Here is a 54,164-nt window from a genome sequence, read left to right as displayed (position 1 = left end):
CAACGATGGCGGCGGCATCAACGGCCGTCCGGTCGAGATCATTGCCGAGGATGACGGCACCGATCCCAAGCGCGGCGCCGAAGTGGTCGAGAAGTTCGCCAGCCAGCACAATTGCGACATTGCCTACGGCACCCTCTTCTCGCATGTGGTCATGGGGTCGGCGCCCCGCGCCGGCGAGCTCAAGATTCCCTATTTCGTGGTATCGGAAGGCCATCACGTGGCGTCCGGCGCGCTCAACCGATACACGCTCCAGCCCGGCATTTGCGACGTGAAGAGCCAGGTGAAGTCCATGGCCCCCTTCGTGACGCAGAATCTGGGCAAGAAGGTCACCATGATCTTCCCCGATTATGCCTTCGGCCACGACCACCGCGACTTCTTCTCCGAGGCCGTCGAGGCCAATGGCGGCCAGATCATCGAGAAGATCGCCATTCCGCCGACGGAAACCTCCTTCACCAAGTACTTCCCCAAGATCCCGCGCGAGACCGAGGTCATCTACCATGTCATGGTCGGGCCGGCCGTGCTGACCTTCGTCAAGGAAATGGGCGAGTTCTACGGGCCGAACAAGCCGCAGATCTTCGGCTTCATCGACAGCCTCGAAGCCGTCGACCTGAACAGCCCGGGGCTGGAATTCCTCGATGGGACCTATTTCTGGGAAGGCATGCCGCGCTATGCCCAGGCCGACCAGAGCGACCATGACAAGTTCTACCGCGAGCATGTCGGCGTGGACGCGAACGGCGCCTCGGTTTCCGACCCCAAGGACGTGTCCACCTACGCCCACATGTTCGGCTGCTGGGAGACGCTGTTCGTCATCAAGGCGGGCATGGAGGCGGCCGGCTACCAGGGGCCGGGCGACCGCGCGAAACTGATCGAGGCCGTCGAGGCAATGACCACGATGGAACGCTCCAACGAGCATCCGCAGGGCGCCAAGCTGTTCAACGGCAAGACGCACCAGGTCTTCGGCCCGCAATACATCTCGAAGGTGGAGGGCGGCAAGCTGGTCGTGCAGCATACCACGTCGATCGAGGACGGGCTTTATCCCGACGAGGTCGACTACACGACGCAGGCGCTCTGAGCGCATACAAACGGGGGATATCGGCGGGAACAGCGACCGCACCGGCTTGATCCGCACAGCCGGCGCGGTCCACCCTCCTCATCATGGATTTCGGGCCCTATCTCTTCCTGGCCTCGCTCGAGGGGGCGGTGACGGCGGCGGTGCTGGCGCTGACGGCAGCCGGCCTGTCGCTGGTCTTCGGCATCATGCGCGTGGTCAATGTCGCCCATGGCGAATTCTTCATGCTGGGCGCGGTGATCGCCTGGTGGGTCGCGTCCATGGCCGGCGGGCATCCCGCCATCGGTTTCGTGATGGCGCTCGTGATTGCGCCGCTGATCGTCGCGGCCATCGCCTCGGCCGCCGATTTCCTGGTGCTCAAACGGGTGCAATACGATCCGGAACGCACCATCGTGGCCACGATCGGCCTGCTCTACATCATCCAGCAAATGGTGCTGATGACCTACGGGCCCGAGGCGCGGCCCGTCGAGGCGCCGTTCAATCACCGCATCTATTTTCCCTGGTTCGGCTATTCGACCTACAAGTTCTTCGTGATCGGCGCGGCAATCGTCCTGCTGATGGCGCTGTGGCTGGTCATGACCCGGACACGGCTCGGCATCATTCTGCGCGCCACGCAGCTCGACCGCGAAACGGCACTGGCCTTCGCCATTCCGGTGGAGCGCGTCTACGCACTCACCTTCGGCCTCGGCGCGGGCCTGGCAGCGCTGGGCGCCGTCCTGATCGTGCCCATACAGCAGGCGCACTACCTGATGGGCGGCGACCCGCTACTGCTGTCCTTCATCGTCGTCATCATCGGCGGCCTCGGCAGCCTCGCCGGAACCGTTGTGGCGGCCGTGCTGATCGGCATGAGCGACGGCATCATCTCTGTCTTCTTCTCGCCGACGCTGGCCAAGATCATCGCCACGCTGGCTGTCGCTCTCGTGCTGGTCTTCCGCCCGCAGGGCCTGTTCGGAAAGGCGGCGCGATGAACCTCGCTCTCAAGGCTTTCCTCCTGCATGGCGGGCTGGTCGCAGCGCTTGTGCTGGCGCATTTCGCACTCCCGGAATACCATCAGGGCAATCTGGCGCGCATCATGGTGCTGGCTGTCTATGCCATGGGCTACAATGTCCTGTTCGGCTATTGCGGCCTTCTGAGCCTTGGCCATGCCATGTTCTTTGCCGCGGGCATGTATGGCATGGGGCTGACGGTCCAGCATCTCGATCTTGCCGCCGCGCCAGCCCTGGCCGCGGGGCTGCTGGCGGGCGTCGCGCTGTCGGCGGCGGTTGGTTTCCTGGCGCTGCGCACCACCGGTGTCGCCTTCATGATCGTCACGCTGATGTTCTCGCAGGCGGTTTTCCTGACCATCCTCTATTTCACGCCCTGGACACGGGGCGATGAAGGGTTCGTCATCCAGCCCGCGGACCGCGTCCTGTTCGGCATCGACCTTTCGAATGCCGACAACCGCTATTTCGCAGCCCTGATCCTGTTTGCCATCGTTCTCCTGGCCACGTCGCGGCTGGTGCAGGCGCCGTTCGGGCGGGTGCTGGTCGCCATCCGCGAAAACGAGGAACGCACGCGCATGCTGGGCTATGACGTGTTTGCCCACAAGTTGGGCGCGGTCATCGTTTCGGGCACCATTTCGACGGCGTCCGGCGCGGCCTATGGCCTGCTGTTCGGCTATGCCGGCGCCAGTTTCGCAGCCGTGCAATATTCCATCCTGCCGCTCTTGTGGGTGTTGCTGGGCGGGGCGGGAACGATCATCGGTCCCTTTGTCGGAACGCTGTTCATGTTTTACCTGATCGACCTGACCAGCAGCGTGACCACGGCCTACATGCTGCTGGCCGGCGCGGCCCTCGTGCTGCTCACGCTGTTCGCGCCGCAAGGCCTTGCCGGCACGCTGCGCAAGAGGATGGCGCCATGGCTGCCGTGACGCCGCTCCTGTCCACGCGCGGGGTATCGAAGAGCTTCGGCGGCCTGCGTGCGGTGCATGCCGTGGACTTCGATCTTCCCGAAGGGCAGATCCGCGCGCTGATCGGCCCGAACGGGGCCGGCAAGACCACGTTCGTGTCGCTTCTGTGCGGACGGATTCCCGCAGACGAGGGCACGGTCTCCTTTGAAGGCCGCGACATCACCGCCCTGCCCGCCCACAAGCGCATCCAGGCCGGCATGGCCTACACATTCCAGATCACCTCCGTCTTCCCGAAGCTGACGCTGCGGGAAAACATCGCCCTGGCCGCGCGCCGGCGCTCCGGTCACGACCGGGCAGCCGCAAGCCATGCCGTGGAGCAGGCGCTTTCCCGCGTCGGCCTGTCCGCCCGGGCCGGGCAACTGGCCGGCGATCTGTCCTACGGGCACCAGCGCCTGACCGAAATTGCCATGGGCCTGGCACAGGCGCCCCGCCTCCTGATCCTCGATGAGCCGACGCAAGGGCTCTCCGATGGCGAAATCGGCGAGTTCAACGCGCTCATCCGCACCGTGTCCGCGGATACGACGATCCTGCTCATCGAGCACAACATGGGCGTTGTCATGGAACTGGCCGAGTTCATCACGGTGCTGAACTTCGGCGAAGTTCTGGCCGAGGGCCCGCCCGATTCGATCCGCGCCAACCGGGCGGTGCAGGAAGCCTATCTGGGGACGACCCATGCTTGAACTCGACGCCATACGCGCCGCCTATGGCGCGGCCCCGGTGCTGCACGGGGTTTCCTTTGCCGTTTCCTCCGGTGAGATACTCTGCCTGCTGGGGCGGAACGGCGCGGGCAAGACATCGGCCATGAAGGCCATCATGGGCCTGTTGCCGCTGACCGGCGGCGCGGTGCGCCTGGATGGCGAGACCCTGTCGGCCTTGCCGGCCCATGAGGTGCCCAAACGCGGGATCGGATACATCCCGCAGGGGCGGCGCCTGTTTTCGGAACTGACGGTGGCCGAGAACCTGGACGTCGGACTGATGGTGCGCGGCAATGGCGCGGATACGCGGGACCGGGTGCTCGCCATGTTTCCGCGCCTGCGCGAGCGTTACCGCCAGCGCGCGGGAACCTTGTCAGGCGGCGAACAGCAGATGCTGGCGACGGCCCGGGCGCTGTGCATCGAACCTTCGGTCCTGCTGCTGGACGAGCCGACCGAGGGCCTCCAGCCTTCCATGATCGACCTCATCCGCGATGTGATCGTGGCGATGAAGGCGCAGGGCGTGGCCATCCTGCTGGTCGAGCAGCGTGTGGATGCGGTGCTCGAAATTGCCGACCGGGTCGCCTTCCTCGAAAACGGGCATGTGCGCGATGTGATCGCCGCCGGTGTCCTGCGTGCCGACCACGGACTCGTCGAGCGCTATGTCGGGGTTTGAGCGTGACGGCTAAAGGTCCGTGCTGGTCGTGATCCGCACGCCTTTGTCCTTCATGTCCTGCATGGCTGCGGCAAGCGATCCGTCCATGTCGATGGCGCGGCAGGCATCGGTGACAAGCGTGGCGGCAAAGCCGTCGCGCACCGCGTCGATAGCCGAGTAGTAGACGCAGAAATCCGTTGCCAGACCGGTCAGCACGACGTGCGAGACGCCACGGTCGCGCAGGTAGCCGGCAAGCCCCGTACGCGTCGTCTTGTCGTTTTCATAGAAGGCGGAATAGCTGTCTATGGCCGCGCGAAAACCCTTGCGGATGACAAGGTCGGCGGTATCGGTTCTCAGGTCGCGGTGAAACGCCGCCCCGTCGCTGCCCTGCACGCAATGAACCGGCCAGAGAACCTGCGGCCCATAGGCCATTTCGGTCAGGGAAAACGGGTCCGCGCCGTCGTGATTGGCGGCAAAGGAGGCATGATCGGCCGGGTGCCAGTCCTGCGTCAGCACGCGCACGGCAAAGCGGTCCTGCAAGCCGTTGACGACCGGAACGACATGATCGCCTTCGCCGACAGCCAGGGCGCCGCCCGGACAGAAATCGTTCTGTATGTCGATCATCAGAAGCGCCGTATCGGCGGATTTTCCTTGCGTGGCCATCATTTGCCTCCGTTTCCTGGTTCGTTTTCCCGGCCTTCGGCCATACGGGCCAGCAATGCCAGAAGCATCTGCTGCTCCGGCGCGTCAAGCGGCTCCAGCGTTGCCCGGGTGATGGCGCGGGCGGCATCCACGCGCGCGGCAAACAGCGCACGTCCCGCTTCGGCTAAATCGACGATCAGCCGGCGCCGGTCGCGCTTGTCGGCGATCGTCACCACGAGCCCGCGTTCACGCAAACGGTCGATCACGCCCTTGATCGTGGCTGCATCCATGGCGGTCTGGCGGCCAAGATCGATCTGCGACAGCGGGCCGCATTCATGCAACTTGGCCAGCGCGGCGAACTGCGTCGGCGTCAGGTCACCGATCCCGGTGGCGAAAATGGCCAGATGCCGTTGACTGGCCTTACGTAGGATGAAGCCGATCTGCTTATCCAGCCGGTAGGCCTGATCCGGTTTGCCGTCCTTCACGGGCATCGTCCCCTGGTTTCGCGCATGTTGCCAGTCGATCATTGCGGTTGACACCTCCTTGGCGCAAGCGCAAAATCCGTTTGCATACAAATGATAATAGGGGCGCAGCGAGAGGAGAGGCTGACGGTCCGTGACGTATGTGAGACCCGATACGCTGGGCGAAGCCCTGGACTGGCTGGCCTCCCATGAGGGCCGCGTCGCCGCGGGCTGCACCGATCTCTTCACACTCACGCAAAACCAGGAACTGCCGTGGCCTGTGGTCGATGTCACCGCGATCGCGGAACTCAAGGCGATCGGCCATGGCGCGCATGGCTGGCGCATCGGCGCGGCTGCAAGCTGGCGCAGCATCATTGCCGCCGATCTGCCGCCGGCCTTCGATGCGCTGAAGCTGGCGGCACGTGAGGTCGGCTCCAGCCAGATCCAGACATCCGCGACCATTGGCGGCAACCTGTGCAACGCCTCGCCGGCGGCCGATGGCGTTCCGCCTCTGCTGGTCCTCGATGCCGGGGTCGAGATCGCGTCTGCGGCCGGAATCCGTACCTTGCCGCTGGCCGCGTTCCTGACCGGTCCACGGCAGACAGCGTTGCAGGCTGGCGAAATGCTGACGGCCATCCTGATTCCGGACGCAGCCGCGCAGGGGCGCGCGCATTTCCTCAAGCTCGGTGCGCGCAAGCACCTGCTCATTTCCATCGCCATGGTCGCCGCGCGACTGACCCTCGAAGGCGGCCGGATCCGTGACGCCGCCGTGTCGGTCGGCTCCTGCGGCCCGGTGGCGACCCGCCTGCCAGCGCTTGAGGCCGCACTTGCCGGCGCTTTGCCACACGAGGCATCCGAAGCGGTGACGGCGGATCTGCTTTGTTCGTCACTGTCGCCCATTGACGATATTCGGGCGGACCGCGCCTACAGGCTGGAGGCGGCCTGCGAATTGCTGCGGCGGGCACTCGATGTGCTGGGACAGGAGGCAACGTCATGAGGGCGGCGCTCGCCTTCACGCTCAATGGCCAGCCCTTTTCGGTCGCGGCGGCTCCCAATGCCCGGCTCAGCCATGTCCTGCGCGAGGAGATCGGCCTTGCCGGCACGAAGTCGGGATGCGACGCCGGCGATTGCGGCGCCTGCACGGTGCTGCTGGACGGTGCGCCCGCATGCGCCTGCCTGACGCCGGTGGCCCAGGTTTCCGGACGTGCCGTCGAGACCGTCGAAGGGCTGTCTGTCCACGGCGCGGCGAACCGGCTGCAAGACGCTTTCCTGCGCCATGGGGCGGCGCAATGCGGCATCTGCACGCCCGGCATGCTGATGGCCGCGACCGCGCTTCTGGCCGCAACGCCACGCCCGACGCGCGAACAGGCCGAGGACGTCATTGGCGGCGTGCTGTGCCGCTGTACCGGCTATGCCAAGATCGTGGACGCCATTTGCGATGCCTGGCGGGACGGCGGCGACGGAGCGCCCTGCCCGCAAGCGGGCCAGGCGGTGGGTGCGCGTCTGCCCCGGCTCGACGGTTTGCCGAAAGTGCTGGGCAGCGAGATTTTCGGCGCCGATGCGTGGCCCGAGGATGCACTTCTCGTCCGCGCCATCCGCTCGCCGCATCATCGCGCACGGTTCCGCTTCGGCGACATCGATCGCTGGACAGAAAGGCGGCGCGGGATCGTGGCCGTCTTCACGGCCGCCGACATACCCGGACGGAACCGTTTCGGCGTCATCCCGCCCTTTGCCGACCAGCCTGCCCTGGCGGAGCGGGAAGCCCGGTTCCGCGGTGAGGCAATTGCCCTCATCGCCGGCGAAGCGGATGCCATGCGCCGTCTCGACCTTTCGGATTTCCCGGTTGAATGGGAACCGCTTCCCCCGGCGCTCGACACCGATGCGGCCCGCCAGGCCGATGCCGCGCCTGTGCATGACGAGCGGGTCGGAAACCTGCTGATTACCGGCAATGTCAAATGCGGCGATCCGCATGCTGCGCTGGCCGCGTCGGCACATCGCGCCACGCTCTCGGTCGAAACCGGTTATGTCGAACATGCCTATATCGAGCCGGAAGCCGGCTTCGCGCGCATGAACGGCGATGTGCTGGAAATCCAGGCCTGCACGCAGGCGCCCGTGATGGACCAGGAGGACACGGCCCTGGTTCTTGGCCTGCCGAAGGAGAAGGTGCGCATTCTGCCTGCCACTGCCGGCGGCGGCTTCGGCTCGAAGCTGGATGTGTCCTTGCAGCCGTTGATCGGTCTTGTCGCGCTGAAAACCGGGCGGGCGGCCCGCATGGTCTACACGCGAAGCGAATCGATGATGTCGACGACGAAGCGCCATCCCGCGAAAATGACCGCCACCGCCGGGACCGATGCCGAAGGGCGTATCACCGGCATGCTCTTTGATGGCGATTTCAACACCGGCGCCTATGCAAGCTGGGGGCCGACGGTCGCCACCCGCGTACCCGTGCATGCCTCCGGTCCCTACCGGACGCCCCATTACCATGCCCAGGCGCGCGCCATTCATACCAATGGCCCCATTTCGGGTGCGTTTCGCGGGTTCGGCGTCCCTCAAGCGGCAATCCTGCAGGAAAGCCTGTATGATGAACTGTCCAACAGCCTCGGCATGGACCGGCTGGACTTCCGCCGGCTCAATGCGCTGGCCGACGGCGACCGCTCGGTTTGCGGGCAGGCCATGCATGGCGCCGGCATCGCGGAATGCCTGGATGCGCTGAGGGGAGACTGGCAACGCGCCCTGGCCGAAGCAAGGGCTTTCAATGCCGCGAATACCGGCCGCAAGCGCGGTGTCGGCGTGGCGTCGTGCTGGTATGGCTGTGGCAACACAGCCCTGCCCAATCCCTCGACCATGCGCGCAGGTGTCACGCCGGACGGTCGGCTGGTGCTTCACCAGGGTGCCACCGACATCGGCCAGGGGGCGAACACGGTGATCAGCCAGATTTTCGCCGACGCGCTCGGCGTGCCGCTGGACATGATCGAACGCGTCGGCCCGGATACGGCCCTGACACCGGATTGCGGCAAGACATCCGCCTCGCGCCAGACCGTCGTTTCCGGCAAGGCGGCGCTTCTCGCCGGAAAGGCGCTGCGTGAGATCATCCTGCGCCACGGCAACATGGGGCCCGGCGCCACGATCGCCCTGGAGGGAACCTGGCTGGTGCTGCGCGACGGCCCCGCCATCCGTCATATCGACCTGACGGCGCTGCCCGCCGACGATCATGGATATGTGATGGCGGCGCAGGAGAGCTACGATCCCCCGACCGAGGCTCTGGACGAGAACGGCCAGGGCAAGCCCTATGCCATTTACGGATACGGGGCGCAGATGGCCGAACTGGACGTCGATCTGGCGCTTGGCACGGTGCGGGTGCTGCGTATCCTTGCCGCCCACGACCTTGGCCGCGTCATCAATCCGCAGCTTGCCGAAGGCCAGATCGAGGGCGGTATCGCCCAGGGGCTCGGCATGGCGTTGATGGAGGAATACATTCCCGGCCGCACCGAGAACCTGCACGACTACCTGATCCCCACTTCCGGGGACATGCCGCAGATCCGCTCCATCCTGATTGAAAAACCGGACCCCGAAGGGCCGATGGGCGCCAAGGGACTCGGCGAGCATGTGCTGATTCCCACCGCACCTGCCATTCTCAATGCCATTGCCCACGCCACCGGAGTCCGGATGACAAGAGTTCCGGTCCTGCCGCACCGTTTGCGTGCGGCCTTGCGGGCAAGGGAGGCGGCGCATGACGGGTGAAAGAGCCACCGCAAGTACCGCCCAGGGCGAAAAGATCCGCTGCGATGCCTGCCCTGTCATGTGCTACATCGCCGAAGGGCGCGCCGGAGCCTGTGACCGCTACGCCAACGAGGGCGGCCGGATCGTGCGCGTCGATCCGGTCACGGTGCTGGACCGGCGGCTGGCCGCAGGCGACGAGGTGACGCCATTCCACGGCCAGGACTGGAACGGCGAACTGTTTTCCGACGATGCCGGGTTCCTCACTGCCATCGGCGCGGGCACGACCTATCCCGATTTCAAGCCCGCACCGTTCATCGTCTCCCGGCAGATCGAGGGCGCGGATGTCGTCACCGTCGTGACCGAGGCGATCTTTTCCTATTGCGGCCTGAAGGTGAAGATCGACACCGACCGGCATCTGGGCCCGGAAGCCGCCACGGTGCGCGCGGATGGCGAGCCCATCGGCCATGTGATGACCTCGGAATACGGGTCGCAAATGCTGTCGCTGGGCGGTGTGCATCATTTGACCGGCGGTACAAAACCGGAAGGCCGCGTGACCTGCGAAACCTTGCTGGCCCTGGCCAACGGGGACGCGGCGGAACTGGCCATCGATGGCGGCTCCACGGTGGTCGTTCAGGCCGGGGCTGCGCCCGTGGTCGATGGCAAGCCGGAAACGCGCATGCGCGTGGGGTGCGGATCGGCCACCATCGGAATGTTCGCATCGCAATGGCTGGGCCTCGTCGACGAGGTGGTCGTCGTCGATGACCACATCACCGGCGTGGTTTCGGAACATCAAGCCGGCAAGGTCATCGGCTGGCCGGACACCGGCATTCGCATCAAGGGCCGCAAGTCCACGCCGGGGCGCTATTTCCGCGTTGCCGAACCGGGTCTTGGCTGGGGCGGCACCAATATCGAGGATCCGCTGGTGATCCTCGGAGACTGGAAGCGGGAAAAAGGCGCGCGCCCGGGCCTCACCCTGCTCATGGTCTCCACCACCGGCGAACAGGCGGCCTATTTCGTCCTCGACGACGATCTGAAGCCGCAACGGCGCCCCATGCCGGCGGCCCTGGCCCCTTCCGTCCGATTGATCGCGGAGAATTGCGAACCCGCATTGTGCTCGGTGCTGTTCATGGGCGGTGCTGGTGGATCGCTTCGCTCCGGGGTGACGAGAAATCCGGTTCGCCTGACTCGCTCTGTCCACGAGGGGCGCACGCGGGTGACATTTGGCGGGGCGGCCACCTATCTCTGGCCGGGCGGCGGCATCACGGTCATGGCCGACGTGCTTGACCTGCCGGCCCGCGCCTTCGGTTCGGTGCCGACGCCCGCCCTCGTGGCGCCGCTGGAATTCACCATGACGCGGGACGAATTCCGCGCCCTTGGCGGCCATGACGACGCCGTGCGCGCCTTTGACGACATCCTTCGTTCAGGCGGCGAGTACGGGTCGGCTTTCCGTGGCCTGGCCCATCTGGTGCGGGGGGGCGGCCGGTGACCGGCGCCGGGCCGCAGATCCGGCACCTGCCTGATGGGCGGCGAATGCATTTCCACCATGGCCCGATCGACCTCGTCATCGATGCGGAAGGAACCGGCGCCCGGGAGGCACTGCACCTGGCGGCAACCCGGTTTCGCGCCCTTTTGCAGGAACTGGCAGACGAACTGCCGCTGTTGCGAAGCCCCGCCATGGAGGATTGCCGGTGCAAGGGTCCTGTCGCCCGTGCCATGGAACGGGCGGTGAGGCCGCATCTGCCCGGTTTCATCACGCCCATGGCGGCGGTGGCCGGCGCGGTGGCCGACGAGATCCTCTCGGTCATGGCCAGCGTGGGCGGCCTGGGAAAAGCCAGCATCAACAATGGCGGTGACATCGCCTTCCGGCTGATGCCCGGCGAAAGCCTGACGGCGGCCATCGCCGGCGTGTCCGGCGGCAGGCTGGTTCTTTCGCACGGGCAGCCATGGCGCGGCATTGCCACATCCGGCTGGCGCGGGCGCAGCCATTCCCTCGGCATTGCCGATGCCGTGACCGTCTTCGCACGCAGCGCCGCCGACGCCGATGCGGCTGCAACCATGATCGCCAATGCGGTGGATCTTCCCGGGCACCGCGCCATTGAACGCGAGGCAGCGCGGACATTGTTCCCGGACACCGATCTCGGCGACCGGCTGGTGACGACCGGCGTCGGCGTCCTTTCCCGCGCCGAGATCGACCTGGCGCTGGAACGCGGCGCGGCACCGGCACGGCAACTCGTCGCGCGCGGTGTCATCGGCGGCGCCCTGCTATGCCTCATGGGCCAAACCAGAACCGCAGGCGATTGCCCAGCAAGCCTGCCGGAAACCAGACTGCCGGAGAACCAAGATGCCTGATTTTCCCATCCGCAAGATCGTCCTCCATTCGGAAGAGATCCTTCACGACAACGGCCCGGCGGCAAAGGGCGGGCCGCGCCTGCGCGCCGCGGCCATCGCCATCGTGGCCAATCCCTTCGCGGGCCGGTTCGAGCCGGACCTGCAACCGGCCATGGAGGATCTCAAGCCGCTGGGCCGGGAACTGACCGAAAGGCTGATCGTCGAACTCGGCGGGCTGGAAGGGATCGATGGTTATGGCAAGGGTGCCATTGTCGGAGAAGCGGGCGAGATCGAGCATGGCGCGCTTTGGCATGTGCCGGGCGGTTATGCCATGCGGGAGCGTCTCGGTGAGGCCAGGGCCATCGTGCCATCGGCCATGAAGCTGGCCGGCATGGGCGCGGCGCTGGATGTGCCGCTCGGCCATATCAACGCGGCCTATGTGCGCAGCCATTTCGACGCCATGGAAATCCGCGTGCCGGATGCGCCGCGCGCCAATGAAATCGCCTTTGTCCTTGCCATGGCCAAAGGCCCCCGCATTCATTCGCGCATGGGCGGACTGGAGGCCTGGGACGTGAAGGGCGAGGATGGCCTGCGGTGATCCCTGCCCGGCACGGAACATGAAAAAGGCGGGTCAACCCCGCCTTTTGATTGATAAATCCGGCGAGCGACTGTCTAGTCGACGAAGGCACGTTCGACGACGTAGTCGCCGGGCTTGGAATTGGCGCCTTCCACGAACCCGCGCGCTTCCAGAATGGCCTTGAGATCCTTGTTCAGGCCCATCGAGCCGCAGATCATGACGCGATCCGTTGCCGGATCCAGCGGCGGCTGGCCGAGTTTGTCGAACAAGTCGCCGCTTTCGATCAGTGTGGTAATGCGCCCCATTTGCGGGCTTTCCTCGCGCGTCGTCGTCGGGAAATGAATCAGCTTGGCGCTGGCTTCCTCGCCGACAAGCATGTCCTCTTTCGCCTGCGCCACGAGATCGAAGCCATATTGCAGTTCGGCCGCCAGCCGGCAGGTATGCGTCAGGATCACCTGTTCGAATTTCTCGTAGACCTCCGGTTCGCGGATGAGCGAGGCGAAGGGCGCGATGCCGGTGCCGGTGGACAGCATGAAAAGGCGCTTGCCTGGCAAGAGCGCGTCCACCACCAGCGTACCGGTGGCCTTCTGCTTCATCAGCACCGTGTCGCCCGGCTGGATTTTCTGCAAATGCTCGGTCAGCGGGCCATTCGGCACCTTGATGGAGAAGAACTCCAGTTCCTCGTCCCAGGCCGGGCAGGCAACGGAATAGGCTCGGAACACCGGCCGCGCCGCGTTCGGCAGGCCGATCATGACGAACTCGCCGGAACGGAACCGGAAGCTCTTGGGCCGCGTGATCCGGAACCGGAACAGACGGTCGGTGTAATGCTGCACCATCGTCACGGTCTCGGCATAGCAATTGGCCGGGACAGGAAATTCGCCCGGCTTGTCCATCGTCTGCGCCGTTTCCACGCTCGCCATGCTGTCCATCCTCTTTTGATCTGTTGCCCGTCCCTTTCGGAAAAGACCGGCGGAACCTAGACGAAAACCGCCGGCACCGCATAGCATTTCCGACCCCCGTCTGCACGCGGGAGGGAAAAAGAATCCGGAAGACCACCTTTCGCGAAAACCGGAATTCCCGCTACATCTTATCGCATGGGTGTTCAGGCCGCGACCTGATGCAGATCAAACCAGTAGCGAATCCGGGCCGGGCACAAGCGCCGTGCCAGCGCGGCCAGACGGTGCAGGCGGGACGGATCCGGATGGCGCTCTTCGGCCTTGGCAATCCGGTTCCACATGGCAAGAAGCGCCACCTGGGCGGTCATTTCCATGAAGGCCTCGGCATTTTCAGCCGGACCGGACGTTTCCGTCATCATGTGGCGTCCCTGCCGCCAGATGTCCAGCCCTTGCGCGAGCGGCGCGGACAGCGGGCCGGATTCCGCTTCGACCGCCACGAAGGCCTCGAAGGCCGCCGCCGCCGCGCCGTTGCGATTGCGCAGCATGCGGGTCGCCAGCGTCAGCGCGTGGATGCCGTTGGCCCCTTCGTAGATGGCCGAAATGCGCGCGTCGCGGAAAGTCTGTTCGACGCGGTATTCCCGAAGATAGCCATAACCGCCCAGAATCTGGATGCCGAGATTCGCGGCCCGGATGCCCGCTTCGGAACAGGCATATTTGCAGACAGGGGTGAGAAAATCGACGAGATCGGGATCGGCACCCTCTTCCAGCGCGACCAGCGCGGTGTGGCACAGCGCGCGCAGGCCCATGGCCAGCATGTCCTGCTCATCGAGCTTCGCCGCTATGTCAGGGTGCCGGTCGATCGTGACCGGCTCGCCCGTCGCAGCATCACGCCCCTGCAGGCGTTGGCGCGCATAGGAACGCGCAATGTCGGCAGCGCGCGCGCTGTGCGCCACACCCTGCAACGAGACATCGATCCGGGCGTGGTTCATCATGGTGAACATGGCTTTCAGACCCTCGCCCGGCTTGCCGATGATCTCGGCTTGCGCGCCGTCGAAGACCATCTGGCATGTCGGCGAAGCATGCAGGCCCATCTTGTCCTCGATGCGGGCCACGGATACCGCATTGCGGCTGCCATCTGGCTTCTTGTCGAGGCACACGAAAAGGCTGAGGCCGCGCGTGCCGTCCTCCACGGCTCCGGTGCGGGCCAGCACCAGGTGAAGGATGCCCTCACTCATGTCCTGGTCACCGCCCGAGATGAAGATCTTCTCGCCGCTGATGCGCCAGGCACCGCCCTCCTCGACGGCGCGGGTGCGCACGGTCGAAAGATCCGAGCCCGAGGCCGGCTCGGTCAGGCACATGGTGGAAAGCCATTGGCCTGTTGCAAGCGGTGGCACCAGGCGCGCCTTCTGTTCATCGGTGCCGAAATGCAGAATCGTGCTGATGGCGCCGGGAACAAGCGCGGTCACCATTTGCAGCGATTGGTTGGCGCCCGAGAAAATCTCGCTGGTCGCCGCCAGAACGGGCGCAGGCAGTCCCTGCCCGCCAAGGTCCGCAGGCGCGGTCAGGCCGGTCCAGCCCTGCCCGGTATAGGCGCGGTAAAGCGTCTTGAAACCGTCTGGCATGATGACGCGGCCATTGACCAGGCGCGCGCCCTGCCTGTCGCCAGCCTCGTCGAGCGGCGCGATCTCGCCCTCGGCAAAGGCTGCGAAATGGCGGATGACCTCACCGGCCAGCTCGCCGTCCCAATCCGCCAGCCGCGATGCCCCGGCGACGTGTTCGAGCGAAAACAGGATGTCATCAACGGGAGCCGCGAACGCCTTCATGTCCTTCCGCCTCCCCCTACAGAAGCCCGAGCAGCTTGCCGGCATTCTCCTTGAGGATTTTCGGCCGTACCTCGTCCCTGATCTCGATCTTCTCGAAATCCGCCAGCCAGCGCTCCGGCGTGATCATCGGCCAATCGGAACCGAAAAGAACCTTGTTCTTCAGGATCGAGTTGCAATAGCGCACGAGGATCGGCGGGAAATATTTCGGGCTCCAGCCGGACAGGTCGATATAGACGTTCGGCTTATGCTGGGCGACGGCCAGGGCCTCCTCCTGCCAGGGGAAGGAGGGATGGGCCATGATGATCTTCATGTCGGGAAAATCGACCGCCACGTCATCGAGATACATCGGGTTGGAATATTTCAGCCGCATGCCGTTACCGCCGCGCATGCCGGATCCGACACCGGTCTGGCCGGTGTGGAACAGCGCGATGCAGCCGGCATCCTGGATCACCTCGTAGAGGTCGTAGGCCATCCTGTCGTTCGGGTAGAAGCCCTGGAACGTGGGGTGGAACTTGAAGCCCTTGATGCCGAAATCCTCGATCAGCCGGCGGGCCTCGCGCACGCCCATCTTGCCCTTCCAGGGGTCGATGGAGGCGAACGGAATGAGAATGTCGTCATTCTTCGCCGCGATCTCGGCCACTTCCTCGTTCCTGTAGCGGCGGTAGCCGGTCTCGCGCTCGGCATCGACGGGAAATATGACAGCGGCGATGTTCTGCTCGCGGAAATGGGCGGCGGTCTGCTCGATCGTCGGCGGATGGCTCCATGGCGCACCGAAATACCTTGCCATGGTCGCCTGAAGGTCGTCATACCCGTCATCGGGATGGCAGCCGCAGGGCTCCTCGGCATGGGTGTGGATGTCGATTGCGCGAACCTTGTTGATGTCGACCATTGCGGGCCTCCCAGTCCTACGGGGTCTTGCGGCGATCAGCGGAAGCTGGGATCGCGCTTCTGCAGGAAGGCCTGCAGGCCTTCGACGGCATGCGGGCTGGTCTGGGTGACCGCCGCGCACAGGCTTTCGGTGAACAGGCCGCCGGCCTTGTCCATATCCTCGATGCGTGCGAGGGCCTGAATCATGATGTAGTTGGACAAGGGCGCGTTGTCGGCGATCTTGCGGGCCAGATCCATCGCCATCGGCAAGGCCTCGCCCTCGCCGACGCTGTAATGCGTCAGCCCCAGCGCCAGGCCTTCGGCGGCATTGTACTTGCGCCCCGTCAGCATCATTTCGGTCATGCGGTCGGCGCCGATGATGCGGCTGACCCGCACGGACGCACCGCCGCCGACATAGATGCCGCGCCGCCCCTCGGGCAGCTGGAAGATGACGGAAGGCTCGGCAATGCGCACATGGGTCGATGTGGCCAGTTCGAGCCCGCCGCCGATCACCGCGCCGGTCATGGCGGAGACGACCGGCAGGCCGCCGAACTGGATCCGGTCCATGATTGCGTGCCAGTTGCGGGAATGGCGCATGGTGCCTTCGGCGTCGCGCTGGACATGCTCGGACAGATCGAGGCCGGAACAGAAATGGCCGCCATTGCCACACAGCACCGCAACCTTGACGCCGTCCGGCACCTTGCGGAAGAAGCCGTCGATCCTGTCGAGCAGGTCGTCGCACATGGCATTGCGCTTGTCGGGCCGGTTCATCGCGAGGATCGCGATGTCGCCCCTGATATCGATGTCGAGCATGGATACTCCCGTCATTCTGACGCCTTGCCGGCGTGGTTGCGGCAAATGATTGCCAATCGAAACTATTATGTCAATAAACTAATTGCCTCGCAGCTGTTTGCCGGGCTGCCGATCCCCGTGTAATCAGGGGTTTCGTCGCCGGAAACAACAGGGCAGGTTTTTCCATGCTGGATTTCCAGGAGATGCCGGGCTACCTCGTCCGGCGCCTTCACCAGATCGCCGTCGCCGTTTTCGCGGAGGACATGGCCGGTAATGGCCATGACATCACGCCGGTCCAGTTTGCCGCGCTCAACGCGCTCAACCACCGTCCGGGCATAGACCAGGCCACCCTTGCAGGCCTGATCGCCTATGACCGGGTGACGATCGGCGGCGTGGTCGACCGGCTGGTCAACAAGGGCCTCGTGATCCGCAGTGTCAATCCTTCCGACCGGCGCGCGCGCTGCCTGCGCCTCGCCCCGGCCGGCGAAAAGCTGCTGGATGAGGTGGAGCCGCTGGTCCTGCGCGTTCAGGACCGGATCCTTTGCAGTCTGGATGAGGATGAACGGGCGATGCTTGTCACGCTCCTCAAAAAAGCGGCCCGGAACGGCAATGAACTCAGCCGCGCGCCGATGCGCCCATTCCCGGCGGCAAAGTGAACAGGCCGGATTTACGCACGATTGGCTTCGTCGACCGGGTTGTAGCAGGCAACGCAATGGGCGCCGGCGCCTTCGAGCGGCGGTTCCACCTTGCGGCATTCGTCCAGCACGCGCCAGCAGCGTGGATTGAACGGGCAGCCGGGCGGCGGATTGAGCGGTGACGGCAATTCGCCTTCCAGCTTGATGCGCTTGCGCGCACCGGACGGGTCTGCCGATGGCGTGGCCGACAGCAATGCAACCGTATAGGGATGCTTGGGATTGGCGAACACCTCTTCCGCCGGCCCGGTCTCCACCGGCTTGCCCAGATACATCACCATGATGTCGTCGGCGATGTGACGCACGACGGACAGGTCATGGCTGATGAAGAGATAGGCCAGGCCGAATTCCTGCTGCAGGTCCATCAGGATATTGAGGACCTGCGCCTGAATGGACACGTCGAGCGCGGACACCGGCTCGTCGAGGACCAGCAGTTTCGGGTTCAGCATGAGCGCGCGGGCAATGGCGATGCGCTGGCGCTGGCCGCCTGAAAACATGTGCGGGTAGCGCTCGTAATGCTCAGGGCGCAATCCCACCCGCGCCATCATGGCCAGCGCCTTCGCGCGCCGCTCCCCGGCGGTGTCACCGGTGTTGATCTTCAGCGGCTCTTCGAGGATCGCGCCGATCTTCTGGCGCGGATTGAGCGAGCCGTAGGGATTCTGGAAGACGATCTGCACCTTGCGCCGCAAATCGGGATCGCCGGCCTGCACCGGCTTTCCGTCGATCAGCAATTGCCCGTCTGTCGGCTCCTCGATCATGGTCACGAGACGCGCGAGCGTCGACTTTCCGCAGCCCGATTCGCCGACCACGGCCAGTGTCTTTCCCGCTTCCAGCGAGAAGGACGCGCCGTTGAGCGCCTTGACCGTCGCGGCATCGCGGAACATGCCGCGATTGACCGAATAGTGGCGTTTCAGGCCAGTGGCCTCGGCAACGATGGCGTTCATGCGTTCACCTTTGCGGCCTCTCCGGGATGCCCCAGCGGCTCGCCCTCGATCAGCGGGTAGTTGCAAAGTGCCAGCCCGAGGTCGCGGCCCTGGCGTTTCGCGCCCACCCGGCAGGAATCCGTTGCGAAGGCGCAGCGCGGCTCGAACAGGCAGCCGGGCGGCCTGTCCCCTTGCCCCGGCACGACGCCGGGAATGGATGGCAGGCGGCCGCGCCTGAGCGCCCGTTCGGGAAGCGCGGAAAGAAGTGCGGCCGTGTAGGGATGATGCGGATCGGCGAACAGGCCCTTCACGTCCTGTTCTTCCACTTTCTGCCCGGCATATTGCACCTGCACGCGCTCTGCGGTTTCCGCCACCACGCCCATGTCGTGGGTGATGAGGATGAGGCCCATGCCCTGCTCGCGTTGCAGACGGACCAGAAGATCGAGGATCTGCGCCTGGATGGTGACGTCGAGCGCGGTGGTCGGTTCGTCCGCGATCAGCAGTTTCGGATTGCACGCCAGCGCCATGGCGATCATCACGCGCTGGCTCATGCCGCCGGAAAGCTGGTGTGGAAATTGCGAAAGGCGGTCTTCCGGCGCCGGAATGCCGACGAGTTCGAGCAGTTCGATGGAACGCGCGCGCCGCTCGGCCCGCCCCATGCCCAGATGCAGGCGCAGCGTTTCGCCGATCTGGAAGCCGACCGTGAAGCACGGGTTGAGGCTCGACATCGGCTCCTGGAAGATCATGGAAATGTCCCGTCCGACGATCTTGCGCCGCTCGCGGGAGGAAAGCTTGAGCATGTCGCGGCCGTCGAAACGCATGGCGTCCGCCGTCACGGTGGCCGTCCAGGGCAGAAGTCCCATGAGGGCGAGCATTGCCACCGACTTGCCGGACCCGGATTCACCGACCACGGAGAGGATCTCGCCCTTGTCACAGGACAGGCTCACCCCGTCGACGGCCTTGAACGGACCCGATGAGGTCTTGAAGGTGACGGTCAGGTTTTCAATCTCGAGAAGGGCCATGGCGTCAGCTCTGCTTGAGTTTCGGGTCGAGCGCATCTCGCAGACCGTCACCCATCAGGTTGATGGCAAGCACGGTGACGAGAATCGCAAGTCCGGGGAAGGTCACGACCCACCATGCGCGCAGGATGAACTCACGCGCATCGGCCAGCATCGTGCCCCATTCGGGCGTCGGCGGCTGTGCACCCATGCCGAGGAAGCCGAGCGCGGCGGCATCGAGAATGGCGGATGAAAACGAGAGCGTCGCCTGCACGATCAGCGGCGCCAGGCAATTGGGCAGGATGGTGACGAACATCAGCCGCAGGCGCGAGGCGCCGGCCACGCGGGCCGAGATGACATATTCGCGTTCACGCTCCGACAGCACGGCGGCGCGGGTCAGGCGCACGAAATGGGGTTGCAGGATCAGCGCGATGGCGATCATGGCATTCATCAGGCCCGGACCGAGAATGGCGACGAGCACGAGCGCCAGCAGCAGCGACGGGAAAGCCAGGATCACGTCCATGACGCGCATGATGGCCGTGTCGATCCAGCCGCGGAAGAAACCCGCGATCAGGCCGATCAGGACGCCCACGCTGACCGATAGCGTCACGACCACCAGACCGATGAACAGCGAATAGCGAGCGCCGTAGATCAGCCGGGAAAGGACGTCGCGGCCCACCGCATCGGTTCCCAGGAGATAGGTCAGTTGCCCCCCGTCCTGCCAGAACGGAGGCATCAGCAGCGCCTCGCGGTTCTGCAGCGACGGGCTGTGCGGCGCAAAGACCGGTGCGAAGATCGCGATGATGGCGATGATGGCGAAGACGTAGAGGCCGATCACCGCGCCCTTGTTCTGGGAGAAATAGTACCAGAACTCCTTGAGCATGGCGCGCCGCATGGCGCCGGCGGTCACGGTCGCAGGGGTATCCTGCATGGCTTCGGTATGGACCATGAGCCTGTCCTCCTAGCGCCGGATGCGCGGATTGATGAGCCCGTAGAGCACATCGACCAGCAGGTTGACGATCATGATGATGGCGGCGATCAGAAGCAGGCCGCCCTGCACCACCGAGTAATCGCGCTTGAAGACCGAATCGACCATCCACTTTCCGATTCCCGGCCAGGAGAAGATCGTTTCGGTGAGGATGGCGCCGGCGAGCAGCACGCCGACCTGGAGGCCGATGGTGGTGACGACGGGGATCAGCGCATTGCGAAGCGCGTGCAGCCCGATGACACGCATTGGCGGCAGGCCCTTGGAGCGGGCGGTGCGCACATAGTCCTCGCCGAGCACTTCCAGCATGGCCGAGCGAGTCTGGCGGGCGATGACGGCCAGCGGGATCGTCGCCAGCACGATGGTCGGCAGGATGAGATGGCTCACCGCGGATGAAAAAGCGCCCTTCTGGCCCGACAGGAGGCTGTCGATCAGCATGAAGCCGGTGACGGGCGGGAAGAAGTAGAGCAGCGAGATGCGGCCCGAGACGGGGGTCCATTGCAGCACGCCGGAAAAGAAGATGATCAGCAGCAGGCCCCACCAGAAGATCGGCATGGAATAGCCGACAAGCGCCACGCCCATGATCGACTGGTCGAACCACGAGCCGCGCTTGACCGCGGCGAAAACGCCGGCGGGAATGCCGATGGCGGTGGCCACGATGATGGCGCACAGCGACAGTTCGATGGTCGCCGGAAACAGCGTGAAGAACTCTTCCAGAACCGGCCGCTTGGTGACGATGGAGGTGCCGAAATCGCCGCTCAGGATGTCGCCGACATAGTTGAAGTACTGGACGATGATCGGCTGGTCGAAGCCGTAAAGCTGCTGTAGCTCGCGGTAGCGCTCCTCCGACATCCCCCGCTCGCCGGCCAGCAGCATGATGGGATCGCCCGGCAACATGCGGATGAAGGCGAAGGCCACGATGGAGACACCGACGAATGTCGGAACCAGCAGGGCGAGACGGTAGAGGAAGAAACGAAGCATGGGTCAGAACGCCGTCACGTGAGCCATGAAATGATCCGGACAGCCGGGGCGGTTTTGCGCCCCGGCTGTCCGGTGGTTCAGGTCCGAACGATTATTCGGCGATGTCGACGCCGTCGAACCAGTGCCCGCCGAGCGGATCCATGACGTAGCCGGTCACGTTGGAGCGCATCGGCATGAACACCACGGAATGGGCGATCGTGGCCCACGGCGCTTCCTGCTTGAAGAGCTCCTGCATCTTCATGTAGATCGCCGCGCGTTCTTCCTGGGTGCCGGACTTGGCCTCGATGAGCATCTTGTTGAACTCTTCGTTGCACCACTGTGCGCGGTTGGCACCGCCCACGCCGTCACAGCCGAGAAGGCCCAGGAAGTTGTCCGGGTCGCCGTTGTCGCCGGTCCAGCCAAGCAGGACCGCACCGTCGCGGTCGGTCGCCTTCGAACGCTCCAGATACTCGGCCCATTCATAGGACACGATCTCGACATCGACGCCGATCTTGGAGAAATCCTCCTGCATCAGCTCCGCCATGCGGCGGGCATTCGGATTGTAGGGACGCTGCACCGGCATGGCCCAGATCTTGAGGCTGAGGTCGGAGACCCCGGCTTCCTCGAGTGCCTTTTTCGCTGCTTCCGGATCGTAGGGATCATCCTTGAGACCGTCGTTGTAGCCCCAGATCGTCGGCGGAAGCGGCGCCTTGGCAATCGAACCGGAGCCCTGGAAGACGGCATCCATGATCGCCTGCTTGTTGATGGCCATGTTCAGCGCGCGGCGGACTTCCGCGCGGTCGAACGGCGCCTGCTGGGTGTTGTAGGCCAGATAGCCGACGTTGAAGCCCTGCTGCTCCATGACCGTCACGTCCGGATTGTCCTTGAGCGACTGGACGTCGGCCGGGTTCGGATAGGGCATGACGTGACACTCGCCGGCGAGCAGCTTCTGCTGGCGGACGGAGGCCTCGGTCGTGATCGCGAAGACGAGATCGTCGATCGGCTGCTTGCCGTTCCAGTAGTCGGCGAACGCCTTGTAGCGGATGACCGCGTCGGGCTGATAGGCGACGAAGCTGAAGGGACCGGTGCCGACCGGCTTCTGGTTCAGGTCGGAAAGCGCGCCGCCGTCCTGCAGCTTGTCGGCGTATTCCTTCGACACGATGGAGGCAAAATCCATCGCCATGTTCGCCATGAACGGCGCCTCGGCGCGGTTCAGAACGAACTTGACCGTCATGTCGTCCACCTTCTCGATGGATTTGATGAGGTCCGGCATGGACATGTAGGAGAAGTATTCCCAGCTCGCGCCCTCGACATAGGCGTGGAAGGGGTTGTCCTTGTTGAGCTGCCGCTCGAAGGAGAAAATCACGTCATCGGCGTTGAGTTCGCGCGACGGGGTGAAATAGTCGGTCGTGTGGAACTTCACACCCGGCCGGATCTTGAAGGTGTATTCCATGCCGTCGTCGGAAACGTCCCAGCTTTCCGCCAGGCCGGGCACCACCTCTGTCGTGCCGCGCTTGAATTCGACCAGCCGGTTGTAGACCGGCTTGGACGAGGCGTCGAACGTCGTTCCGGCGGTATACAGCGCCGGATCGAAACCTTCCGGAGAGCCTTCAGAGCAGTAGACAAGCGTCTTGGCGGACGCCGCCGTGGCAAAACCCGCGGCAAGAATGGTCGCGGCAAGCAAGGTCTTCGATGGTGTCCCGGGACGTGGTGTAGCTGGGTAGCGCAGTGGTCATCGGCGCTTTCCGGTAGGGTGTGGTTGCGACACCAACTCCTGCTTTGAAGGACCACCGATGACCGACGACATGATGAACCTGCGCGCGCTTGTAGAGAAGAGCGCGGATGCCGATCTGCTGCGCGAGATGATCGGCTTTGCCGCCGAGCGGTTGATGGAGATGGAGGTGGGCGCCGCGACCGGCGCCGCCTGGGGCGAGAAGAGCCCACTGCGGACGGCCCAGCGCAACGGCTACCGCGACCGTGACTGGGAGACACGAGCCGGCACCGTCGAGTTGCGCATCCCGAAGCTCAGGAAGGGCTCCTACTTCCCGGGCTTCCTGGAGCCACGCCGGATGGCCGAGAAGGCGCTGACGGCGGTGATCCAGGAAGCCTATGTCCAGGGCATCTCGACGCGGTCGGTCGACGATCTCGTCAAGGCGATGGGCATGAGCGGCATCTCCAAGAGCCAGGTCAGCCGCCTCTGCGAAGAGATCGATGGCAAGGTGAAGGCCTTCCTCGATCGGCCGATCGAGGGCGACTGGCCCTACTTGTGGATCGATGCGACCTACCTCAAGGTCCGTCGTGGCGGGCGGATCGTCTCCGTCGCCGTCATCATCGCGGTCGGCGTCAACGCGGACGGCCGGCGCGAGGTGCTTGGCATGGAGATCGGCACGTCCGAGGCCGAGCCGATCTGGACCGAGTTCCTGCGCAAACTGACGCGCAGAGGCTTGCGCGGCGTAAAGCTCGTCGTGTCCGATGCGCATGAGGGCCTGAAGGCCGCCATCACCAAGGTTCTCTCGGCCACCTGGCAGCGCTGCCGCGTCCACTTCATGAGGAACGTGCTGGCACATGCGGGCAAGAGCGGTCGTCGCGTCGTCTCGGCCTTCATCGCCACCGCCTTTGCCCAGGAGACACCGGAAGCGGCCAGCGCTCAGTGGCGCGCCGTCGCCGACCAGATCCGACCGAAGGTGCCCAAGCTCGCCGCCATCCTCGACGACGCCGAACCGGATGTGCTGGCCTACATGACCTTCCCGAAGGAGCACCGGGCCAAGCTGCACTCGACGAACCCGATCGAGCGCCTCAACGGCGAAATCAAGCGGCGGACCGACGTCGTCGGCATCTTCCCCAACGACGACGCCATCGTCCGTCTCGTCGGCGCGCTGCTGCTCGAACAGAACGACGAATGGGCCGTCCAGCGCGCCCGCTACATGACACTGGAAAGCGTCGGCCAGTTGAGCGATGATCCCCTCATCAGCCTGCCAGCCGTGGCGCGCTGATCAACCCGGCCAAGCGGGAAAGCACGGCGACCAACGTCGCCAGCTACACCACGTCGTGGGACACCATCCTGCGCGCTACGGTTGGCTGGGACCGACATGTCCCGGGCTTACCTCTGATCGCGCCGGATCACCCGCCGCAGCAACTGCACGCATTTCAGTGTCGGTGCCGGATCACGTCCATCGGATATCAATCGCAGGAACGCGATCCACGCCTTTTCGTTTTCGCTCAATCGCGAATTCGTCATTTCCCGAAGATCCCCCTGATCGCCGAACGCGCACGGGTGGTCAGCGCCGGGTCGCTGTTGTCACTGGCGTCGCGCAACTCCTCCAGCCAGGCAGCCTCGTTCTCCGTCACGATCGACCGGAAGATCTGCCGGATCGCGGTCTCCGTCGTCGGGCTGTCGAGCTGGTCGAGCGCCAGGCGGAAGAGATAGGCCGCGTCGCATTCAAGCGCCTTCGCCAAGGCCGGCACGCGATCAAGCGCCAGCTTTGAGGTGCCGTTCTTGATCATGGACAGGAAGTTCGGGTTGTTGAAACCGGCCTCGGCGGCAATCCGGGCCTGGGTCTTGCGGTATTTCAGTTCCAGCACACGCTGTGCCACGAACGCGGCAAGGCGGCTGTCGGCATAGGGGCGGTTGGTCCTCTTGCTGGTCATGCTTTTGTTTCTCCATCAGCACACGCGACATGCGTGCTTCTGATTTGAGCTATAGCAAGGGGGCAGCGGGGTGCTTGCAGGGAAAACACGAACGTGACGATGGCTGTTCACACGAACGGCGACCGCGGTTCGGTTTTACATTTGCCTGCTAGGTCATTGATTCTTATGAGGCGACAAAGGCGCAGTTTTACTGCCAGGCGATTGATATTTTAAGGAAAAAGCAAGCTTCCCAAGCTTGATGTCGTGGGTTCGATCCCCATCGCCCGCTCCAGTCCTTTCAAGGCTTCAGGACGGGGCGATCCCGCAGCCGGCGCAGCCCATGGCTGGCATCTGTAACCGACCGGTGGCGCGGCCGGATGCATTCACCTGGATGGGCAGCACAGGATCACTTGACCTTCCAGCGACCTGAACGTTTACATGATGGTCATGCGCATCGTCCTGCTTCTGCTCGCAACCCTGTTCCTGGTGTCCGTCCACCCGGCCGCCATGGCTGACAACACGATGAACCATGCGGTGTCAGAATCCGGCCAGACCGGCCATGACGTGCCAGAACCTGACGGACACGGGAAGGCCGTTGCGCCATGTTGCCAGGGCACGGCTGCCAACCAGGCGGGCGATGCTCATTGTCCGGCCGATTGTGCTGGACTGATACCCGTCCTGGTCGTGATGGCTTTTCCGCCTGGAGCCGCCGTTATTGGAGAAACGCCTCCCGAGCCATTTTCACCCGTTTCGCAGACGCTGCTGAAACCGCCCATCCCCGTCTGATCCTTGAGTTGCGTCCGGCCTCCCGGGCGCTGGTTACGCACCGGACAAACGGAATTGACAGGAATGAACAGACGCAACTTCCTTGCAGGACTCGCTGCCACGCTCGCCATGCCAACCGCTGCGCAGGCGCACCAGGCCAAGCAGCGCAAAAGCTTCACGCTCGATCCGCAATATGAGCCGCGAATGGTCGCCTTCTCCGGCCATGAACCGGGAACGATCGTGATCGATACCGCCAACCACTTCCTTTACCTGGTCACGGGTGAAGGCGAGGCGCGCCGCTACGGCGTGGGTGTCGGCAGGGCCGGTCTGGCCTTCAAGGGCTCGGCCGTTGTCGGCCGCAAAGGCCAAATGGCCGGCCTGGCGTCCGACCGACAACATGATCCGGCGCAATCCCGGCGCTATGCCCGCTATGCCAATGGCGTGCCGGGCGGGCCGAACCCGCTGGGCGCCCGTGCGCTTTATCTCTATCGCGGGCAACGCGACACCATGTTCCGCATTCACGGGACAACCGAGCCGTCATCCATTGGCCGGTCGGTGTCGAACGGCTGCATCCGCATGATCAACGAACACGTCAAGGACCATTACGAGCGTCAGGTGCGGTCGGCCGTGTGGTCGTGATGTGAGACAGGAAAAAGAACCGATGAATATGTTCAGGAACGAACTTCGGCCCTTATCTGCTCGGCGGATGACGGCGCCGGCGCTCGCCGGCCGGCAACGGTCTCGCGATGACCGTCTACAAGTCGCCCTGGTGCGGCTGCTGCGAGGTCTGGGTCGATGCCATGAAGGCGGCCGGCTTCGCCGTCGAGATCCGCGCCGACATGGAAAACCTCGATCCGGTGAAGGCCCATGCCGGCGTGCCCGACGACATGGTGGCCTGCACACGGCCATGCTGGATGTGGATGGCCGCAAATATGTGGTCGAGGGGCATGTGCCGCTGGAAGCCATCGACAAGCTGATGAGCGAGCGGCCGGACGTCCGCGGCATAGCCGTGCCGGGCATGCCGCAGGGATCGCTGCGGCATGGCGTATGACGAGAACGCGCGTTACACCGTCCATTCCTTCTCCGGGCGAGCGCAAGGTGACGCGACACCGGTGTTCTTCGAGGCGGGACGCTAGAACGCCCGATCCCGCACAAACCTATGCCCTGAAGCGATCATGGCCGGGTCGGCATTTGTCGGCCCGGCAACCTGTGGCGCTGGTCCTTCGCGGAAAGCCCCATCGGAGCGGCTGCTTGACCTTCCGGCAAGGGGAAGGTCTATTTGTAAGCCATGCGCATGTTTCTCGCGATCTGTCTGACCTTCGTCTTCGTGTTCGCCCATCCGGGTGTGCCGAGCGGGCCTGCGCTTGCGCGACAGGCGGAGACGGCAGCCGCCACCACTGCCAAAGACCATGCCCATCGCGAAGGTCCTGCCGTCGAGACTGCGCAAGAACATCCCTGCTGTCCGGGCATGGCTGGTGTCGGCGTGACCCATGGAAAGGCGAGCCATTGCAGCATCGATGGCGGTTTCGTCGCCGCATATCCGGTCGGCCTCGTCTCCAGCGGTCCCCGCATCCAGGTCTCGCCTTTCGCGCAAAGCCTGCAGGAAGCCGACCCCGGCGCCATCCTTCATCCTCCCATGCATGTCTGATCCACCCGGCCTGCGCCCGGTTTTGCGGCGCAGCGCCATCAGGATCACTCGTCGACCGACGACCCGTCGTCGGCTTCGCCATGACAGGAGAACAGGATCATGAATATCGGCCAGGCGGCGCAACGCGCCAATCTCCCGCCAAAGACCATCCGCTATTACGAGGACATCGCGCTCATCAAGCCGGATCGCGCACAGAACGGCTATCGCGATTATTCGGAGGCCGACATCCACCGGCTGCGCTTTCTCCAGCGTTCCCGCAGCCTCGGCTTCACCATCGCGGAATGCCGCATGCTGCTCTCGCTCTATGAGGACAAGCACCGGGCAAGCGCCGACGTGAAGGCACTGGCACGCCAGAAGATCACCGAGATCGAGCGCAAGATGAAGGAACTGAAATCGCTGCGCGAAACGCTTTCCGTGCTGGTGGAGCATTGCCATGGCGACGAGCGGCCGGATTGCCCGATCATTGAAAGTCTTGCCGGAGGGCGCGATCAATGAACAACCGCATCGTGCTTGCCGCCATCGCGGCGATTGCCCTGGCACTTCTGGGGCTTCGCCTCTTTCTGGATGATGGATCCGGGAAAGCGCCGGGCTCCGGTGCTGCCCTGGCCGATGTCACCGTGCCGCCGCTCGCTGGCGCAGCGCTTGAGGGCAAGGCGGTCTTCGACGCCAATTGCGCGGCATGCCACGGCGAAAACGCGGCCGGGCGCGACGGATCGGGGCCGCCGCTGGTCCATCCGATCTATCGTCCCGGCCACCATGCCGATGCGTCCTTCATCCTCGCCGCGCGCAACGGGGTCATCTCCCATCATTGGCGCTTCGGCAACATGCCGCCCGTTCCGGAGGTGACCGATGACGAGGTGAAGAAGGTCCTCGCCTATGTGCGGACGTTGCAGCGGGCCAACGGGATCGACTGAGAGCCAGACAAGGCGAAATTGCGTGGCGGGTTTTGGCCGTGCGAAATCGTCGGCCCTGTCTTCAACTGCGCAGGTATTTGATCAGGGCCGCGATCGCCAGCACGAGAAGGATGAGGATCAGCAGCATGCCGAGACCGCCGAACCCCATGCCCATTCCGTATCCATCCATCATGTCATCGTCTCCTTCGTTCTGGTGCCAAGGTGCCGGCATGTCAGCCACAATGCGAGCGGCGGGATCAGGAGCCACTGCATCATCGGGCTGAGGCCCGTTCCGAGTGGGGGCAGGCGCGGCATGAGGTCCGAATAGGTCCAGCGCAGGCTCACTTCGGTGTAGTAGTATTCAAACCCGATGGTGAGGAGCAGGCCGGTTGCCATGTAGATGGCAGTCGGTAACAGCGGCCACGTGCGAAACCAGACGCGCGAGCGGGCGGCGAGGCTGGCCAGCACGAACGCGGTCAGCGCAAAGCCCACATCGCCAAGCGTCGCCTCCAGGCAGAGGATCACCCCATCCCAGTGGGCCATCGTGGCCATGCCGGCATAGGTCGGTGCCTGCAGCATCTCCCAGACGAAGTGCAGAAGGAAAGAAAAGAAGGCCAGCCAGATTTCCGGAATTTGGCGTGTCATGGTCGGCGGGGGCCTCGCAATGGTTCTCTGATCGTCCAAGCCTAGGCCTTTCACCTGCTGGAAGGTCAAGCCGAAGCATCCCGCGGGACCGATGCGGAACCGAGTGCCTCGCTGCGGAACCTTCCAGCGCTGGAAGGACGTTTAACTTCCAAGCATGCCTGAAGCACTGATCAGCGATCCGAGGAGACTTCCATGTCCTATGTCCGTTTCGGCCTGATGATCCTGACCTCGACGGTCGTGATGTTCATCCTGATGTATCTGAACACCTATGCCTGGGAGCACGTCTTCTTTTCCGAGACGCGTGCCTACATGGCGCTGGTGATGGGTGCCACGATGGCGGTCATCATGCTTGCCTACATGCTTGGCATGTATTCGAACCGCTCGCTCAACATCGCGATTTTCGTCGGGTCGGTGATCGTGTTCGCACTGTCACTCTGGCTCGTGCGCAGCCAGGTTACCGTTTCGGGGCCCAGCTACATGCGGGCGATGATCCCGCACCATTCCATCGCGGTCATGACCTCGGAGCGCGCGCAAATCCGTGATCCGCGCGTGCGCAAGCTTGCCGACGGCATCATCGAGGCGCAGCGCCGCGAGATCGCGGAAATGCGATACCTGATTGCGGATGTGTCGGCCGGAAATGTCGTGGAGACCATTTACAGTGACCCCCCAGCCGAACCCGGAAGCGTTCAGGATGCCTTGGACAACACCCTGATTTCCTCCCTCGATCCGGCGCCAATGCCGGTGGCCGAAGCGGAACAGGTGCTGACTGCCAATCAGGTTTGCCGCTTCAATCGCAGCCCGGAGACCGATCCCATCCTCTGGGCATCGGCTGACGAAAGCACGGCCGCCATGAAACTCAACGGCGTGCTGATCGGCCTGAACGGCAGTGGCAGTGAGGAAAACGACGAGCGCCGCTTCGAGGCGGAAGGAGCAGCCGTTCGCGTGGCCCTGCTGAGGGAAGACGAGGCGGACTGGCGCCAGAATGCCGAACTCGTGTTCTCCCTGGAACAGGGCCTTACGGTCGGCTATCGCGGCTTCTGGAGATGCTCCGGATAGCCGGGTGCGATCGTAATCAACGCACGTCTTGTCGTTCCGGTGGCCTACGCTCTGCCAACCCGGCCAGGCAGGTGGTTCCCGGGCGCCGTCGCCGGGGAGAAGGCTTGTCCGGTTGAAGACGTCTGCTGCTGTCCGGTGGCGGCTTTCCGCGACGTCGTGATCGCGTCGATTGTGATTGCAATCACCATTGAATCGAGTATTCTTGATATATGGATATGAATCAGGCCCTCTTCGCCTTTTCCGCCTTGAGCCAGGAAACCCGGCTGGCTGTGTTCCGGCTGCTTGTGCGTGCAGGTTCCCGGGGCATGTGTTCAGGTGATATCGGCGACGCGCTCGGGGTGCGCCAGAACACCATGTCGACCAACCTCAACATCCTGCTTCGCGCCGGGCTGGTGCGGACGATGCGTGAAGGCCGCTCCATCCGTTATTTCGCGGATTACGAAGGGATCAGGGGGCTTCTTGGCTTCCTGATGGAGGATTGCTGCGGCGGTTCGCCCGAACTCTGCAAACCTGTTCTGGAAGCCATTGCCTGCGATTGCTGAGGAGAGAACCATGACCGGCAAGACCTTCAACGTGCTTTTCCTGTGTACCGGCAATTCGGCAAGGTCGATCCTGGCCGAAGCCATTCTCAACCGTGAAGGTGCTGGCCGGTTCCGTGCGTTCTCCGCCGGTTCCCGTCCCAAGGGCACCGTTCATCCGCAGGCGATCCGGCTGCTCAGGCAGATGAACCACGACACGTCCTTCGCCCGCTCGAAGGACTGGGCGGAGTTTGCCGGCCCCGGCGCGCCGGCGATGGATTTCGTCTTCACCGTTTGCGACAATGCGGCGAAGGAGGCCTGCCCGGTCTGGCCGGGACAACCCATGTCAGCCCATTGGGGCGTGCCCGATCCGGCCGCCGTCGAGGGCACGGACACGCAAATCGCGCTTGCCTTTGCGGATACCTACCGGATGCTGGGCCAGCGCATCTCGATCTTCTGCTCGCTGCCGCTGTCCAGCATCGACAGACTTTCGCTGCAAAAGCGGCTGGACCAGATCGGCAAGGCCCCGGCAATGGACGCGAGCGCATGACGGTCGTCATTCACCACAACCCCGATTGTGGAACGTCGCGCAACACGCTGGAAATGATCCGAGCGTCAGGCGAGGAACTCGTCGTCATCGAATACCTGAAGACGGGCTGGACGCGGCCGCAATTGCTGGCGCTGTTCGCCGGGGCGGGGCTTACGCCGCGCACTGCCCTGCGGGTCAGCAAGTCACCGGCCGAGGCGCTCGGCCTGACCGGTCCGGATGTCAGCGACGAAACGATCCTCGATGCAATGCTGGAACATCCGGTCCTCGTGAACCGGCCCATCGTGGTTTCCCGCAAGGGTGTCCGCCTGTGCCGGCCCTCTGAAACGGTGCTTGAACTTCTCGACCACCCGGATATCGGCGACTTCACCAAGGAGGACGGCGAAATCATCAGGGCTAAGGAGAACTGAGGCGTGACGAAGAGCCTGCTGGAACACGATCTGCCCAATGTCGACGTCTCGCAGATGCAGCCGGTGGACCCGGCCTTCTTCGGAAGCGCCGACGACCCCGGCCATGCGCCGCGCATCCTGCTGCTCTACGGTTCGCTGCGGAAGCGGTCGTTTTCCCGCCTCGTCGCGCTGGAAGCGGAACGGCTGCTGAAGTGGCATGGCTGTGAAACCCGCGTTTTCGATCCGCGCGGCCTGCCGCTGCCGGATGCCGAGGAACCGGACCATCCGAAGGTGAAGGAACTGCGCGATCTGGCCGCCTGGTCGGAAGGCATGGTGTGGGTCTCGCCGGAGCGTCACGGTGCCATGACGGGCATCATGAAGGCGCAGATCGACTGGATTCCGCTGGCGCTCGGCGCGGTGCGCCCGACGCAGGGCAAGACGCTGGCCGTCATGCAGGTATGCGGCGGCTCGCAGAGTTTCAACGCCGTCAACCAGATGCGGGTTCTGGGGCGCTGGATGCGCATGGTGACCATTCCCAACCAGTCTTCTGTCGCCAAGGCCTTCATGGAGTTCGACGCGAACGACCGTATGAAGCCGTCTGCCTACTACAATCGCATCGTGGATGTGATCGAGGAACTGGTGAAGTTCACCTGGATGGTGCGCGGCCGCTCGTCATATCTCGTCGACCGCTACTCGGAACGGGTGGAAAGCGCGGCCGAACTTTCCAGGCGGGTGAACCAGCGCTCGATATGACCGGGAAGCGCCTTAGCCTCACGCCGCCGAGGAAACCCTGCCGCTTGCTGACGGCGTTTCCTGTCATTCGCGCTTGAGAGCCGGGTTCGGCGTGTAGCCGGGGCCGATGGTCAGCGGTTTGTCGGCGATCAGGGCCGAGCCGACCTGGCTGCGCAACGTCATCGAGTGGCGCCAGATCTCGCGCTTGCCGTCCCGTGAGAGAAGCCGCACGGTCACCGCATAGGGCTTTCCCTTTTCCACGCCATGCAGGGCGGGCGTGCGCAGCATCATGCGCGGTGCGCGCACCCGGAACCGGTCGCTGACACGGATCGGCGGCCCGCCTGCGGGGTCTGCGAAATCGGCTTGCAGGATCGCGCCCGTCTCGACCGGTTTGACCGCGATGGCGGTGAACCCGGCGAAGATTTCCGAGACCCGGTAATTGGCGATGAAGCCGCCGCCGGCAATCATCACCGGATCGCGGGCACGGTCATCCTCGCGCAGCAGCCAGAGAAGGGCGAACAGGGCCGCGCTCAGCCCGACCGCCATCACGCCGGCTGCCGTCAGGGACAACTCGCGTCGCGCGGCTGATGCCATGGCACACCTTCCCTTGAACTTGCCATGATGAGACCGTATCTCACAGGCGTCAATCACACAGCGGGATGAAGGCATGAGCAACGGTCTGGTCAGGTTTCTGGGTGACACGCCGGCCCGCGTCGTGCTGAAGCTCGTCGTCGTATCCTTCCTTGTCGGCCTGGTCATGGCAGCGCTGGACTGGACGCCGTGGGATGTGGTCTTTGCCGTGCGCGAATTCTTCCATGCGCTCTGGGCCATGGGCTTCGAGGCGGTCGAGCGCTTCTTCGGCTATTTCGTGCTGGGCGCGGTGATTGTCGTGCCCGCCTTCCTGATCCTGCGCCTGCTCAACTACCGAAAGGGCTGAGGTCTGGCCGACAGGGGTTCGGCGGCAAATTCCGCCGCGACCTCGAACAGGATGGCGTGCCGCTCGCCAAGGCCTGTCATCTCGCGCGCATAGCCGCCGCCAATGACGCCGCAGACCGGGATCCCGCGCTCGCGGAAATGGTAGAAGACCATCCGGTCGCGCGCCCGCAGACCGTCGTCGGAAAGGGAGAGCCGTCCCAGCCGGTCGCCCGCATGCGGATCCACGCCGCCATTGTAGAACACGAGGTCCGGCAGGAAGCGCTGCTCGATCCTGCCCAATGCCTCCGCAAGCGTTGCCAGATAGGCCTCGTCGGCGGTGCCGTCCGGCAGGTCGAGATCCAGGTCGCCGGAAATCTTGCGGACGGGATAGTTGCGCGCGCCATGCAGGGAGAAGGTGAAGACGCGCGGCTCGTCGCGAAAGATGTCGGCGGTTCCGTCACCCTGGTGAACGTCGCAATCCACAACCAGTATTCGCGCGGCCTCACCGGTGGCCAGCAGCACGCTGGCGGCCACCCCGACATCGTTGAAGGTACAGAACCCGGCCCCCTGCATGCGCCGGGCATGGTGGCTGCCGCCGGCCGCGTTGCAGGCCACGCCATGCTCCAGCGCGAGGCGCGCGGCGAGCACCGTGCCCGCGCTTGCCAGCCGCGCGCGCCGCGAAACAGCCGCATCAACCGGAAAGCCGATCTCCTTCTCGATCCGCGCGGGAACCGCGCAGCCGATCACCTGGTCCACATAGGCCGGATCATGCGCCAGCGTCAGCCAGCCTCGCGCCGCCTCGCCCGGTTCGTGCAGATGGCCGGGGCGCACAAGGCCACGCCCGCGCAATGCCGTCATGAGCAGCGTATATTTGCTCATCGGAAAGCGATGGACAGGCGAGAACCGCGCGTCGTAATCGGGATGGTGAACGATATGGAGCGCCATGCCCGCTTCTTACGATGGACGGGGCTGCGCGGAAAGACCGGGACGTTTCGAGGCCATGCAAAAGACAGATGAAACGCCCGTGGCCGCCGAAAGCTCCGGCGCGGCCGGCAGTCGGCCCTTCGCCGTGACCAACCGGCTGGTGCTTTCCATCGCCGTGCCGATGACCCTGGCCTATCTCTCGACGCCGCTGTTGGGCCTGACCGACACGGCCGTCGTCGGACGCTTCGGCGATCCCGCCCTGCAAGGCGGCCTGGCGGCCGGTGCCATCGTTTTCGACGTGGTCTTCACCACGTTCAATTTCCTGCGCGCCGCCACCACGGGCCTTGTGGCCCAGGCCAGCGGGCGCGGTGACGAGGCGCAGGAACGCCTGGTCCTCTATCGCGCCCTTCTGGTCGCTCTGGCATCGGGCCTTGCCATCCTTCTGGCCGGACCGCTCATCGCGGCCGCCGGCGAAGCCTTCGTCGATCCCGGACCGCGTGCCGCGGAGGCGATGGTCCTCTACATTCTCATCCGTGTTCTCTCCACGCCTGCGGCCCTCGGCAATTATGTCATCCTTGGCTATGTGCTGGGGCGGGGTGAGGGCCGCACCGGCCTTGCCCTGCAATTCCTGCTGAACGGCACCAACATCGCGCTTTCCATCTGGCTCGGCCTGTGGCTGGGATGGGGGCTGGAAGGTGTGGCCTGGGGCACGGTTGCGGGCGAAACACTCACGTTCGCCGCCGGCCTTTTGCTTCTGGCGCGCCGCTTCGCCAAACAATGGCGTGTGCCCTGGGCCGCGGTCCTAGACATGGTGGCGCTCAAGCGGCTGTTCGGCCTGAGTGGCGACATCATGATCCGCTCCTTTGCCCTCCTTGCCGCCTTCGCATGGATGACCCGGGCGGGCGCGCAACTGGGCACGGTGACTTTGGCAGCCAATGCCATCCTGCTGAATTTCTTCATGGTCGCGGGCTATTTTCTCGACGGTTTCGCCACTGCCGCCGAACAGCTCGTCGGCCGCGCCATCGGCGCGCGCTTCCGTCCCGCCTTCGACCGTGCCGTCACGCTGACGCTATGGTGGGGGCTGGGCCTGGCGCTTTTCCTGATGGTGGTCTTCCTGGCCGGTGGCGACTGGCTGATCGGCCTCATGACCACCGCGCCGGACGTGCGCGCCGAGGCCTCCGCGCACCTGGTCCTGGCCTCGCTCTGCGCGTTGACCGGCGTTGTCGCCTTCCAGATGGACGGGATCTTCATCGGCGCCACCTGGTCGCGCGACATGCGCAACATGATGCTCGTCTCGCTGGCACTCTATTTCGCCGCGCTGTGGGCTCTGGTGCCGGCTTTCGGCAATGCCGGGCTGTGGAGCGCGCTGCATGTGTTCCTGATCGCCCGTGGCCTGAGCCTGGGCGCGATTCTCACCTTGCGCCGGCGCCAGGCCTTCGCGATGTGAATGGCGTGTCACAACGGCGTTGCGGCCCATTGCGCCACGCCCGTATCGCGCAACTCGCCAAGGGTCTGAAGCCCCTCGCGGTCGGCAATGGCCGAAAGCCCCTTGAGGATGTGGGCGGGCAGGCCCGGACCGCCATAGACCATGCAGGAATAGAGCTGCACGAGATCGGCGCCCGCCCGGATCTTCTCCAGCGCTGTCTGCGCATCCTCCACGCCGCCGACTCCGATGATCGGCAGACCCGGCCCGACGCGCTGGCGCAGCCGTGCCAGAACGGCAGTGGAGCGCCGGAAAACCGGCCGCCCGGACAATCCCCCGGCCTGCGCGCCTGTCCTGCTGTCGATCAACCCCTCGCGCGACAAGGTGGTATTGGAAACGATCAGCCCGTCCGTGCCCTTGTCCAGCACTTCCATGGCAATGTCGTCCATCTCCGCTTCCGACAGGTCCGGGGCGACCTTGAGAAACACCGGCGGCCTGTTTGCGCCTGTTTGCGCGCTTTCGTCGCGCGCCGCCATCACACGGGCCAGCAGGTCGGCCAGGCTCTCCCGGCTTTGCAGGTTGCGCAGGCCCGGCGTGTTGGGCGAGGAGACATTCACGGTGAGATAGGATGCCAGCGGCGCGAAGGTCCTGACGCCTTCCACATAATCGCCCGCCCGGTCGTCGCTGTCCTTGTTGGCGCCGATATTCACGCCCACGATGCCGCCCCTTGACGCGCGGGCCTTCAGGCGGGCAAGGCATGCCGCATGGCCTTCGTTGTTGAAGCCCAGCCGGTTGATGACGCCACGGTCGTCCGGCAGGCGGAAAATGCGCGGTTTCGGGTTGCCCGGCTGCGGGCGCGGCGTCACCGTGCCCACTTCGGCAAAGCCGAAGCCGAGCCGCAGCAGCGCGTCCGGAACCTCCGCATTCTTGTCATAGCCTGCCGCCATGCCAAGCGGGTTGGGAAAGGCAAGGCCGCAAACGGTGCTGGCCAGGCGCGGGTCGAATCCGGCGTCGAAACGCCCGCCAAGGCCCGCCTTCAACGCGGCGATGGAAAGACCATGCGCGGTTTCCGGAGAAAAGCGGAACAGCAGGGCCAGACCGAGCGTGTCGAAGGACATGGGTCAGTCCGCCTCCAGCGGCGGAAAATCGTGCCGGCCATCGGCAAGCAGCGGCAGCGGGCGCACTGAACGGACGGCCGACAGGTCGAGCGGCGCGTAGAGATGGGGGAACAGCGCCCCGCCGCGCGAAACCTCGTATGTCAGCGCATCGCCGAGGGCAGCGGTATCCACCGATATCAGCAGCAGGTCTGCCTGTCCGGCAAAATGCTTTGCCGCGGTCTCCTTCACCTGGCCAGCGGTCGAGAAATGGATGAAGCCGTCGGCGAGATCCACCGGTGCGCCGTCGAAACGGCCCAGGGCTTCCGCCGCCTGCCATTGTTCGCGTGTCGCGATCTTGTAGATGATCCGTTCCATGCTACGCGCTATAGTCGGTTACGGCGCGTTGCGAAAGCGCGCCACTGCATCAATCGCGCGGCCTTTCCCCAATTCCGGCCATTTCGCCGTGCAAGGTCCGGGTTCAGCGCAAACGGGAAGGACAGCGATCATGATTTCTCCACGAACAGCCGCCGCCGCTATCGCGCTCGCCCTTGCGGCCACCATGCCGGCCACGGCCGCGGAACTCCGCTTCGACATGCAAAGGGACGGCGACCGTTGGCTCCGCCTTGACCGCCAGACCGGTGCGATCTCCGTTTGCCGGGAAGAGCGCGGTGAGCTTGTCTGCCGCATGAGCGCGGATGACAGGCAGGCCTGGGATGCTAAGGTCGCGGACCTGCGCGCCCGCGTCGAAAGCCTTGAGGCCCGCTTGAATGCGCTGGAAGGCAGGCCCGCGCCGTCGGACGATGCCGGCTTGCCCAGTGACGAGGAATTCGAAAAGACGCTTGGTTTCATGGAGAAATTCATGCGCCGCTTCATGGGCATCGTGAAGGAGATGGAGGACGAGCGCCAGCCGGGCGAGCCCGGCCGCACCTGAAGCCCTGTTTCAGCCCGCAGGCTCCGGTTCAAGTCTGACAGATTTGCGCGTCTTCAGGTCCATGACGAGGCCGACCACCTCGCCGCTCGCTATGGGAGCCTTGTCCGTGGCGCGGATGATCTCGTGGTGAAGCCGGATCGTCTTGCCTTTCCCGGCCTCGGTGCGGGAAACCAGAATGAGGGCGTCGCCGGCCATGGCCGTGTTGTGATGACGGATCTGCATTTCCACGGCCACGCGCCCCAGCCCGTTTTGCATCAACCAGTTCGTACTGATGCCGGATTGGTCCCACAGATGCGGCGCGCCATCGGTGAAACGGGCGATGTGGAACTGTTGGGTCAGACGTCCCTTCGCATCGCACTCGCCCTGCGTCACGATGCATCGGTGTGCCACCAGTCCGCCGGCGGCGAGCATCTCGGCTTCGTTCTTGCCGGGCCGCAGGTTCGGATCGATGCTGCGGGGCAGGGCTGGCAAGGTCTCCGCTTCATCGGCAAGCGCATCCGAAACCGGCGCGCCAGGCCCCTCGACCGCGGTGGCGGCAAGGCGGCCGGTCGTCGCCTCCTCCATGCGGTGCATGACCCATCCCGCCAGCGGTCCGGTGCCGATGATGCCGGAGCGGATGACCGTTGACTGCGCCGCCGCCAGTTCCGAATGATAGCGGACATGGCGCACGGGCGGCAGGCCGGCCAGGTGATCGCCGCCATGGGCCAGTGCGAAGAACCGTGCCGCCTCGTCGAAGCGCTTGAAGTAGAACTGCACGTTCATATGCGCGTTCTCGTCGCATTCCCACGTGTTGACGAAGGAGCGATGGGTTTCGACAAGACGGCTCACGCGGCAACTCCGGTCATCTCTGAAAGAAAGGTCTCGATCTCGCTCAGGCTTTCATCCGCCTGCATGGTCGCAAATGCCTGGAAGACATGGCAGCCGCCGGGCCAGATGGAGGCTTTTGCCCGGTTGCCCGCCGCGCGCCAGCGCGCCGCCATGAGCAGCGTGTCGTCCAGCAGCAGGTCGCGCGTGCCGCAGGTGAACAGCGCCGGCGGCAGCCCGGACAGGTCCGCATGAATCGGCGAAATTCCAGGTGACGATCGGTCTTCACCATCGGCCAGGAAGCGCGCGGTGAATTCGTCGATGTCGCGCGTGTTCAGGATCAGCTTTTCCGCGCCCCAGTTTCGCATGCTTGGCGTGCCGGCGAGATCGTAGCAGCCGGCATTGAGGTTCGCCGCACGGAACGGTTGAAGTCCGTGCCGGTCGCGCAGGCGAAGCAATGTGAGGACGGCCAGATGCGCGCCTGCGCTCTCTCCGCCAATGGCCAGCATGCCGGTGGGCAGGTCGTGTTGGCCCTTCACGAGCCATAGCGCTGCGGCCTCGCAGTCGTCCGGCCCGGCGGGAAAGGGATGCTCTGGCGCAAGCCGGTAGTCGAGCGAGATGACGGTCAGTCCCGTTGCGTCCGCAAGGCGGCGGTTGCGCGCGTCATTTTCCCGAGCGCTGCCCAGCACCCAGCCGCCGCCATGGAAATGCAGATAGCTGCCGCGAGCCTCGCCGACCGCTGGCCGGTAGACCCGCGCCGGCATGTCCCCGGCCGGACCGGGGACCGCGATCGCCACGGCGGACGAGTCCGCCGGGCAGATGGGGAAGGGGCCGCGCCCGTCGAGGCGCAACTGGCGCAGAACGGCGGGTGGAAATGTCCACATGTCCGGTGTCGCGTTCAGCCGGTCGACGATTTGCGCGTTCAATGCCCTGGTTTCCGCCGGTGCCCTCTCTGCTTCGAGCAGCCCCGTCTCAAGCCCCAGGGCTGCCAGATAGTCCCTGCTCATGGTCGCGCGTCCTCCCTGCGTCCTTGTGTCTTTCCTGTCCCGGCAGCAAGCCCAGCATCAGGATGACAAGGTTTAGGCCGGCGCCATAGAGAACGGCAACCGGGATCGGTGTCCGGGCGATGCTTTCGGCGAAGCCGGTGCCTGTCGGCGCAAGGTCTGCGCCACCGGTCATGAAGCCTGCCAGAAGCACCGCCGCCGGCACGCTTGCGCCGGCAAGCATGCCTGTCGAGACGAGGCTGGCGCGCATCAGGCCGTGCCAGCGCGAAAGGGCCAGCGGCACCGCCAGCGCGGCTGTGGCGAGGCTGGCGGGCCACAGGGCGAGGTCGAAAGGCTGCCACGTTTCGGCTTGGGTCAGCCAGGCGGCCGCGATTGCAATGGCCAGCATGCCGGCCCGCGCGACGGCCAGTCGCCGCGAGGCAGGCCGCGGTGCCCGGCCGGACCGGTTCACCGCTGCGCCTTCCGCAAGCAGCCTGCCGATCGCCGCCAGCATGGCGGTTGCGGTACCCGCCGCCGCAAGTGTCACCGCCAGCAGCACCGCTGGCCAGACGGCCGCCGGCATGCCGAAGGCGGCAGCCGGCAACAGGAACGCGCTGACGGGATTGAGGCGGATGTCATCGGCCGTCAGCAGATGGCCGGCCGTGCCGCAGGCGGCTTGCACGATGGCCGGACTCGTTGCCGGCATGCCGCAGATCTCCACGAGGCCGGAAACGCCCGTCACGCCGTCACGGAAAAGCCAGCCGGCATCGGTTGCAACCTGGCCGGCGGTCACGTCGGTCAGCGATCCGCTGGCGATCATGCCGGCCAGCCGCGCGTTCATGCCGGTTGCAACGGCCACGACAAGCAGCAGCAGCGCCGCCAGAAGCGGCACCTGGGGACGCGGCCTGCCGCGCCGGGCATCGCGGGCGGCGGGCAACAGGGCGGCAAAAAGAAAACCGGCAAGCACCATGCAGACAAACAGCGCCAGGCCGCCGCTCCACCCGGTGACCGGCGTGACGCCCCATTCCCATGCCGAAAGGACAAGTGGCATGTCGGCGGGATCGGCCGGCATCAGCCCGATCTCTGTCGCCCCGCCGAAAAGCTCGCCCCATGTCAGGTCGCCGGCGGCGCGGAGCAGGACTGCGATCGGGGCGGCGATGCCGGTCGCGACGATGGCAAGCGAGAAGGCCGTGCTTCTGAAGGCGCTCTTGAAGCCGCCGGTCCAGGCACCGGCAAGCGCGAGGGCCGCCAGGACCGGCCACGACACCGGCGCGGCGGCCGGGAAGAACATGTCGAGCAGGATGCGCAACGCCTGGAACTGCGCAAGCAGCAGGCTGCCGGCCGTCAGGATGAGGAAGGCGGCCGCGAGCCAGCGGACCCGCCGGCTTGCCGTCAGGTATGAAAGTTGCCAGGCAGCGCTCCCTTCCGGTGCTTTTCCGGCGCCTGGAAGGCCGGCCAGGGCATGCAGCCCGATACCCGCGGCCAGTCCGCAGGCAAGCACCAGGCCGGTCAGTACATCGCTCACCGCCAGCCAGGATGCAGCGAAGAGCAGCCCGCCCGTGAGTGTGGCGCCGGCCATGGCGCTGGCCTGAAAAAGGCTGCCGCCTTGTTGCGTCCCGTTGGCGAAGGAAACGGCATTCATCGTGCCTGAAAGGAGCCCCAGCGCCAGAAACGGGATCATGGCGCCGCCAATGGCGAACCACTGGATGATGCCGCCTGGAACGCCGAGCCGTTCCAGGATCATGCATGCAACCAGCACCCCGCCATAACCTGCCGCGAGAATGCCGGTGAGAACCGGCGCGGGAATGTCGCTTTCCTTGGCGTGCAACGTGGTTTGTCCTGCCATCTCTGGATCCTTCGCGCCGGCTGCCCCATCCATGCGAAGTGACTGATATGCCGCGTTTCTCCCCCGGATGCGCGGATTGCGAAAACTTCACCTTGAAAACAACTCGTAACATCGGATAATTCAAACGCAAGCATCGTGCATTCTTTTCAGATTTGTGCGTGCCGCATCGGGGAGGGTGATTTGACGGCTGGAACGAAATTTCTCGTGGCGGACGATCACCCGTTGTTTCGCGGAGCCCTCAAGCAGGCCATTGGCGGCGGCAGCGCAAATGCCGAAATCGTCGAGGCAGGAGACTTCGAAACTGCAAAGACGATCGCCGCGTCCCATGACGATCTCGACCTGATCCTTCTCGACCTGTCGATGCCCGGCGCCAGCGGCCTTTCCGCGCTGGTCGGCATGCGCGGACTGCAGGCGGCGGTACCGGTGATCGTCGTCTCGGCAAGCGACGATCCCGAAACCATCCGCCGCTCGCTGGAACTGGGCGCCTCGGGTTTCATCTCCAAGTCCTCCAGCATGGAAGACATCCGCAGTGCCGTCGATGCGGTGCTGGCCGGTGAGATCGTCACGCCCGCCAATATCGACCTGGGTGAGGAGCACGATCCCGAGATTTCCGACCTGATCGCACGTATCCAGACATTGACCCCGCAACAGACCCGCGTGCTTTCCATGCTCGCCGAAGGCCTGCTGAACAAGCAGATCGCCTATGAACTCAATGTCTCGGAAGCAACCATCAAGGCCCACGTCTCCGCCGTGCTCCAGAAACTCGGCGTCGACAGCCGCACCCAGGCGGTGATCCGTCTCTCGCGGATCGGAACCGAACCTTTCTCGGTCAATGGCTGATTTGTCCCGCTGCGGTGTTCACTCGGCGGCCTTGGGCAGCATCTTCCGGCTGCGGTTCAGCGCTGTGCGCAGGGCGGCCGGCTTGACCGGTTTGTAGAGAAGCGGGATCTGCCGTTCTTCCGCCGCCGCCTTCACTTCGTCCGAGCGGTTGGCGGTCAGCATGATGGCCGGTACCGTGCGCCCGAGCACGCGGTGGATCGCGTTGATCGCCTCGAAACCGGTGGCCCCGTCAAGGTGGAAGTCGGCCACGATGACATCGGGCAAGAGGCCATCTTCGGCGAATGCCGCCGCGAACGCGTCCGCTCCGGCATGGGCGATGACCGCACAGCCCCAGTTCTCAAGCAGCATGCGCATCCCGTCCAGGATGCGCGTGTCGTTGTCGATGCAAAGGACACGGGTGCCCGACAGTGACCCGCGCGATGGCTGCGGCGTGGTCGACGGGGCCGGGACGTCCGCCTCGTCCGCCTGCGAGACCGGCATCAGCACCGAGAACCGGGTTCCCTGGCCCGGTTGCGACCAGATCCGGATTTCCAGCCGCAGCACGCGGGCGATCCTGTCGACGATGGAAAGCCCCAGCCCCAGCCCCTCGGCTTCGCGCGCGCCCTCGTCCAGCCGCGTGAACTCGCGGAAGACGGTGTTCAGCTTGTCGGCACGGATGCCGATGCCGGTATCGATGACCTGGATTTCGCATAGCCGGCCGCGCCGGCGCACCCCCACCACGACCTTGCCGCTGCGCGTGTACTTGATGGCATTGGAAACCAGGTTCTGCAGCACCCGCCGGAACAGGTTCCGGTCGGTTTCGATATTCAGGCTGGAGGGCACGATCCTCAGATCCAGCCCCTTTTCGCGCGCTGACGGCAGGAAATCGTTGCGCAATTGCTCAAGCATGGCGTCGAGCCGGAAAATGCTTTCCTTCGGCTTCATGGCGCCCGTGTCGAGGCGGGAAATGTCGAGCACCGCGCCAAGGATCGTTTCCACCGAATCGAGTGAGGAATCGATATTGGAAAGGGCCGAGCGCGTGTTCTGGTCGGAGATGGATTCCTTCAGGGCCGAGCAGTAGAGGCGCGCGGCGTTGAGCGGTTGCAGGATGTCATGGCCCGCGCCGGCCAGGAAGCGGGTCTTGCCGAGATTGGCTTCCTCGGCGAGGCGCTGCGCCTGCGCCAGTTCCTCGTTCAGTTCCAGCAGTTCCGCCGTGCGCGCAGCCACCCGCTGCTCCAGCGTTTCATTGGCGCGCTTGAGCGCCAGGTCCGCCTTCACGCGGTCGGTGATGTCGGCATAGCTGGCCACGACGCCGCCATTGGGCATCGGGTTGGAGCGGACCTCGATGATGCGTCCCGTGCTGAGCAGTTCCATCTGCCAGGTCGTGTGCGTCACCGTCATCCGTTCCAGGATGGTTTCCTCGTCATCCTTGGCGATGTCGCCGCGCCGCACCAGGTAGTCGATCACCTTGGAGATCGAGGTGCCGACCTGGCCCAGCTCGTCGGGCAGGTCGAACAGCGTGCGGAACTGGCGGTTCCAGCAGGAAAGGCCGAAATCCTGATCGTAAACGGTAATCCCGTCTTCCATCTGGTCCAGCGCGATCTGCAACAGGTCGCGGTTCTGCTGCAAGGCTTCCGAGGCGTCGTCGAGCAGCCGGTAGGCATTGCGCGAATTGGCATCGACGCGCTGGAACAGAAGCGAAAGCACCAGCCGCGCCGAGGACGAGCCGACGGCGCTGGCCAGCAATTGCTCCGCGAAGCGGATCGTGCCGGCATCGGCGATCTGCGATCCCATGTATTTCCGCCCTTCGTTCTGTTCGAACGACTGGAACGAGCGCTCGGTCCGCTCCGCGCCCAGATAACGCGAGATCGTGTCCTTCAGTTCGTTGTTGGTCACCGCCGTGCGGAACCGGCGCAGGCCGGGGATCTGCGCGCTCTCGCGCGGCACGAAGATGGCTGCCTGGATGCGTTCGCGCGGCGTGGCTGCGCGAGACAAACAGCCCATGATGAAGAACAGCGCATTGGCTGCCAGGCTCCACAGGACGCCGTGGTTCAGCGGTTCCGCCTCCACGCCGAACAGCGCTTCCGGCCGCAGCGCGGCAAATCCCCAGGGACCGTCCATGAGAAGATGCGCATTGTCCGGCAGGAAGGACGGCAGCAGCAGCGTGTAGCCCCAGACGAGAATGCCGGCGGTCATTCCCATCACCGCGCCGCGGGCATTGGCGCCGCGCCACAGCAGGGCGCCGAGGAAGGCGGGCGCGAACTGCGCCAGCGCGGCAAAGGACAAAAGCCCGATGGAGGCGAGGCGGATGTTGTCGGCGATCTCGCGATGATACAAAAGGGCCGCGACAAGAATGAGGCAGATGGCGGCGCGCCGCACGTTGAGGATGATGCGTGACCAGTCCTCCTTTTCGCCGGCAGTGGGGATGGCGGCACGTTTCAGCAGGACCGGGATCACGAGGTCGTTGGAGATCATGATCGACAGCGCCACGCTGGCCACGATGACCATAGCCGTGGCAGCCGACATGCCGCCGATCAGCGAGATCAGTGCGAGGAAGTCGTTGCCGCGCACCAGCGGCAATGCCAGCACGTAGAGGTCGGCGCTGGCCTGGTTGCCGATTGTGGTGATGCCGGCGAAGGCGATGGGAAGAACGAAGATGTTGATGGCCACGAGATAGAGCGGAAACAGCCAGGTGGCGGTGTCCAGTTCCCGTTCGGAGCGGTTCTCCACGACCGAGATGTAGAACTGGCGCGGCAGCAACAGGATCGCCATGCCGCTGAGCATGGTCATGACGATCCATGTCGTCAGGCTCGTTTCATAGGTCAGCGCCGCCTGCACCCGTTCATTGGCCTGCATCGCCTCCAGAAGCGTCTTCGGCGTATCGAACATGAAGAAGGTGACCGCAACACCGATCGCCAGGAAGGCAACCAGCTTGATGATCGATTCCACGGCGATGGCCATGACCATGCCGTCCTGGTGCTCTGTGGCATCGGCATGCCGCGTTCCGAAAAGGATCGCGAACAGGGCCAGCAGGGCGGCGACCGTCAGCGCCATGTCGCCGGGAATCGGCACCGCGGCGCCGGCGCTTTCATGCGCGATCATCAATTCGATGGAACCGGAAACGGCCTTGAGCTGCAGCGCGATATAGGGAACGGTACCCACTGTCGCGATCACGGTGGCCAGCGCCGCCACCGAGAAGCTCTTGCCATAGCGGGCCGCCAGGAAGTCGGCGATGGAGGTGATGCGCTCGGCCTTCGAGACCCGCAGGATGCGGCGCAGCATGCGGTGACCGAAGAGATAGACCAGGATCGGCCCGATATAGATGGTCAGGAATTCAAGCCCGCGTTCGGAGGCCAGGCCGACGGAGCCGAAAAATGTCCAGGAGGTGCAATAGACGGCCAGGCTGAGCGAATAGACCATTGGCCGGTACTGGCCTGCGCTCACCTTGCGCCGCTTGTCGCCCCAGCTCGCAATGGCGAACAACAGCGACAGATAGGCCAGCGCCGTGAAAATGATCACCCAGCTGTTCATCCGGCCCCGCTCCTCCGCTTCACCGGTCAACCCCTTGTCTGCCAGTCATAGAAGATCGCGGGCCGATGCGCGAGTCGGCCCCGCCCGGTCATGCCGTCACGCTTGCGGCCATCGCGTCATCCTCGGGCAAATATTATGCAGTTCTATTGAGCGTGTCATGGCGCTATGACTTGACGTGTCAAGCACAAGCATGGCCGCAACCGGCCTGGAGCATGAAAAAGGGATAAACCATGTTGAAGGAATTCAAGGCGTTCATTGCCAAGGGCAATGTCATGGACCTGGCTGTCGGCGTCATCATTGGCGGCGCCTTCGCCCTCATCGTCAAGTCGCTAACCGACGACATCATCATGCCGGTTGTCGGCGCCATTTTCGGCGGTTTCGATTTTTCCGACTACTTCATCCCGCTGGCATCCGGCGTGACCGCCGATACCCTGGAGGCCGCGCGAGAACAGGGCGCGGTGCTGGCCTATGGCAATTTCATCACCGTTGCGCTCAATTTCCTCATCCTGGCCTTCATCATCTTCATGATGGTCCGCATGGTCAACAACATCCGCCGCACCATGGAAGAACCGGAAACACCCTCCCCGGACGCGCCGCCGCCGGCAGATATCCTGCTTCTCACCGAGATTCGCGATGCGCTGGTGAACCGGAAGGGCTGACCGCTTTCATCGCCGCCGCCGGCTGCCCTGCCGGCGGCACCACGGTGAAGATATCCTTGCCCGATTGCCTAAAAGGCAGCCGCCCGTGATCGCGGGATTTCAACGCGCCGCCACTATCCTGCCTGCAACAAGGATGGGGCAGGGCGCATGGGGCAGCCCTCAGGTCTTCATCCGCGATGGAGGCATGGCAATGGCGGTTCTGGTGACGGGCGGCGCCGGTTATATCGGCAGTCACATGGTCTGGCGCCTTGTGGACGCGGGCGAGAGGGTGGTGGTCATCGACCGGCTGTCGACCGGTCATGCATGGGCCGTTGCGCCCGCCGCGCGTCTCGTCGTCGGCGACATCGCCGACACGATGATGGTACGCCGCATCCTGCGTGAGGAAAAGGTCGATGCGATCCTGCATTTTGCCGGATCCGTCGTGGTGCCGGAATCGGTGGCCGATCCGCTCGGCTACTACGAGAACAACACCTGCGCCACCCGCGGCCTGCTGGAAGCAGCCATCGACACGGGCATACGCAACCTGGTGTTTTCCTCCACCGCGGCCGTCTATGCCCAGAGCGACGGGACGCCGCTTGCCGAGGATGCCCCGCTGGAACCCGCCAGTCCCTATGGCCGCTCCAAGCTGATGAGCGAGATGATGCTGCGCGATGCCGCGGATGCCCATGATTTCCGCTATGCCGCCCTGCGTTATTTCAACGTGTCCGGTGCCGATCCGGCGGGGCGGACGGGCCAGTCCACGCCCGGCGCCACGCATCTGCTCAAGGTGGCCTGCGAGACAGCGGTCGGCAAGCGCGCCGCCATGAGCGTCTTCGGCACCGATTATCCGACCCGCGACGGCACCTGCATCCGGGATTTCATTCATGTCGCCGACCTTGTCGAGGCACATTGGCTGGCGCTGGGCTATCTGCGCGCCGGCGGCAACAGCCTGGTTGCCAATCTCGGCTATGGCGACGGCTTCTCCGTGCGTGAGGTGATCGAATGCGTGCGCCGTGTTTCCGGCCGCGATTTCGCGCTTCGCCAGGAAGGCCGCAGGCCGGGCGATCCGGTGGCCGTGGTGGCCGATGCCGCCCGCGCCCGGGATCTGCTGGGCTGGCAGCCGCGCCATGCATCGCTGGAAGGCATCGTGTCCAGCGCCCTGGCCTGGGAAGAGCGGCTGACCCGCCGCCGCGCCGTGGCAAGCGGGCCGGGGATCGAACCGCCCGAACCGGAGGAATGGACCCAGCCCGCGCAGACGGAGCCTGCCCGGCCCTAGAACGGTTCGCTTCGGCCGAACACCGCCAGGTCGCGCCAGAAGGGTTTGCCCATGTCGAAGGCGACAGCGACGGTGCTTGTTTCAGGCCACGCCTCTGCCGCCTCGCATCGCCCGCCCGGTCAGGCGCCGCAACCGACTTCGGCGACCGGTGGCACGATGCCGTGCGAAATCATGGCCGAACAGACCGCATTCGACGCAGCCGATGCCCTTGCCACAGGCCCTTTCCCAGCAATTGACCCCCTCGGTCTGCGCCAGAAGGATCCGCTCCAGATGATTGCTCTGTGATCCCTTGAGAAGGATGACTTCGTCTTTCACTGCTGTGCCTGCAATGTAGATGCTGGCGTCGCGTATTTCGGCGAAAACCTTCACCCGGCGTTCAGCGCTCCTGTCGCGCAGATAGTCGAACCCGTAGCCTGACTCCGACAGCAGGATCACTTCGTCGGCGACGAGAAGCGCCTGCTCGATGGCGTTGCGATAGGCGCGGCGCCTGTTGCCGCGATAGTCGGAAATCGTACCGAGCACGATCCGCCGGCGGGGTGCCGGGGTTCGGCCAAGGGCGTCGAAGGCAAGATGCAGCGTCCCTTGCGGTGCCTTGGCGCAATCGGCCAGAAACACAGGTCCGCCGGCAATGTGATGGCGGCTGAGCCTCAGGAACGGGGGCGCGCAACCGGCGATCGCCGTGCGAATCCGCTCGGGCGGCACGCCGAGTTCAAGTCCGGTGACCGCGGCGGCCGCGACCGGAATGGCGAAATGCGCCCCGGCAAACTGCGTTTTGACAGCAATTTCCTGTCCGCGCCAGGCGAGATGAACGGTGACACCCTCCTGTGCATCCCCGGTGACGCGGAGAATGCGGCAATCCGCCTGCGATCCGTGGCCAAAGGTGACGATCCGCGCGGGGGTTCGTTCTGCCATGCCCATTGTCAGCGGATCGTCGGCGTTCAGCACGGCAAGGCCGTCCGGAGCGGTCGCGGCAACCAGCGCGCCTTTTTCTGTGGCAATCGCCTCCCTTGAGCGAAATGCACTGTAATGCTCCAGGCCGACCATGGTCACGACACTGACATCCGGTTTCAGCAGCCCGGCCATCGTGCTCATCTGGCCCTTGCCGCCCACGCCGGTCTCCACCACCACGAAATCGGCAATGCGCGATCGGCGGATTGTGCGGATGAGCGGATTGATGGTGTTTTCGAACACCTGGTTGAGCACGTTTCCCTCGTCGTCCAGGATGGCCGCGATGAGCATGGTTGTCGTGGATTTCGCCGAACTGCCCGTCACCGCGACAAAGCGCCCGCGCGCCCTGGCGCGCGTCAGCCCGGCCATCCGGATGCGCAAGGGACGCACGAGCCTGAGCCGCAGGGACCACACCCATTCCGCAATGCGCGGTGGTTTCATCCGGCCGTTCCTTCCCGCACCGCCGCCCGCAGGATCGCGTGATACTCGGCCTTGTTGCCCGCGTAGCGGCTGACCGTTGCCAGATGCAATGGCGGTTCACGAAGCAGGCGGGAGGTGATCTCGACCGCGGTCTTGCCTTCGTCGAGCGTCGAGAAATAGTCGTGGAACTTGAAAGCTCCGCCTGCCATTTCCAGGCTCGGGGCAAGCCATATGTTCGGAATCCCGAAGGCATCGGCGGCGATGAGGCCATGCAGTGACTGGCTGAGGATGACCCTGCAGCGCCCGATGTCCCGCAAGACAAGCCAGGGATCGCGGCTCACATCGATCAGGTGCATGCCCGCCGGCACCTGTTTGCGCAGCCGGGGAAGCGCCCGCGCATGGGGCACGAAGCCGATGTCGTGGCCACGCTCGGGCCTGATCAGGCGGTCGACAAGGACCATGGGATCGCCGAGCGGGATGGTGTCGGCGATGGCGAGCGCCCTGCGCGAAAGATGCCCCCGCAAGGCAACGACCGTGCCCGGCATTTTGCCCGCCGCCGGTTCAAGCAATCCGGCGCCGAGAACCACGGAGGCTTCGGTCGCGGATTTCAGGATGCTGCCCATGCCCAGGAAGTGCGGCGCGCGCCGGTCGTTGGCAAACCGCAGGCGCTTGCCGCTCAACGCCTCGAAAAAGGCGGGATTGATGTCGTCGCCGAAATTCGGGGTTCCGATATGCCAGAAGAGCGGCGCATGGGCGCCCGGACGCAGCCGGGCCCGCCAATGGCGCGAGATCTTGCGCGCCTTACGAAGCATTGTTGTGCCGGTCGGATTGCAGGCGGATCGACAACCGGTAGAGCGGCCGCAGGATCTCGCGGCGAAGCTTGGTCGGCCAGGGCATGTTCGCATGGATCGTGCTGCCACCCAGATCGGCCGAGATCTCGCTGATCCCCGATGGCCAGACCGACACGACGTCGGCCCCGTGCACCCAGCGCAATTGCAGGAACGTGTCCACCGGGCGGTCGAAAACAGTGGAGGCGGCGAGCAGCCGCGCCGCGGCTTCGCGCGTGACGATTTGCGCCAGCATGCCCAAGGCGACCCTCTGCGGCCTGAAAAGTTCTACGCCATCTGCAGCGGCAAGGACTTCTCCCGCCTCGCGCTTCTTGCCGGGAAAGCGAACGAACTGTCCCTGGACGATCTGTTCGAGTGCGAGCGCGCAGGCTGGGCTGAAGGTGGCGGTGGTGGCAATGTCGTCTTCGACGATAAGGGCGGCCTCGTGCCCGTCTTCCAGAAGCCGCTGCCAGCACTTGCGATGGCTGAGGAATGTCGCGATTTCGGCCGGACGCAGCGGGAACGGGTAACGCGTGGCCCGGCACGGGCCGAGGACATGGGCGATGTTGCTGTCGCTGAGGATTTGCCCGTCCACCGCCGGAAGGATTTGCGCCGCCGGGCCGAGCGAAGCCCGCAGCGCTTCGGCCTGCGGGCGTCGGGATTTCGCGCGCTCCAGATGAATGATATAGGCAGGCAATGTCATAGGGATGCCCGCCACCAGCGCAGCCGGTGGCGCATGACGCGCGCCCGGATACGCAGGCCTTCGCCGCCAAACCGCTGCCGCCGGGTGCGATGCCGGTAGGCGCCGATCGCTTCTTCGATCTCGGGCAGCAGGTCGGCGCGTCCCGCCGCCATCGCGGCATCGCGCAACCGTTCGTGCTCGTCGAGCGACGCGTCGTCGGAGATCCCGAACGCTCCGCGCCGCGGTTCGAAGGGCGGAAAACTGCTGGCCCTTGCCTTGGCACCGAGGATGTCGAGCGAGCGCATGGCAAAGGTGCACTTGCTGCACATGCCGCAATTTCGCCTTGCCTTGTTGCAGACGCGCAGGCGGCTGAGCAGCACGTCGTCACCTGCAACGCGGGCGATCTTGTCGAAACGCGACACCAGCCCGTGATGCTCGACGGCCAAGGCCTGGCTGCCGAAAAGCGGATCGAGGCCCGGATGCGAGCCCCAGGGCACGTCCCATGCGGTCTCGTTGCCCGATGAGGCGATCAACACGCGCTCCAGATGGTCCGACAGCATGTGGCCGATCGCGGCCAGTACCGCGCCGTGGTGTTCGATCCAGCTTGCAAAGGCGTGGAAGGTTGAACTGACATCGGTTTCGATGACGATGGAGTCCAGTCCTTTCGCTTGCGCAACCTCTCTCGCCAAAGCCTCCAGCCGCGCGGTTTCCGCGCTGTCGGAAAGCGGCATGTCGACCCCGATGAGCGTGATGAGCGACGAGACGCGCGCAGCCGCATCGGCAAGTGAAAAGGCTGAATCCGCGCCGCCGGAGAAAAACAGGCCGGTTCCCCGCGCCACCTGCGCCGGCATGCTCACGCCTTCCGGCGCAACGACTGCCACGTTGCGGCAGGATGGCCACCAGCGCCTGTAGAGGCGATTGATCGCCCGGGCGTTCGAGCGCAGGCACGGCGAAACCGCACCCTTCACATGCAGGTCTGCCCCGATTTCAGCGGCAGGGTAGAGGCCGAGACAGACGAGTGCATCGCCACTTGGCCGCAATGTGTGTCCCGAGCGGCAGGTAAACCGGGTCAGGAACAGTCCACGCCGACCGGCGGACGCCTGCACGAGGATTTCGTGCGGCTTTTCTTGAGGCAGGAAGGACAGGACGAGCGGCTTGGGCATGCCGGCCGTCACACCGGCCGGGACGCGTCGGGAATCCGGTATGCGCGGCCAGTCGCACCAGCTCTGCCGCCCGTGCGGCTGCCGGCGGGCGCGGCGCAAACGGTCAGGAACCGGCAGGGGGCCGCGGAAGCTCCGCCTTCATATGCGCTGCAAATGGACAAACTCGCCCCGTTGATCCGGAATCAGGCGGCTGACCGCCTGAAAGGCCGGCGGCGCCAGAATTCGAAAACGCGGATATGGCGAACTGAACTTATAAGCGAATAAGCGATTTCGATAACCGGCCTGACCGCCGCCGGACCGTCAGCCAGTCCGGCGGTATTGAGAAATTCAGGCACAAGCATTGGAAACGTCGCATCGTCATGCGCGTGCGGATGGAGAACAGCCGCCCCCGACTTCCCCCCCCACCGCTCCCCGAAGGCGGCTGCGGGTTCGTCCAGCGTTCCGCTTCTTACAGAATGGACAACAGAGCAAGCAGGCGCGCCGCAGCCAGTTTGCAGCCGCAAGAAATTGATTTTGAGGGATTTTTAATGGTGCTGCCGGAGAGATTTGAACTCTCGACCTCTCCCTTACCAAGGGAGTGCTCTACCCCTGAGCTACGGCAGCGCTCTTCGATGCGGCGGACTTCTGCCACAGAGACGGCCGGTGCGCAAGCACTGCCGGCACAGTTTTTTCGTCTGCGACCTTGCCATGAAAACCGCTCCGGTCCAAGAGACAGCAACGGGGTGGATCAGCGAAGACCGGCACCGATGGCACAGGATGGGAACAAGGACGGGAAAACCCCGGCGGAGGAGCGCAGGCAGCGCCTCGCCGCACAGCTTCGTGCCAATCTGCAGCGGCGCAAGGCGCAGTCGCGTGCCCGCCGTGCCGGTGAAACCGATCCGCGTCCGTCCGGCCTGCCGGCGGCTGACGGGCCGGGACCGGACGAAGACCGGTAGCGGCCGGCGCCGGCTGGTCGCGCACCATTGATCCGGCCATTAACAATGCATCCACCATCTCCTTGAACCGCCATGGGCGATGGTCTAGAGCATCCGCTCGGCCGGAAAGCCCGGCATCCACCCATCGCGATGGCGGGAGCCCATGGACAGGATACGTATCAAAGGCGGAAATGCGCTGAGCGGGGTGATCCCGGTTTCCGGTGCCAAGAACGCGGCCCTGCCGCTGATGATCGCCTCGCTCATGACCGATGACACGCTGACGCTGGAAAACGTGCCGCATCTGGCCGACGTGGAGCAGTTGACGCGGATCCTGGGCAATCACGGTGTCGACTACATGGTCAATGGCCGCCGCGAGAGACAGGGCGAGGGCTATTCCCGCACCATTCATTTTACCGCCCGCAACATCGTCGATACCACCGCGCCCTATGAACTCGTATCCAAGATGCGCGCGAGTTTCTGGGTCATCGGCCCGCTCCTGGCCCGCATGCACGAGGCCAATGTCTCGCTGCCCGGCGGCTGTGCCATCGGCACGCGCCCGGTCGACCTGTTCATCGACGGGCTGGCTGCGCTGGGTGCCGAGATCAATATCGAGAACGGTTATGTTCAGGCCCGCGCAAAGGGCGGCCTGCGCGGCAACCGCTTCGCCTTTCCCAAGGTCTCCGTGGGCGCCACCCATGTCATGCTCATGGCCGCCAGCCTGGCCCGCGGAGAAACGCTGATCGAGAATGCGGCCTGCGAGCCCGAGATCGTCAATCTCGCCGAATGCCTGAACGCGATGGGTGCGCGCATTGAAGGCGCAGGCACGCCAACCATTCGCATTGACGGCGTCGAGCGCCTGTCCGGCGCCCATGTCGCGGTCATTCCGGACCGGATCGAGACGGGAACCTATGCCATGGCCGTGGCCATGACCGGCGGCGACGTGCTGCTGGAAGGCGCGCGGACCGACCTGCTGGAGACGGCGCTCGACAGGATTCGCGCGACCGGCACCACCGTCGAGGCCGTCGATGGCGGCATTCGCGTTGCCCGCCATGCGGGCGATGTCATCCGGCCGGTGGACGTCACGACAGAGGTCTATCCCGGCTTCCCGACCGATCTGCAGGCCCAGTTCATGGGACTGATGACGCGCGCCGGCGGCGTCTCGCACATCACCGAGACGATCTTTGAAAACCGGTTCATGCATGTGCAGGAACTGGCGCGCCTTGGAGCGCGCATCTCGCTTTCGGGGCAGGTGGCCCGGGTCGAGGGCGTTCCCCGCCTCAAGGGCGCGCCTGTCATGGCGACCGATCTGCGCGCATCCTCGGCCCTTGTCATCGCCGGTCTTGCCGCCGAGGGCGTCACCGAGGTCAACCGCGTCTACCACCTCGACCGCGGCTTCGAGCGGCTGGAGGAAAAGCTTTCGGGCTGCGGCGCCGAGATCGAGCGCGTCTCCGGCTGATACGTTCTTCGCGGTTGCGCACGGCGCCAGCCGGGCCTAACTAGGGTCATGGGCCATTGCCGTTGGTGGAAATGGCCGGAGCGAAACGAGCGGGGCCTTGGCCGGAACATGAAGCCGTTGAAACTGATCGCCTTCGACAGGGAAGACCTGCGCATCATGTCCGCCTATGTGCAGGATGCCGTGTTGCGCGTCGCCGATCTCGCCCATGATCCCGCCAGCGGATCGTTCGTTCTGGAGATGAACCGCTACGTATGGGAGAAGAAGCAGGGCTTCTTCGACCGTCGCGGCGAACGCCGGCGTTCGGTGCTGGCCGTCAAGCGCGTGACGTCGGTGCGCTCCTCCGGCATCGACCGTGCGAAGGGCGATGATGTGCTCAACCTGCTTGCGGTCTCGTTTCACCGTGGCGAGGAGCCTGCCGGCGCGATCGAACTCACGTTTTCCGGCGGTGCGGCAATCCGCCTGGAGGTGGAATGCATCGAAGTCCAGTTGACGGATATCGGCGCGGCATGGGAAACGCTTGCCCGGCCGGATCACGACAGGGACGGCGGCGAAGGTTAGGACACGGGCAGAAGCGATGGCCATCACATTGAGGCAGACGGAACCGGATTTCGAAAGCCGGTTTTCCGCCTTTCTTGCAACCAAACGGGAAGTGTCGGCCGATGTCGATGCCGCCGTGCGCGATATCATCGCGGCGGTGCGGCGCGATGGCGATGCCGCCG

At 64.8% G+C, this 54,164-nt stretch carries 58 protein-coding genes and 1 tRNA gene (2 of these 59 cut by a window edge); 33 read left to right on the top strand and 26 right to left on the bottom strand.

All coding sequences use genetic code 11. The features are described 5' to 3' along the window. The 5 genes from R3D65_RS16510 to R3D65_RS16490 form a co-directional block, all read left to right on the top strand. Positions 1 to 1,072, top strand: the 3' portion of a protein-coding gene (locus R3D65_RS16510) for an ABC transporter substrate-binding protein (protein WP_371276363.1). It extends 233 nt beyond the left edge of the window; only the last 1,072 of its 1,305 coding nucleotides appear in the window; its start codon lies beyond the left edge, outside the window; it ends in the stop codon at positions 1,070 to 1,072. Positions 1,073 to 1,155: 83 nt separating this feature from the next. Then, positions 1,156 to 2,037, top strand: coding sequence for a branched-chain amino acid ABC transporter permease (locus R3D65_RS16505; RefSeq protein WP_371276362.1), 882 nt, complete (start codon positions 1,156 to 1,158; stop codon positions 2,035 to 2,037). Then, positions 2,034 to 2,978, top strand: coding sequence for a branched-chain amino acid ABC transporter permease (locus R3D65_RS16500; RefSeq protein WP_371276361.1), 945 nt, complete (start codon positions 2,034 to 2,036; stop codon positions 2,976 to 2,978). The genes R3D65_RS16505 and R3D65_RS16500 overlap by 4 nt, the downstream gene beginning before the upstream one ends. Continuing rightward, a complete protein-coding gene (locus R3D65_RS16495; RefSeq protein WP_371276360.1) occupies positions 2,966 to 3,697 on the top strand; it encodes an ABC transporter ATP-binding protein in 732 nt (243 codons plus the stop codon). The genes R3D65_RS16500 and R3D65_RS16495 overlap by 13 nt, the downstream gene beginning before the upstream one ends. Beyond that, a complete protein-coding gene (locus tag R3D65_RS16490) occupies positions 3,690 to 4,385 on the top strand; it encodes an ABC transporter ATP-binding protein (protein WP_371276359.1) in 696 nt (231 codons plus the stop codon). Before R3D65_RS16495 ends, R3D65_RS16490 begins: the two co-directional genes overlap by 8 nt. Positions 4,386 to 4,394: 9 nt before the next feature. Here R3D65_RS16490 and pncA read toward each other — a convergent pair whose 3' ends face one another. Both pncA and R3D65_RS16480 read right to left on the bottom strand, forming a co-directional pair. Further along, positions 4,395 to 5,030 (bottom strand): bifunctional nicotinamidase/pyrazinamidase, encoded by a 636-nt coding sequence (gene pncA / locus R3D65_RS16485; RefSeq protein ID WP_371276358.1) that lies wholly within the window; start codon positions 5,028 to 5,030, stop codon positions 4,395 to 4,397. Next, positions 5,027 to 5,533, bottom strand: a complete 507-nt coding sequence (locus R3D65_RS16480; protein ID WP_371276357.1) for a MarR family winged helix-turn-helix transcriptional regulator — start codon at positions 5,531 to 5,533, stop codon at positions 5,027 to 5,029. Before R3D65_RS16480 ends, pncA begins: the two co-directional genes overlap by 4 nt. Before the next feature lie 88 nt (positions 5,534 to 5,621). Here R3D65_RS16480 and R3D65_RS16475 point away from each other — a divergent pair, with 88 nt between their 5' ends. The 5 genes from R3D65_RS16475 to R3D65_RS16455 are packed head-to-tail and all read left to right on the top strand — an operon-like array spanning position 5,622 to position 12,113. Beyond that, positions 5,622 to 6,464, top strand: a complete 843-nt coding sequence (locus R3D65_RS16475) for a xanthine dehydrogenase family protein subunit M (RefSeq protein ID WP_371276356.1) — start codon at positions 5,622 to 5,624, stop codon at positions 6,462 to 6,464. Continuing rightward, on the top strand, positions 6,461 to 9,208 hold the full coding sequence (locus tag R3D65_RS16470; protein ID WP_371276355.1) for a molybdopterin-dependent oxidoreductase: 2,748 nt from the start codon (positions 6,461 to 6,463) through the stop codon (positions 9,206 to 9,208). Before R3D65_RS16475 ends, R3D65_RS16470 begins: the two co-directional genes overlap by 4 nt. After that, positions 9,198 to 10,673: a 6-hydroxynicotinate reductase gene (locus R3D65_RS16465; RefSeq protein WP_371276354.1), complete on the top strand. Its 1,476-nt coding sequence runs from the start codon at positions 9,198 to 9,200 to the stop codon at positions 10,671 to 10,673. Before R3D65_RS16470 ends, R3D65_RS16465 begins: the two co-directional genes overlap by 11 nt. Continuing rightward, positions 10,670 to 11,536 (top strand): UPF0280 family protein, encoded by an 867-nt coding sequence (locus tag R3D65_RS16460; RefSeq protein WP_371276353.1) that lies wholly within the window; start codon positions 10,670 to 10,672, stop codon positions 11,534 to 11,536. Before R3D65_RS16465 ends, R3D65_RS16460 begins: the two co-directional genes overlap by 4 nt. Next, positions 11,529 to 12,113, top strand: coding sequence for an amino acid synthesis family protein (locus tag R3D65_RS16455; protein WP_371276352.1), 585 nt, complete (start codon positions 11,529 to 11,531; stop codon positions 12,111 to 12,113). Before R3D65_RS16460 ends, R3D65_RS16455 begins: the two co-directional genes overlap by 8 nt. Before the next feature lie 74 nt (positions 12,114 to 12,187). On the opposite strand, the gene R3D65_RS16450 is transcribed toward R3D65_RS16455, so the two are convergent. The 4 genes from R3D65_RS16450 to R3D65_RS16435 form a co-directional block, all read right to left on the bottom strand. Then, positions 12,188 to 13,021 carry a ferredoxin--NADP reductase gene (locus R3D65_RS16450; RefSeq protein WP_371276351.1) on the bottom strand — a complete coding sequence of 278 codons (834 nt, stop codon included), beginning with the start codon at positions 13,019 to 13,021 and terminating at the stop codon, positions 12,188 to 12,190. A 173-nt stretch (positions 13,022 to 13,194) separates the two neighbouring features. Further along, positions 13,195 to 14,811, bottom strand: a complete 1,617-nt coding sequence (locus R3D65_RS16445; RefSeq protein WP_371276350.1) for an acyl-CoA dehydrogenase family protein — start codon at positions 14,809 to 14,811, stop codon at positions 13,195 to 13,197. Positions 14,812 to 14,827: 16 nt separating this feature from the next. Next, complete coding sequence (locus tag R3D65_RS16440; RefSeq protein WP_371276349.1) at positions 14,828 to 15,700, bottom strand: amidohydrolase family protein; 873 nt, start codon at positions 15,698 to 15,700, stop codon at positions 14,828 to 14,830. Positions 15,701 to 15,735: 35 nt separating this feature from the next. Continuing rightward, positions 15,736 to 16,491, bottom strand: a complete 756-nt coding sequence (locus R3D65_RS16435; protein WP_371276348.1) for a crotonase/enoyl-CoA hydratase family protein — start codon at positions 16,489 to 16,491, stop codon at positions 15,736 to 15,738. Between the two features lie 164 nt (positions 16,492 to 16,655). Here R3D65_RS16435 and R3D65_RS16430 point away from each other — a divergent pair, with 164 nt between their 5' ends. Beyond that, entirely contained in the window at positions 16,656 to 17,126 is a 471-nt protein-coding gene (locus R3D65_RS16430) for a MarR family winged helix-turn-helix transcriptional regulator (RefSeq protein WP_371276347.1), read from the top strand. 11 nt (positions 17,127 to 17,137) lie between these two features. On the opposite strand, the gene R3D65_RS16425 is transcribed toward R3D65_RS16430, so the two are convergent. The 5 genes from R3D65_RS16425 to R3D65_RS16405 all read right to left on the bottom strand — a co-directional run bounded on the left by R3D65_RS16425 (position 17,138) and on the right by R3D65_RS16405 (position 22,712). Next, positions 17,138 to 18,106, bottom strand: a complete 969-nt coding sequence (locus R3D65_RS16425; RefSeq protein ID WP_371276346.1) for a peptide ABC transporter ATP-binding protein — start codon at positions 18,104 to 18,106, stop codon at positions 17,138 to 17,140. Continuing rightward, positions 18,103 to 19,107, bottom strand: a complete 1,005-nt coding sequence (locus R3D65_RS16420) for an ABC transporter ATP-binding protein (RefSeq protein ID WP_371276345.1) — start codon at positions 19,105 to 19,107, stop codon at positions 18,103 to 18,105. Before R3D65_RS16420 ends, R3D65_RS16425 begins: the two co-directional genes overlap by 4 nt. Before the next feature lie 4 nt (positions 19,108 to 19,111). Continuing rightward, positions 19,112 to 20,014, bottom strand: a complete 903-nt coding sequence (locus tag R3D65_RS16415) for an ABC transporter permease subunit (RefSeq protein ID WP_371276480.1) — start codon at positions 20,012 to 20,014, stop codon at positions 19,112 to 19,114. Between the two features lie 30 nt (positions 20,015 to 20,044). Next, complete coding sequence (locus tag R3D65_RS16410; protein WP_371276344.1) at positions 20,045 to 21,049, bottom strand: ABC transporter permease subunit; 1,005 nt, start codon at positions 21,047 to 21,049, stop codon at positions 20,045 to 20,047. 91 nt (positions 21,050 to 21,140) lie between these two features. Further along, entirely contained in the window at positions 21,141 to 22,712 is a 1,572-nt protein-coding gene (locus R3D65_RS16405) for an ABC transporter substrate-binding protein (protein ID WP_371276343.1), read from the bottom strand. Positions 22,713 to 22,821: 109 nt separating this feature from the next. On the opposite strand from R3D65_RS16405, the gene R3D65_RS16400 reads away from it, so the two are divergent. Then, entirely contained in the window at positions 22,822 to 24,021 is a 1,200-nt protein-coding gene (locus R3D65_RS16400; RefSeq protein WP_371276342.1) for an IS256 family transposase, read from the top strand. Positions 24,022 to 24,262: 241 nt separating this feature from the next. Here R3D65_RS16400 and R3D65_RS16395 read toward each other — a convergent pair whose 3' ends face one another. Next, positions 24,263 to 24,676 carry a helix-turn-helix domain-containing protein gene (locus tag R3D65_RS16395; protein ID WP_371276341.1) on the bottom strand — a complete coding sequence of 138 codons (414 nt, stop codon included), beginning with the start codon at positions 24,674 to 24,676 and terminating at the stop codon, positions 24,263 to 24,265. Between the two features lie 828 nt (positions 24,677 to 25,504). Between R3D65_RS16395 and R3D65_RS16390 the strand changes: the two genes are divergently transcribed. The 6 genes from R3D65_RS16390 (at position 25,505) to R3D65_RS16365 (ending at position 27,982) form a co-directional block, all read left to right on the top strand. Next, positions 25,505 to 26,059 (top strand): L,D-transpeptidase, encoded by a 555-nt coding sequence (locus R3D65_RS16390; protein ID WP_371276340.1) that lies wholly within the window; start codon positions 25,505 to 25,507, stop codon positions 26,057 to 26,059. A 107-nt stretch (positions 26,060 to 26,166) separates the two neighbouring features. Beyond that, a complete protein-coding gene (locus R3D65_RS16385; protein ID WP_371276488.1) occupies positions 26,167 to 26,397 on the top strand; it encodes a hypothetical protein in 231 nt (76 codons plus the stop codon). Next, positions 26,337 to 26,471, top strand: a complete 135-nt coding sequence (locus tag R3D65_RS16380; protein ID WP_371276479.1) for a DUF411 domain-containing protein — start codon at positions 26,337 to 26,339, stop codon at positions 26,469 to 26,471. The genes R3D65_RS16385 and R3D65_RS16380 overlap by 61 nt, the downstream gene beginning before the upstream one ends. A 237-nt stretch (positions 26,472 to 26,708) precedes the next feature. Then, on the top strand, positions 26,709 to 27,068 hold the full coding sequence (locus tag R3D65_RS16375) for a hypothetical protein (protein WP_371276339.1): 360 nt from the start codon (positions 26,709 to 26,711) through the stop codon (positions 27,066 to 27,068). Between the two features lie 99 nt (positions 27,069 to 27,167). Continuing rightward, positions 27,168 to 27,563: a Cu(I)-responsive transcriptional regulator gene (gene cueR, locus R3D65_RS16370; protein ID WP_371276338.1), complete on the top strand. Its 396-nt coding sequence runs from the start codon at positions 27,168 to 27,170 to the stop codon at positions 27,561 to 27,563. After that, positions 27,560 to 27,982 (top strand): cytochrome c, encoded by a 423-nt coding sequence (locus R3D65_RS16365; RefSeq protein WP_371276337.1) that lies wholly within the window; start codon positions 27,560 to 27,562, stop codon positions 27,980 to 27,982. Before cueR ends, R3D65_RS16365 begins: the two co-directional genes overlap by 4 nt. 168 nt (positions 27,983 to 28,150) lie before the next feature. On the opposite strand, the gene R3D65_RS16360 is transcribed toward R3D65_RS16365, so the two are convergent. Continuing rightward, positions 28,151 to 28,606: a hypothetical protein gene (locus tag R3D65_RS16360; RefSeq protein WP_371276336.1), complete on the bottom strand. Its 456-nt coding sequence runs from the start codon at positions 28,604 to 28,606 to the stop codon at positions 28,151 to 28,153. Positions 28,607 to 28,798: 192 nt separating this feature from the next. On the opposite strand from R3D65_RS16360, the gene R3D65_RS16355 reads away from it, so the two are divergent. The 5 genes from R3D65_RS16355 to arsH all read left to right on the top strand — a co-directional run bounded on the left by R3D65_RS16355 (position 28,799) and on the right by arsH (position 31,869). After that, complete coding sequence (locus R3D65_RS16355) at positions 28,799 to 29,662, top strand: DUF305 domain-containing protein (RefSeq protein WP_371276335.1); 864 nt, start codon at positions 28,799 to 28,801, stop codon at positions 29,660 to 29,662. 209 nt (positions 29,663 to 29,871) lie between these two features. After that, a complete protein-coding gene (locus R3D65_RS16350; protein ID WP_371276334.1) occupies positions 29,872 to 30,204 on the top strand; it encodes an ArsR/SmtB family transcription factor in 333 nt (110 codons plus the stop codon). A gap of 10 nt (positions 30,205 to 30,214) precedes the next feature. Further along, positions 30,215 to 30,730, top strand: a complete 516-nt coding sequence (locus R3D65_RS16345; protein WP_371276333.1) for an arsenate reductase ArsC — start codon at positions 30,215 to 30,217, stop codon at positions 30,728 to 30,730. Continuing rightward, positions 30,727 to 31,137, top strand: coding sequence for an arsenate reductase (glutaredoxin) (gene arsC / locus R3D65_RS16340; protein WP_371276332.1), 411 nt, complete (start codon positions 30,727 to 30,729; stop codon positions 31,135 to 31,137). The genes R3D65_RS16345 and arsC overlap by 4 nt, the downstream gene beginning before the upstream one ends. A 3-nt stretch (positions 31,138 to 31,140) precedes the next feature. Beyond that, complete coding sequence (arsH, locus tag R3D65_RS16335; protein WP_371276331.1) at positions 31,141 to 31,869, top strand: arsenical resistance protein ArsH; 729 nt, start codon at positions 31,141 to 31,143, stop codon at positions 31,867 to 31,869. Between the two features lie 63 nt (positions 31,870 to 31,932). On the opposite strand, the gene R3D65_RS16330 is transcribed toward arsH, so the two are convergent. Further along, positions 31,933 to 32,442, bottom strand: coding sequence for a hypothetical protein (locus R3D65_RS16330; protein WP_371276330.1), 510 nt, complete (start codon positions 32,440 to 32,442; stop codon positions 31,933 to 31,935). 73 nt (positions 32,443 to 32,515) lie between these two features. Between R3D65_RS16330 and R3D65_RS16325 the strand changes: the two genes are divergently transcribed. Beyond that, complete coding sequence (locus R3D65_RS16325) at positions 32,516 to 32,785, top strand: DUF6460 domain-containing protein (protein WP_371276329.1); 270 nt, start codon at positions 32,516 to 32,518, stop codon at positions 32,783 to 32,785. On the opposite strand, the gene R3D65_RS16320 is transcribed toward R3D65_RS16325, so the two are convergent. Then, positions 32,770 to 33,708, bottom strand: coding sequence for a histone deacetylase (locus tag R3D65_RS16320; protein WP_371276328.1), 939 nt, complete (start codon positions 33,706 to 33,708; stop codon positions 32,770 to 32,772). The two genes, R3D65_RS16325 and R3D65_RS16320, sit on opposite strands and share 16 nt — an antisense overlap. Positions 33,709 to 33,763: 55 nt before the next feature. Between R3D65_RS16320 and R3D65_RS16315 the strand changes: the two genes are divergently transcribed. Next, positions 33,764 to 35,134 carry an MATE family efflux transporter gene (locus R3D65_RS16315; RefSeq protein WP_371276327.1) on the top strand — a complete coding sequence of 457 codons (1,371 nt, stop codon included), beginning with the start codon at positions 33,764 to 33,766 and terminating at the stop codon, positions 35,132 to 35,134. An 8-nt stretch (positions 35,135 to 35,142) separates the two neighbouring features. Here the strand turns inward: R3D65_RS16315 and R3D65_RS16310 are convergent, their stop codons facing one another. Together R3D65_RS16310 and R3D65_RS16305 are read right to left on the bottom strand one after the other, a co-directional pair. Beyond that, on the bottom strand, positions 35,143 to 36,228 hold the full coding sequence (locus R3D65_RS16310) for a quinone-dependent dihydroorotate dehydrogenase (protein WP_371276326.1): 1,086 nt from the start codon (positions 36,226 to 36,228) through the stop codon (positions 35,143 to 35,145). Between the two features lie 3 nt (positions 36,229 to 36,231). Next, on the bottom strand, positions 36,232 to 36,582 hold the full coding sequence (locus R3D65_RS16305; RefSeq protein WP_371276325.1) for a DUF952 domain-containing protein: 351 nt from the start codon (positions 36,580 to 36,582) through the stop codon (positions 36,232 to 36,234). 130 nt (positions 36,583 to 36,712) lie between these two features. Here R3D65_RS16305 and R3D65_RS16300 point away from each other — a divergent pair, with 130 nt between their 5' ends. Beyond that, the gene (locus tag R3D65_RS16300) at positions 36,713 to 37,138 is read left to right on the top strand and encodes a hypothetical protein (protein WP_371276324.1); all 426 of its coding nucleotides are present in this window, start codon (positions 36,713 to 36,715) and stop codon (positions 37,136 to 37,138) included. Positions 37,139 to 37,147: 9 nt separating this feature from the next. Here the strand turns inward: R3D65_RS16300 and R3D65_RS16295 are convergent, their stop codons facing one another. From R3D65_RS16295 to R3D65_RS16285, 3 genes are read right to left on the bottom strand one after another with little or no spacing between them, the layout of a single operon-like run. Continuing rightward, positions 37,148 to 37,966 (bottom strand): thioesterase family protein, encoded by an 819-nt coding sequence (locus R3D65_RS16295; protein ID WP_371276323.1) that lies wholly within the window; start codon positions 37,964 to 37,966, stop codon positions 37,148 to 37,150. Next, positions 37,963 to 38,949: an alpha/beta hydrolase gene (locus R3D65_RS16290; RefSeq protein ID WP_371276322.1), complete on the bottom strand. Its 987-nt coding sequence runs from the start codon at positions 38,947 to 38,949 to the stop codon at positions 37,963 to 37,965. The genes R3D65_RS16295 and R3D65_RS16290 overlap by 4 nt, the downstream gene beginning before the upstream one ends. Beyond that, entirely contained in the window at positions 38,915 to 40,771 is a 1,857-nt protein-coding gene (locus tag R3D65_RS16285) for a hypothetical protein (protein ID WP_371276321.1), read from the bottom strand. The genes R3D65_RS16290 and R3D65_RS16285 overlap by 35 nt, the downstream gene beginning before the upstream one ends. A 180-nt stretch (positions 40,772 to 40,951) precedes the next feature. Between R3D65_RS16285 and R3D65_RS16280 the strand changes: the two genes are divergently transcribed. Then, positions 40,952 to 41,611 carry a response regulator gene (locus R3D65_RS16280; protein WP_371276320.1) on the top strand — a complete coding sequence of 220 codons (660 nt, stop codon included), beginning with the start codon at positions 40,952 to 40,954 and terminating at the stop codon, positions 41,609 to 41,611. 18 nt (positions 41,612 to 41,629) lie between these two features. Here the strand turns inward: R3D65_RS16280 and R3D65_RS16275 are convergent, their stop codons facing one another. After that, entirely contained in the window at positions 41,630 to 45,121 is a 3,492-nt protein-coding gene (locus tag R3D65_RS16275; RefSeq protein ID WP_371276319.1) for a NahK/ErcS family hybrid sensor histidine kinase/response regulator, read from the bottom strand. A 230-nt stretch (positions 45,122 to 45,351) separates the two neighbouring features. Between R3D65_RS16275 and mscL the strand changes: the two genes are divergently transcribed. Then, on the top strand, positions 45,352 to 45,780 hold the full coding sequence (gene mscL / locus R3D65_RS16270; protein WP_371276318.1) for a large conductance mechanosensitive channel protein MscL: 429 nt from the start codon (positions 45,352 to 45,354) through the stop codon (positions 45,778 to 45,780). 190 nt (positions 45,781 to 45,970) lie between these two features. Beyond that, the gene (galE, locus tag R3D65_RS16265; protein ID WP_371276316.1) at positions 45,971 to 47,035 is read left to right on the top strand and encodes a UDP-glucose 4-epimerase GalE; all 1,065 of its coding nucleotides are present in this window, start codon (positions 45,971 to 45,973) and stop codon (positions 47,033 to 47,035) included. 81 nt (positions 47,036 to 47,116) lie between these two features. Here the strand turns inward: galE and R3D65_RS16260 are convergent, their stop codons facing one another. The 5 genes from R3D65_RS16260 to R3D65_RS16240 form a co-directional block, all read right to left on the bottom strand. Next, positions 47,117 to 48,424: a Mur ligase family protein gene (locus R3D65_RS16260; RefSeq protein ID WP_371276315.1), complete on the bottom strand. Its 1,308-nt coding sequence runs from the start codon at positions 48,422 to 48,424 to the stop codon at positions 47,117 to 47,119. Further along, positions 48,421 to 49,215, bottom strand: a complete 795-nt coding sequence (locus R3D65_RS16255; protein WP_371276314.1) for a polysaccharide pyruvyl transferase family protein — start codon at positions 49,213 to 49,215, stop codon at positions 48,421 to 48,423. The genes R3D65_RS16260 and R3D65_RS16255 overlap by 4 nt, the downstream gene beginning before the upstream one ends. Continuing rightward, entirely contained in the window at positions 49,205 to 49,933 is a 729-nt protein-coding gene (locus tag R3D65_RS16250; RefSeq protein ID WP_371276313.1) for a glycosyltransferase family 25 protein, read from the bottom strand. Before R3D65_RS16250 ends, R3D65_RS16255 begins: the two co-directional genes overlap by 11 nt. Beyond that, complete coding sequence (locus R3D65_RS16245; RefSeq protein ID WP_371276312.1) at positions 49,930 to 51,075, bottom strand: hypothetical protein; 1,146 nt, start codon at positions 51,073 to 51,075, stop codon at positions 49,930 to 49,932. The genes R3D65_RS16250 and R3D65_RS16245 overlap by 4 nt, the downstream gene beginning before the upstream one ends. Positions 51,076 to 51,603: 528 nt before the next feature. Next, positions 51,604 to 51,678: transfer RNA gene (locus tag R3D65_RS16240), tRNA-Thr, on the bottom strand. Between the two features lie 143 nt (positions 51,679 to 51,821). Between R3D65_RS16240 and R3D65_RS16235 the strand changes: the two genes are divergently transcribed. The 4 genes from R3D65_RS16235 to hisD all read left to right on the top strand — a co-directional run. Next, entirely contained in the window at positions 51,822 to 52,010 is a 189-nt protein-coding gene (locus R3D65_RS16235; protein ID WP_371276311.1) for a hypothetical protein, read from the top strand. A 142-nt stretch (positions 52,011 to 52,152) separates the two neighbouring features. Beyond that, positions 52,153 to 53,445, top strand: a complete 1,293-nt coding sequence (gene murA, locus R3D65_RS16230) for a UDP-N-acetylglucosamine 1-carboxyvinyltransferase (protein WP_371276310.1) — start codon at positions 52,153 to 52,155, stop codon at positions 53,443 to 53,445. 108 nt (positions 53,446 to 53,553) lie between these two features. After that, positions 53,554 to 54,003 (top strand): DUF2948 family protein, encoded by a 450-nt coding sequence (locus R3D65_RS16225; RefSeq protein ID WP_371276309.1) that lies wholly within the window; start codon positions 53,554 to 53,556, stop codon positions 54,001 to 54,003. Positions 54,004 to 54,019: 16 nt separating this feature from the next. Next, positions 54,020 to 54,164 carry the 5' end (the start) of a histidinol dehydrogenase gene (gene hisD, locus R3D65_RS16220; RefSeq protein ID WP_371276308.1) on the top strand. Its footprint extends 1,160 nt past the window's final position, so 145 of the gene's 1,305 nt are visible here — the first part of the coding sequence; it begins with the start codon at positions 54,020 to 54,022; its stop codon lies beyond the right edge, outside the window.

Source organism: Zhengella sp. (assembly GCF_041397485.1).
Classification (GTDB): domain Bacteria; phylum Pseudomonadota; class Alphaproteobacteria; order Rhizobiales; family Rhizobiaceae; genus Zhengella.
This window is presented reverse-complemented; position numbering and strand designations above follow the sequence as displayed.

Bases quoted from the DNA above. Each gene is read 5' to 3' on its own strand.
- R3D65_RS16480 (WP_371276357.1), bottom strand. From the start codon at position 5,533: ATGATCGACTGGCAACATGCGCGAAACCAGGGGACGATGCCCGTGAAG.
- R3D65_RS16430 (WP_371276347.1), top strand. From the start codon at position 16,656: ATGCTGGATTTCCAGGAGATGCCGGGCTACCTCGTCCGGCGCCTTCAC.
- R3D65_RS16245 (WP_371276312.1), bottom strand. From the start codon at position 51,075: ATGCCCAAGCCGCTCGTCCTGTCCTTCCTGCCTCAAGAAAAGCCGCAC.
- R3D65_RS16365 (WP_371276337.1), top strand. From the start codon at position 27,560: ATGAACAACCGCATCGTGCTTGCCGCCATCGCGGCGATTGCCCTGGCA.
- R3D65_RS16390 (WP_371276340.1), top strand. From the start codon at position 25,505: ATGAACAGACGCAACTTCCTTGCAGGACTCGCTGCCACGCTCGCCATG.
- R3D65_RS16440 (WP_371276349.1), bottom strand. From the start codon at position 15,700: ATGGTCGACATCAACAAGGTTCGCGCAATCGACATCCACACCCATGCC.
- R3D65_RS16490 (WP_371276359.1), top strand. From the start codon at position 3,690: ATGCTTGAACTCGACGCCATACGCGCCGCCTATGGCGCGGCCCCGGTG.
- R3D65_RS16500 (WP_371276361.1), top strand. From the start codon at position 2,034: ATGAACCTCGCTCTCAAGGCTTTCCTCCTGCATGGCGGGCTGGTCGCA.
- R3D65_RS16310 (WP_371276326.1), bottom strand. From the start codon at position 36,228: ATGTCCTTCGACACGCTCGGTCTGGCCCTGCTGTTCCGCTTTTCTCCG.
- R3D65_RS16260 (WP_371276315.1), bottom strand. From the start codon at position 48,424: ATGAAACCACCGCGCATTGCGGAATGGGTGTGGTCCCTGCGGCTCAGG.
- cueR (WP_371276338.1), top strand. From the start codon at position 27,168: ATGAATATCGGCCAGGCGGCGCAACGCGCCAATCTCCCGCCAAAGACC.
- R3D65_RS16465 (WP_371276354.1), top strand. From the start codon at position 9,198: ATGACGGGTGAAAGAGCCACCGCAAGTACCGCCCAGGGCGAAAAGATC.
- R3D65_RS16435 (WP_371276348.1), bottom strand. From the start codon at position 16,491: ATGCTCGACATCGATATCAGGGGCGACATCGCGATCCTCGCGATGAAC.
- R3D65_RS16470 (WP_371276355.1), top strand. From the start codon at position 6,461: ATGAGGGCGGCGCTCGCCTTCACGCTCAATGGCCAGCCCTTTTCGGTC.
- R3D65_RS16330 (WP_371276330.1), bottom strand. From the start codon at position 32,442: ATGGCATCAGCCGCGCGACGCGAGTTGTCCCTGACGGCAGCCGGCGTG.
- R3D65_RS16325 (WP_371276329.1), top strand. From the start codon at position 32,516: ATGAGCAACGGTCTGGTCAGGTTTCTGGGTGACACGCCGGCCCGCGTC.
- R3D65_RS16415 (WP_371276480.1), bottom strand. From the start codon at position 20,014: ATGCAGGATACCCCTGCGACCGTGACCGCCGGCGCCATGCGGCGCGCC.
- R3D65_RS16425 (WP_371276346.1), bottom strand. From the start codon at position 18,106: ATGAACGCCATCGTTGCCGAGGCCACTGGCCTGAAACGCCACTATTCG.
- R3D65_RS16410 (WP_371276344.1), bottom strand. From the start codon at position 21,049: ATGCTTCGTTTCTTCCTCTACCGTCTCGCCCTGCTGGTTCCGACATTC.
- R3D65_RS16225 (WP_371276309.1), top strand. From the start codon at position 53,554: ATGAAGCCGTTGAAACTGATCGCCTTCGACAGGGAAGACCTGCGCATC.
- murA (WP_371276310.1), top strand. From the start codon at position 52,153: ATGGACAGGATACGTATCAAAGGCGGAAATGCGCTGAGCGGGGTGATC.
- R3D65_RS16450 (WP_371276351.1), bottom strand. From the start codon at position 13,021: ATGGACAGCATGGCGAGCGTGGAAACGGCGCAGACGATGGACAAGCCG.
- R3D65_RS16455 (WP_371276352.1), top strand. From the start codon at position 11,529: ATGCCTGATTTTCCCATCCGCAAGATCGTCCTCCATTCGGAAGAGATC.
- R3D65_RS16395 (WP_371276341.1), bottom strand. From the start codon at position 24,676: ATGACCAGCAAGAGGACCAACCGCCCCTATGCCGACAGCCGCCTTGCC.
- R3D65_RS16345 (WP_371276333.1), top strand. From the start codon at position 30,215: ATGACCGGCAAGACCTTCAACGTGCTTTTCCTGTGTACCGGCAATTCG.
- pncA (WP_371276358.1), bottom strand. From the start codon at position 5,030: ATGATGGCCACGCAAGGAAAATCCGCCGATACGGCGCTTCTGATGATC.
- R3D65_RS16305 (WP_371276325.1), bottom strand. From the start codon at position 36,582: ATGGAACGGATCATCTACAAGATCGCGACACGCGAACAATGGCAGGCG.
- R3D65_RS16290 (WP_371276322.1), bottom strand. From the start codon at position 38,949: ATGAGCAGGGACTATCTGGCAGCCCTGGGGCTTGAGACGGGGCTGCTC.
- R3D65_RS16375 (WP_371276339.1), top strand. From the start codon at position 26,709: ATGCGCATGTTTCTCGCGATCTGTCTGACCTTCGTCTTCGTGTTCGCC.
- R3D65_RS16495 (WP_371276360.1), top strand. From the start codon at position 2,966: ATGGCTGCCGTGACGCCGCTCCTGTCCACGCGCGGGGTATCGAAGAGC.
- R3D65_RS16445 (WP_371276350.1), bottom strand. From the start codon at position 14,811: ATGAAGGCGTTCGCGGCTCCCGTTGATGACATCCTGTTTTCGCTCGAA.
- R3D65_RS16255 (WP_371276314.1), bottom strand. From the start codon at position 49,215: ATGCTTCGTAAGGCGCGCAAGATCTCGCGCCATTGGCGGGCCCGGCTG.
- R3D65_RS16355 (WP_371276335.1), top strand. From the start codon at position 28,799: ATGTCCTATGTCCGTTTCGGCCTGATGATCCTGACCTCGACGGTCGTG.
- R3D65_RS16400 (WP_371276342.1), top strand. From the start codon at position 22,822: ATGACCGACGACATGATGAACCTGCGCGCGCTTGTAGAGAAGAGCGCG.
- R3D65_RS16315 (WP_371276327.1), top strand. From the start codon at position 33,764: ATGCAAAAGACAGATGAAACGCCCGTGGCCGCCGAAAGCTCCGGCGCG.
- R3D65_RS16250 (WP_371276313.1), bottom strand. From the start codon at position 49,933: ATGACATTGCCTGCCTATATCATTCATCTGGAGCGCGCGAAATCCCGA.
- R3D65_RS16275 (WP_371276319.1), bottom strand. From the start codon at position 45,121: ATGAACAGCTGGGTGATCATTTTCACGGCGCTGGCCTATCTGTCGCTG.
- R3D65_RS16360 (WP_371276336.1), bottom strand. From the start codon at position 28,606: ATGACACGCCAAATTCCGGAAATCTGGCTGGCCTTCTTTTCTTTCCTT.
- arsC (WP_371276332.1), top strand. From the start codon at position 30,727: ATGACGGTCGTCATTCACCACAACCCCGATTGTGGAACGTCGCGCAAC.
- galE (WP_371276316.1), top strand. From the start codon at position 45,971: ATGGCGGTTCTGGTGACGGGCGGCGCCGGTTATATCGGCAGTCACATG.
- R3D65_RS16235 (WP_371276311.1), top strand. From the start codon at position 51,822: ATGGCACAGGATGGGAACAAGGACGGGAAAACCCCGGCGGAGGAGCGC.
- R3D65_RS16350 (WP_371276334.1), top strand. From the start codon at position 29,872: ATGGATATGAATCAGGCCCTCTTCGCCTTTTCCGCCTTGAGCCAGGAA.
- R3D65_RS16285 (WP_371276321.1), bottom strand. From the start codon at position 40,771: ATGGCAGGACAAACCACGTTGCACGCCAAGGAAAGCGACATTCCCGCG.
- mscL (WP_371276318.1), top strand. From the start codon at position 45,352: ATGTTGAAGGAATTCAAGGCGTTCATTGCCAAGGGCAATGTCATGGAC.
- R3D65_RS16505 (WP_371276362.1), top strand. From the start codon at position 1,156: ATGGATTTCGGGCCCTATCTCTTCCTGGCCTCGCTCGAGGGGGCGGTG.
- R3D65_RS16385 (WP_371276488.1), top strand. From the start codon at position 26,167: ATGACCGTCTACAAGTCGCCCTGGTGCGGCTGCTGCGAGGTCTGGGTC.
- R3D65_RS16320 (WP_371276328.1), bottom strand. From the start codon at position 33,708: ATGGCGCTCCATATCGTTCACCATCCCGATTACGACGCGCGGTTCTCG.
- R3D65_RS16420 (WP_371276345.1), bottom strand. From the start codon at position 19,107: ATGGCCCTTCTCGAGATTGAAAACCTGACCGTCACCTTCAAGACCTCA.
- R3D65_RS16300 (WP_371276324.1), top strand. From the start codon at position 36,713: ATGATTTCTCCACGAACAGCCGCCGCCGCTATCGCGCTCGCCCTTGCG.